The 57,671-nt window shown below is 67.2% G+C and carries 41 protein-coding genes and 2 pseudogenes (2 of these 43 only partly in view); 21 read left to right on the plus strand and 22 right to left on the minus strand.

All coding sequences use genetic code 11. From position 1 onward, the window contains the following. Positions 1-451, plus strand: partial view of an NAD(P)H-dependent glycerol-3-phosphate dehydrogenase gene (locus tag L880_RS0112365; RefSeq protein WP_027475943.1) — the 3' end only. It extends 569 nt beyond the left edge of the window; only the last 451 of its 1,020 coding nucleotides appear in the window; the start codon falls outside the window, past its left edge; its stop codon occupies positions 449-451. A 30-nt stretch (positions 452-481) separates the two neighbouring features. On the opposite strand, the gene panC is transcribed toward L880_RS0112365, so the two are convergent. Further along, positions 482-1,330: a pantoate--beta-alanine ligase gene (panC, locus tag L880_RS0112370; RefSeq protein ID WP_027475944.1), complete on the minus strand. Its 849-nt coding sequence runs from the start codon at positions 1,328-1,330 to the stop codon at positions 482-484. Positions 1,331-1,502: 172 nt separating this feature from the next. Here panC and nadC point away from each other — a divergent pair, with 172 nt between their 5' ends. From nadC to L880_RS34940, 6 genes and pseudogenes are all read left to right on the plus strand, one after another. Then, positions 1,503-2,369 (plus strand): carboxylating nicotinate-nucleotide diphosphorylase, encoded by an 867-nt coding sequence (gene nadC, locus L880_RS0112375; RefSeq protein WP_027475945.1) that lies wholly within the window; start codon positions 1,503-1,505, stop codon positions 2,367-2,369. After that, positions 2,366-3,481: a quinolinate synthase NadA gene (nadA, locus tag L880_RS0112380; protein WP_027475946.1), complete on the plus strand. Its 1,116-nt coding sequence runs from the start codon at positions 2,366-2,368 to the stop codon at positions 3,479-3,481. Before nadC ends, nadA begins: the two co-directional genes overlap by 4 nt. Next, positions 3,478-5,274 carry a chorismate-binding protein gene (locus L880_RS0112385; RefSeq protein ID WP_245615125.1) on the plus strand — a complete coding sequence of 599 codons (1,797 nt, stop codon included), beginning with the start codon at positions 3,478-3,480 and terminating at the stop codon, positions 5,272-5,274. The genes nadA and L880_RS0112385 overlap by 4 nt, the downstream gene beginning before the upstream one ends. A 109-nt stretch (positions 5,275-5,383) precedes the next feature. Then, positions 5,384-5,551, plus strand: a pseudogene (locus L880_RS36805) (DUF6973 domain-containing protein); the annotation flags it as partial. A gap of 8 nt (positions 5,552-5,559) precedes the next feature. Next, positions 5,560-5,937, plus strand: coding sequence for a hypothetical protein (locus tag L880_RS0112395; protein WP_027475948.1), 378 nt, complete (start codon positions 5,560-5,562; stop codon positions 5,935-5,937). Positions 5,938-6,795: 858 nt separating this feature from the next. Beyond that, on the plus strand, positions 6,796-7,728 hold the full coding sequence (locus L880_RS34940) for a LysR family transcriptional regulator (protein WP_084461269.1): 933 nt from the start codon (positions 6,796-6,798) through the stop codon (positions 7,726-7,728). Between the two features lie 9 nt (positions 7,729-7,737). Here the strand turns inward: L880_RS34940 and L880_RS34945 are convergent, their stop codons facing one another. The 5 genes from L880_RS34945 to L880_RS35620 are packed head-to-tail and all read right to left on the minus strand — an operon-like array spanning position 7,738 to position 11,327. Continuing rightward, positions 7,738-8,085, minus strand: a complete 348-nt coding sequence (locus L880_RS34945) for a 4a-hydroxytetrahydrobiopterin dehydratase (protein WP_211245313.1) — start codon at positions 8,083-8,085, stop codon at positions 7,738-7,740. A gap of 5 nt (positions 8,086-8,090) precedes the next feature. Then, entirely contained in the window at positions 8,091-9,017 is a 927-nt protein-coding gene (locus L880_RS34950) for a DMT family transporter (protein WP_084461270.1), read from the minus strand. After that, positions 9,014-9,952 carry a diiron oxygenase gene (locus L880_RS0112400; protein WP_084461272.1) on the minus strand — a complete coding sequence of 313 codons (939 nt, stop codon included), beginning with the start codon at positions 9,950-9,952 and terminating at the stop codon, positions 9,014-9,016. Before L880_RS0112400 ends, L880_RS34950 begins: the two co-directional genes overlap by 4 nt. After that, positions 9,952-10,680, minus strand: a complete 729-nt coding sequence (locus tag L880_RS34955; RefSeq protein ID WP_084461274.1) for a 2OG-Fe dioxygenase family protein — start codon at positions 10,678-10,680, stop codon at positions 9,952-9,954. The genes L880_RS0112400 and L880_RS34955 overlap by 1 nt, the downstream gene beginning before the upstream one ends. 5 nt (positions 10,681-10,685) lie before the next feature. Beyond that, positions 10,686-11,327: a hypothetical protein gene (locus tag L880_RS35620; RefSeq protein WP_157462834.1), complete on the minus strand. Its 642-nt coding sequence runs from the start codon at positions 11,325-11,327 to the stop codon at positions 10,686-10,688. Between the two features lie 140 nt (positions 11,328-11,467). Here L880_RS35620 and L880_RS34960 point away from each other — a divergent pair, with 140 nt between their 5' ends. After that, positions 11,468-12,748: a cystathionine gamma-synthase family protein gene (locus L880_RS34960; RefSeq protein ID WP_084461276.1), complete on the plus strand. Its 1,281-nt coding sequence runs from the start codon at positions 11,468-11,470 to the stop codon at positions 12,746-12,748. Between the two features lie 20 nt (positions 12,749-12,768). On the opposite strand, the pseudogene L880_RS36340 reads toward L880_RS34960, so the two are convergent. The 6 genes and pseudogenes from L880_RS36340 to L880_RS0112430 all read right to left on the minus strand — a co-directional run. Then, positions 12,769-13,002 (minus strand): annotated as a pseudogene (locus tag L880_RS36340) (transposase); the annotation flags it as partial. Positions 13,003-13,080: 78 nt separating this feature from the next. After that, entirely contained in the window at positions 13,081-20,388 is a 7,308-nt protein-coding gene (locus L880_RS36655) for a hybrid non-ribosomal peptide synthetase/type I polyketide synthase (protein WP_084461280.1), read from the minus strand. Continuing rightward, positions 20,385-21,290, minus strand: coding sequence for a carboxylesterase family protein (locus L880_RS0112415; protein ID WP_157462836.1), 906 nt, complete (start codon positions 21,288-21,290; stop codon positions 20,385-20,387). The genes L880_RS36655 and L880_RS0112415 overlap by 4 nt, the downstream gene beginning before the upstream one ends. Before the next feature lie 147 nt (positions 21,291-21,437). Beyond that, entirely contained in the window at positions 21,438-22,166 is a 729-nt protein-coding gene (locus tag L880_RS34385) for a 4'-phosphopantetheinyl transferase family protein (RefSeq protein WP_051443272.1), read from the minus strand. A gap of 3 nt (positions 22,167-22,169) precedes the next feature. Next, positions 22,170-22,781, minus strand: coding sequence for a response regulator transcription factor (locus L880_RS0112425; RefSeq protein WP_027475951.1), 612 nt, complete (start codon positions 22,779-22,781; stop codon positions 22,170-22,172). Continuing rightward, positions 22,778-25,003: a PAS domain S-box protein gene (locus tag L880_RS0112430; protein WP_245615127.1), complete on the minus strand. Its 2,226-nt coding sequence runs from the start codon at positions 25,001-25,003 to the stop codon at positions 22,778-22,780. The genes L880_RS0112425 and L880_RS0112430 overlap by 4 nt, the downstream gene beginning before the upstream one ends. A 173-nt stretch (positions 25,004-25,176) precedes the next feature. Here L880_RS0112430 and L880_RS32320 point away from each other — a divergent pair, with 173 nt between their 5' ends. After that, positions 25,177-26,505 carry an MFS transporter gene (locus L880_RS32320; protein ID WP_043329350.1) on the plus strand — a complete coding sequence of 443 codons (1,329 nt, stop codon included), beginning with the start codon at positions 25,177-25,179 and terminating at the stop codon, positions 26,503-26,505. A 103-nt stretch (positions 26,506-26,608) separates the two neighbouring features. Here the strand turns inward: L880_RS32320 and panB are convergent, their stop codons facing one another. From panB to L880_RS0112465, 5 genes are read right to left on the minus strand one after another with little or no spacing between them, the layout of a single operon-like run. Next, complete coding sequence (panB, locus tag L880_RS0112445; RefSeq protein WP_027475954.1) at positions 26,609-27,487, minus strand: 3-methyl-2-oxobutanoate hydroxymethyltransferase; 879 nt, start codon at positions 27,485-27,487, stop codon at positions 26,609-26,611. Between the two features lie 22 nt (positions 27,488-27,509). Continuing rightward, positions 27,510-29,099: an L-aspartate oxidase gene (gene nadB, locus L880_RS0112450; RefSeq protein ID WP_027475955.1), complete on the minus strand. Its 1,590-nt coding sequence runs from the start codon at positions 29,097-29,099 to the stop codon at positions 27,510-27,512. 43 nt (positions 29,100-29,142) lie between these two features. Continuing rightward, positions 29,143-30,012 carry a segregation and condensation protein A gene (locus L880_RS0112455; RefSeq protein WP_425389180.1) on the minus strand — a complete coding sequence of 290 codons (870 nt, stop codon included), beginning with the start codon at positions 30,010-30,012 and terminating at the stop codon, positions 29,143-29,145. Between the two features lie 50 nt (positions 30,013-30,062). Continuing rightward, positions 30,063-30,266 carry a DUF3460 family protein gene (locus L880_RS0112460; RefSeq protein WP_027475957.1) on the minus strand — a complete coding sequence of 68 codons (204 nt, stop codon included), beginning with the start codon at positions 30,264-30,266 and terminating at the stop codon, positions 30,063-30,065. 50 nt (positions 30,267-30,316) lie between these two features. Next, a complete protein-coding gene (locus L880_RS0112465; RefSeq protein WP_027475958.1) occupies positions 30,317-31,999 on the minus strand; it encodes a SulP family inorganic anion transporter in 1,683 nt (560 codons plus the stop codon). Between the two features lie 90 nt (positions 32,000-32,089). On the opposite strand from L880_RS0112465, the gene L880_RS0112470 reads away from it, so the two are divergent. Beyond that, positions 32,090-33,919, plus strand: a complete 1,830-nt coding sequence (locus L880_RS0112470) for a 7TM diverse intracellular signaling domain-containing protein (protein WP_027475959.1) — start codon at positions 32,090-32,092, stop codon at positions 33,917-33,919. A gap of 20 nt (positions 33,920-33,939) precedes the next feature. On the opposite strand, the gene metG is transcribed toward L880_RS0112470, so the two are convergent. Beyond that, positions 33,940-36,009 carry a methionine--tRNA ligase gene (metG, locus tag L880_RS0112475; RefSeq protein ID WP_027475960.1) on the minus strand — a complete coding sequence of 690 codons (2,070 nt, stop codon included), beginning with the start codon at positions 36,007-36,009 and terminating at the stop codon, positions 33,940-33,942. A 160-nt stretch (positions 36,010-36,169) separates the two neighbouring features. Between metG and apbC the strand changes: the two genes are divergently transcribed. From apbC to L880_RS32325, 9 genes are all read left to right on the plus strand, one after another. After that, positions 36,170-37,258, plus strand: a complete 1,089-nt coding sequence (gene apbC / locus L880_RS0112480) for an iron-sulfur cluster carrier protein ApbC (protein WP_027475961.1) — start codon at positions 36,170-36,172, stop codon at positions 37,256-37,258. 24 nt (positions 37,259-37,282) lie between these two features. Continuing rightward, entirely contained in the window at positions 37,283-38,233 is a 951-nt protein-coding gene (locus L880_RS0112485) for a LysR family transcriptional regulator (RefSeq protein ID WP_027475962.1), read from the plus strand. 414 nt (positions 38,234-38,647) lie between these two features. Next, positions 38,648-40,279 carry an OFA family MFS transporter gene (locus L880_RS0112490; RefSeq protein WP_027475963.1) on the plus strand — a complete coding sequence of 544 codons (1,632 nt, stop codon included), beginning with the start codon at positions 38,648-38,650 and terminating at the stop codon, positions 40,277-40,279. A gap of 37 nt (positions 40,280-40,316) precedes the next feature. After that, complete coding sequence (locus L880_RS0112495; protein WP_027475964.1) at positions 40,317-40,847, plus strand: formate dehydrogenase subunit gamma; 531 nt, start codon at positions 40,317-40,319, stop codon at positions 40,845-40,847. 3 nt (positions 40,848-40,850) lie between these two features. Beyond that, a complete protein-coding gene (locus L880_RS0112500) occupies positions 40,851-42,425 on the plus strand; it encodes a formate dehydrogenase beta subunit (RefSeq protein WP_027475965.1) in 1,575 nt (524 codons plus the stop codon). Between the two features lie 10 nt (positions 42,426-42,435). After that, positions 42,436-45,351: a formate dehydrogenase subunit alpha gene (gene fdhF / locus L880_RS0112505; RefSeq protein WP_027475966.1), complete on the plus strand. Its 2,916-nt coding sequence runs from the start codon at positions 42,436-42,438 to the stop codon at positions 45,349-45,351. Between the two features lie 25 nt (positions 45,352-45,376). Further along, on the plus strand, positions 45,377-46,216 hold the full coding sequence (fdhD, locus tag L880_RS0112510) for a formate dehydrogenase accessory sulfurtransferase FdhD (protein WP_027475967.1): 840 nt from the start codon (positions 45,377-45,379) through the stop codon (positions 46,214-46,216). Between the two features lie 15 nt (positions 46,217-46,231). Further along, positions 46,232-46,477: a formate dehydrogenase subunit delta gene (locus L880_RS0112515; protein ID WP_027475968.1), complete on the plus strand. Its 246-nt coding sequence runs from the start codon at positions 46,232-46,234 to the stop codon at positions 46,475-46,477. Positions 46,478-46,628: 151 nt separating this feature from the next. Further along, positions 46,629-48,137 (plus strand): amino acid permease, encoded by a 1,509-nt coding sequence (locus L880_RS32325; protein ID WP_043329353.1) that lies wholly within the window; start codon positions 46,629-46,631, stop codon positions 48,135-48,137. A gap of 47 nt (positions 48,138-48,184) precedes the next feature. On the opposite strand, the gene L880_RS0112525 is transcribed toward L880_RS32325, so the two are convergent. After that, a complete protein-coding gene (locus L880_RS0112525) occupies positions 48,185-49,261 on the minus strand; it encodes a 2,3-butanediol dehydrogenase (protein ID WP_019573984.1) in 1,077 nt (358 codons plus the stop codon). A 74-nt stretch (positions 49,262-49,335) separates the two neighbouring features. Further along, positions 49,336-51,138, minus strand: coding sequence for an NAD(P)/FAD-dependent oxidoreductase (locus L880_RS0112530; RefSeq protein ID WP_027475969.1), 1,803 nt, complete (start codon positions 51,136-51,138; stop codon positions 49,336-49,338). Positions 51,139-51,469: 331 nt separating this feature from the next. Here L880_RS0112530 and L880_RS0112535 point away from each other — a divergent pair, with 331 nt between their 5' ends. Then, positions 51,470-53,416, plus strand: coding sequence for a sigma-54-dependent Fis family transcriptional regulator (locus L880_RS0112535; RefSeq protein WP_027475970.1), 1,947 nt, complete (start codon positions 51,470-51,472; stop codon positions 53,414-53,416). Between the two features lie 64 nt (positions 53,417-53,480). On the opposite strand, the gene hpaI is transcribed toward L880_RS0112535, so the two are convergent. Continuing rightward, entirely contained in the window at positions 53,481-54,293 is an 813-nt protein-coding gene (gene hpaI / locus L880_RS0112540) for a 4-hydroxy-2-oxoheptanedioate aldolase (RefSeq protein WP_027475971.1), read from the minus strand. Positions 54,294-54,413: 120 nt separating this feature from the next. Then, complete coding sequence (gene mgtA / locus L880_RS0112545) at positions 54,414-57,182, minus strand: magnesium-translocating P-type ATPase (protein WP_027475972.1); 2,769 nt, start codon at positions 57,180-57,182, stop codon at positions 54,414-54,416. A gap of 128 nt (positions 57,183-57,310) precedes the next feature. Between mgtA and L880_RS0112550 the strand changes: the two genes are divergently transcribed. Continuing rightward, positions 57,311-57,671: the 5' end (the start) of a C13 family peptidase gene (locus L880_RS0112550; protein WP_027475973.1), read on the plus strand. Its footprint extends 1,175 nt past the window's final position; only the first 361 of its 1,536 coding nucleotides appear in the window; the start codon lies at positions 57,311-57,313; its stop codon lies off the right edge, out of view.

Raw genomic sequence — 57,671 nt, forward strand, 5'->3', positions numbered from 1 at the left:
CGAGGTGGGCGGCGCCGTCAAGAACGTGCTGGCCATTGCCACCGGCCTGTGCGACGGGTTGGACCTGGGCCTGAACGCCCGGGCCGCCCTGATCACCCGTGGCCTGGCCGAGATGACCCGCCTGGGCCTGGCCCTGGGCGCCCGGGCCGACACCTTCATGGGCCTGTCGGGCCTGGGTGATCTGGTGCTCACCGCCACCGGCGACCTGAGCCGCAACCGCCAGGTCGGCCTGCTGCTCGCGGCCGGCCACAGCCTGCAACAGGCGGTCGATTCGCTGGGCCACGTGGCCGAGGGCGTGTACAGCGCCCGCACCGTGGTGCAGCGGGCCCGCCTGCTGGGGGTGGAGATGCCGATCTCCGAGGCCGTGGTGGCCCTGCTCGATGGCCGCTTGCAGCCGGCCGAAGCCGTGGCTGCCCTGATGGGGCGCGGCCCCAAGGGCGAGATGGTCTGAGCCCGGTGGGCTCAGATTCTCCACACCGGTTCAGATCTCCAGGTTGTCGATCAGGCGCGTGCTGCCCAGGCGCGCCGCGCCCAGCACCACCAGCGCATCGCCCGCCTGGGGCTCCTGCAGGTCGCTGCGCCGGCGCACGGTCAGGTAGTCGGGCACCCAGCCGCGGGCTTGCAGGGCGGCCCGGGCGGCGGACTCCAGGGCCTCGCGCTGCTGCGGCAGCGCATGCGCCGCGGCCAGCGCCTCGCGCCCCAGGCCCCGCAAGGCCAGCGACAGTTGCAACGCCTCGGTGCGCTCGGCCTCGCTCAGGTAGCCGTTGCGCGACGACAGGGCCAGGCCGGCCTCGCTGCGCGTGGTCTCGGCCCCCAGCACCGTGATCGGCAGCGCAAACTGCTGCACCATGCGCTGGATCACCATCAGCTGCTGGTAATCCTTCTTGCCGAACACCGACACCCCTTCGGCATGGCCGGCAAACACCGCCGAGAACAGCTTCATCACCACCGTGCACACGCCGGTGAAGAAACCAGGGCGGAACTCGCCCTCCAGCAAATCGGCCAGCGCCGGGTCGGGCTGCACCTTGAAGGTCTGCGGCTCGGGGTACAGATCGGTCTCGCGAGGGGCAAACAGCACATCGCAGCCCGCGGCTTCCAGCTTGGCGCAGTCGGCCTCCCAGGTGCGCGGGTAGCTGTCAAAGTCTTCGTGCGGCAGAAACTGCAGGCGGTTCACAAAGATGCTGGCCACGCTGACATCCCCCAGCGGGCGGGCCTGCCGCAGCAGTGACAGATGCCCCTCGTGCAGATTGCCCATGGTGGGCACGAAAGCCGGGCGCTGGGCGCTGGCAAGGGTCTGGCGAAGCTCCGCCACGCTGCGAACAATCTTCAAGTCTCGTCTCCGGCAAAGGCCTGGGCCAGGCCCAAAATGGGCGCGAGTGTAATCGCCGTCGAGGTATCAAAATGTATCGGCGTGCCTCATGGGCCCAAGACAGCGCTGTCCGTTTGTACAAAAGATGACAGTTTGCTGAAAGCCCCTGGCGCAGCGGCTATGCTTCGCGCCCATGACGAAATTGCTTGAGTTCTCGCCAGCCGAGCTGGCGGCGCTGGCGCAGTCCGACGTGGCCCGGGCGCTGCAAGAGGATGTGGGCCCGGCCGACCTGACCGCCGCCCTGGTGCCCCCGGGGCGCCGCATCACCGCCCGTGTGCTGGTGCGCGAGCCCGCCGTGCTGTGCGGCCAGCCCTGGGCCGAGGCCGTGATCCGCCACTGCGACCCCAGCGCCGAGCTGCGCTGGCAGGTGGCCGAAGGCCAGACCTGCCAGGCCGACCAGGTGGTGCTGGAGGTGCAGGGCGAGGCCCGGGCCCTGCTCACGGCCGAGCGCACCGCCCTCAATTTTCTGCAACTGCTGAGCGCCGTGGCCACCCGCACCGCCCAGCACGTGGCCGCGGTGCAAGGCAGCCGGGCCCGCATCGTCGACACCCGCAAGACCCTGCCCGGCCTGCGTCTGGCCCAGAAGTACGCCGTGCGCACCGGGGGCGGTCTGAACCACCGCATCGGCCTGTACGACGCCGTGCTGATCAAAGAGAACCACATCGCTGCGGCCGGCGGCATCCGCCCCGTGCTGGCCGCGGCCCAGGCGGTGGCGGCGCAGGCCCAGTTCATCGAGATCGAGGTCGAGACCCTGGCCCAGCTGCAAGAGGCGCTGGATGCCGGCGCCCGCATGGTGCTGCTCGACAACATGGACCTGCCCACCCTGCACGAGGCCGTGCGCCTGAACGCCGGCCGCGCCGTGCTCGAGATCTCGGGCGGCGTGACCCTGGAGCGCCTGGCCGAGCTGGCCGCCACCGGGGTCGACCGCATCTCCATCGGGGGCCTGACCAAGGACGTCAAGGCCACCGACTTCTCCATGCGATTCGAGGACTGGGCATGAGCGCCGTGATTGACATCGACTACGAACAGCCGGCCCTGGCCGAAGGCAGCGTGTGCGACACCCGCCGCGCCTGGGCCCGCGTACCGCCCGAGCCCACGCAGGCCGAGCGCGGGGCGCTGAAAGACCGCATCCGCCGCCTGCTGAAAGAGCGCAACGCCGTCATGGTGTCGCACTTCTATGTGCACCCCGACCTGCAGGATCTGGCCGAGGAAACCGGCGGCCTGGTCAGCGACTCGCTGGAGATGGCCCGCTTCGGCCGCGATCACGCGGCCCAGACCCTGGTGGTCTCGGGCGTGCGCTTCATGGGTGAGACCGCCAAGATCCTGTCGCCGCACAAGCGCATCCTGATGCCCGACCTCGATGCCACCTGCTCGCTCGACCTGGGTTGCCCCACCGACGCTTTCAGTGCCTTCTGCGACGCCCACCCCGACCGCACCGTGGTGGTGTACGCCAACACCAGCGCCGCCGTGAAGGCCCGTGCCGACTGGATGGTCACCTCGGGCTGCGCGCTCGACATCGTGCAGGCCCTGAAAGACCAGGGCCAGAAGATCCTGTGGGCGCCCGACCGCCACCTGGGCCATTACATCCAGCGCGAAACCGGCGCCGACATGCTGTTCTGGAACGGCGCCTGCATCGTGCACGACGAGTTCAAGGCCTTCGAGCTGCAGGCCCTGATGGCGCAGCACCCCCAGGCCAAGGTGCTGGTGCACCCCGAGTCGCCGGCCGATGTGGTGGCCCTGGCCGACGTGGTCGGCTCCACCTCGGTCATCCTCAAGGCGGCGCGCGAGCTGCCGGCCAGCGAGTTCATCGTGGCCACCGACAACGGCATGATGCATAAGCTGCGCACGCAAAACCCCGGCAAGACCTTCTATGAGGCGCCCACCGCCGGCAACAGCGCCACCTGCAAGAGCTGCGCGCACTGCCCCTGGATGGCCATGAACGGCCTGGCCGACGTGGCCCGGGTGCTCGAGACCGGCGCCAACGAGGTGCTGGTGGACCCGGCCCTGATTCCGCGCGCCCGCCTGCCCATCGACCGCATGCTGGCCTACACCGCCGCCCTGAAGAACGGCCAGCCCACCGCCGGCCTGGTGCCGCACCTGGGGGCCGCTTGAACACCCCGGGTGATGTGCGCGTTCTGCTCGACTTTGCCGACCCCCACGACCCGGCCGGCCCGCGCACCCGCCACGCCTTCACCCAGCCCCTTCAGGTGCTGCAGGCCCGCGAGCTGAGCGAGGTGGCCCCGGTGCTGCTGGCCGCCGAGGCCGCAGCCCAGGCTGGCCGCTGGGTGCTGGGCTACCTGCGCTACGAAGCCGCGCCAGCCTTTGACTCGGCGCTGCAGGTGCACCCCGCCGAAGCAGGGCCGCTGGCCTGGTTTGCCGTGTTCGACCAGCCCCGGCCCTGGCCCGCACCCGACGAGGGCGAGGCCCTGCCGGCCCGCGTCGATTGGCAGCCCCTCGATGAGGCGGCCGATTTTCAGCGCCCCTTCGAGCGCCTGCAGCAGCAGATCGCCGCAGGCGACTTCTACCAGGTCAACCTCACGGCGCAGCGCCGGGGCCAACTGGTGGACACCGAGCCCGATCTGCGCATCACCGAGGCCGAGGCCGGCCGCGCCCTGTTCGACGCCCTCCAGCGCGCCCAGCCCGGCGGCTATGCGGCGCTGATCCAGACCGGTGAAGAGCAGTGGCTGTCCGTCTCGCCCGAGCTGTTCTTTGACTGGCGCGAGGGCCAGTTGCTCACCCGCCCCATGAAAGGCACCGCCCCGCGCGGCGCCACCCCGGCCGACGACGCGGCGCAGCGCCAGGCCCTGCTCGAGAGCGCCAAGGAGCAGGCCGAAAACGTGATGATCGTCGACCTGCTGCGCAACGACCTGTCGCGCCTGGCCGACCCCTTTGGCGTCAGCGTGCCGCAGCTGTTCCAGGTCGAAGCCCTGCCTTCGGTGTGGCAGATGACCTCCGACGTGCAGGCCCGCACCCGGCCCTGCACCCGCCTGCTGGACGTGTTCAGCGCCCTGTTCCCCTGCGGCTCGGTCACCGGGGCCCCCAAGGTGCAGGCCATGAAAGCCATCCAGGCCCTGGAGGCCGGGCCGCGCGGCGTGTACTGCGGCGCCATCGGCGTGCTGCGTCCCGGCGGGGCGGCCACCTTCAACGTGCCCATCCGCACCGTGGGCCTGCAGGGGCGTGAGGCCCGTTGCGGCCTGGGCAGCGGCATCACCGCGGCCGCCCAGGCGGCGGGCGAATGGCGCGAGTGGCAGCACAAGCAGGGCTTTCTGGAGCGCGCCAGCCAGCCCTTCGACATCCTGGAAACCCTCAGACTGCAGGACGGCGCCCTGTGCCACGGCCAGTTGCACCTGGCCCGCATGGCCCGTGCCGCCCGCCACTTCAACGTGCGCTGGGATGAGGACCACGTGCACAAGGTGCTGGCCCAGCTGGTGCGCCGCCACCCCCAGGGCCGCTGGCGTGTGCGCCTGCTGCTCGACGCCCAGGGCCTGGCCCACGCCGAGGCCTTTGCCCTGGACGATTCTCCCCCCCAGGTCACCCTGCGCCTGGCCCCCGGCGCCTTCCCCCAGGCCTTCAGCGAATTCACCCGCTACAAGACCACCCGCCGCGCCCACTACGAAGCCATGGCCCCGGCCCAGCCCGGCATCTTCGACACCCTGCTGTGGAACGAGCGCGGTGAGATCACCGAATGCACCCGCGGCAACGTGGCCCTGCTGCTCGACGGCCAATGGCTCACTCCGGCCCTGCACTGCGGCCTGCTCGACGGCGTGGGCCGCGAAGCCGCCCTGCAAGAGGGCTGGCTGAGCGAGGGCGTGGTGCGCGTGAGTGACCTGCCCCGGGTGCAGGCGCTGGCCTTTGTGAACAGTTTGCGGGGGGTGATTCCGGCGCGGGTGGCTGTCGCCGAGTGAGGGCTGCGGCACAAGCCAGTGGCGCGCACCACCCGAGGAGCGGCTGCTGGTGTGGCTGACTTGGGCTCTATATTGATGTTCAGCCTACCCAGCGTACCGCCAGGCCACCACAGCCCACGAATCATCGTCGCTCAATCCAAAGGTTGAGACGGAGATGGACCTCCACAACAACGCCGTAGGTCTCTCCGTCGTGAGGGCTGGAATCTCCAATCAGATGTTGAGTCAGCGCTGCATGGCGGCACTGATGGCGGGGCAACTCAAGGTTTTGGACAGATGAGCTGGAGAATGCAAACCATGATGGGGTGGGTGCTGGCGATGACCGGCCTGTTCGGATGTTCCCCTCCGCCTGTCTCAGAGCAAGCCAAGCTATTAGGCGCGCGAGAGTTTTCCAAAGAAGCCTGGGCCACCGCGAGCCAAGAGAAACGAGGGGAGATGGTGTACTCATTTCTTTCTCAGCACGATCTCAAGTCCTTGACGTCCGGCGATGTCAGGACCCTTCTCGGAACACCCACCGGGTATTACGACTACAACGAAAATCCAGCCTATCTTGTGGGATCAAGTTCCGTTGAAAGCGACTATGGAAAAGGTTATTTGCTGGCATTTGTCGCAGATAAGTCCTCGGGGAAGATTGTTGGAGTGAAGATCATTCCTGAGCCGAAGTAATCCAATTTGCACACAAGCGGGCTCGGTTGTAAAACCGCCGTTGACAGATGGACCAACTGCAGGTGGCGGGCAACTGACACCGCTGGTGGCGAAACAGCGACGGGGTCATCAAGCGTGTGCTCACCATTGGGTACTTCGACGCGCTGGGGGTGCCCAGACCTCAATCTCTCGAACCGCCCGGTGCGGATCTGCACGCCGGGCGGTGCGACAGGGGCGGCTGCGACGATCGCAGCCCCCTATGCCGATCTCGGCGGCTGATTTTCTAACCGTTCAAGGATTAACTGACTGGAACTTGCCTGATAGGTGCCTTTGGGGTTAAACCATTGCGCAAGGCATTTTTGGCTTTTTAGTCATTCAGACTAATTCAATTCATAAAATTCAATCCATCATTTCAAGCAAATCAAGAATTTCCGAAAATATAAAAATTTCAACATTGGCAAAATTGATGAACCGCTTGGCGGTTCAGGTGATTTGTATTTTTAAAATTAATATTTAGTCGGCGAAACAGAAAATTACTACACCTGTCAGAGTGTTGGACAGGTTCACACTTGGTTCAATACTGCAATACACCATGATCTTAATTTGGTAGCGCTCAATTAGCCTGCCTAGATCTGAGGTTGCTTTTTGCCACAAACTTCGGCCATAAGTTTTTTACACTACAAGCTCAATAAAAGAATTAAATTTTTAAAAAGCATCAAAATGAAGTATGAAGTTAATCTTGTTACGTAAAAAGTGGCAGATGCATGCCAAAAGATAAAGAAATCTAGAACCATTGCCGTACGCTTGGCTGATCATGATAATTTTCGACCAATTGTCGTGAAGCTTTAAAGCTTAACTGACCTCAGCTGGTGGCCTAATATGACAGACCAGATCAAACTTTCTCAGCTTGAAGCATTGGTGGCAGCGGTTGAGGCTGGTGGCTTCAGTGCTGCCAGTGTTGAACTGGGCTGCACTCAGTCTCGAATCAGCCATTCCATCGCAGAACTCGAACGCTACCTTGGTGTGCGTCTATTAGTGCGCACACGTGCCGGCTGCACGCCAACGCAAGTTGGACAACGAGTGCTAGCTCATGCGCGCAGGATGTTACAACTGGCCCAAGAAATCGGACAGGAGTCGCGGGACCACGTGGGCTTGCGTGGAACCGTACGTATTGCAAGCATCCGCAGCACGGCTACGCACCTGTTACCCCATGTCGTCGAGGCTCTGGAGCGCGAGTGCCCTGGTGTGCATATAGAGGTATTCGACGGCTGCCACAGTTACGGCGAAGTGACAACAATGATCGAGAGAGGCCTCGCAGATGTGGGCATCACTCGTAGCCCGCAGGGGAGCACGCTGTCCAGAATATCAGTGCAACCGTTGGTTTCTGATCGCTATGTTGTCGTCGCACCTGCTTCTATGCGTCTTAGCTCACCAGCCAACTGGAAAGAGTTGGCAAAGACCCCGCTTATTCACCTACAGCAGCCAGGCGCCCAATGGATTGTAGAGCAGTGCCTAAATGCTGGAATGTCGCGTCACAGAGTCCGTGAGTTGGTGAACGAGAGCGGCATTGTTGCGATGGTCAGTCGCGGACTTGGTTATGCAGTGCTTCCGCGATTGACTGTTTTCCCAGATGCCCCAGGAACTCAAGTTCTAGAATTGCCATTTAGAGCATTGCGGCAGTTAGTCGTATGTCAATTGCTGGGACATTCGCGCAACAAAGCAACCGACATAGTCATGGAATTTATTCGCAGCAAGACACTAATCATGCAAACGGAAGCATGGAAAGCGGGCGTTCTTACCTGCGATCTGTGAGCATTAAATTTAGCGACGCACTGTTGGAATAAATACCTCAAAAATTTTATCTATAGACAATGCGAATTCGATGTCGGCTATTGACAATCCGCCGACATCATGTGTAGTCAGAGTTACTTCGACACGTGCATAAGTATTAGACCATTCCGGATGGTGAGCACGCTTGTCCGCAGCGAATGCAACTTGTGTCATAAAAGCGAATGCCACTCGAAAATTGGAAAATTCGAAGACGCGCGAGATTGTTCCGCCACGAATGGCATCATAGTTCCATGCATGGCAGCGTGCTAATCCATCGCTAAGCTCAACCCCAGTTAGGCGTTTTCCATTTATATTGCTTGATTTAATCGGTCTCGTCATTTGATCTATGCGGCTACCTTCCGTTTGGCTTCTGCCGCCGGCTTGTGCGCAGTTTCCAAAACAAGGAATAATGCCGCCATTATCAATGCACTACCAAATAAATGTGCCCAAGTAACTCGTTCATGCAAAAATAGCGCCCCCCAAAAGACTCCGAAGGGTGGAATCAGAAACGTGACTGTCAGGCAGCGAATGGGGCCGATGTCATTCACTAGATTGAAGTACAAAATATATCCAATGGCTGTACAGGCAATGCCAAGAGCCAGCAAAGAAAGCAACAGACTTGGCTCAGTAAATGCAAAGACCAGTGACCTTGGGTTTTGCGCGAGTGAGACTGCAAAGAATGGCAGCAGTAGCAAACAGGCACCCAGTTGACTCCCGAAAGCGACCTGTCTCGCATCGACACCTAGTTTTGGCGGGATCCAGCGTCGAACTAGGAAGCCGCTTGCTCCATAGCAACCAGTAGCGATGAGACAAGCTATGGTGCCGAGCACGGCAGCCAGAGACACCTCGATAGGCCCAGCAGCAGTCAGCGTGGCGACTCCCGCAAGACCAACAGCCACGCCCAGCATCTTGCGTGAATCCACCCGTTCACCGAAAAATACAGCCCCAAGAATTACGCCCATGAGTGGCGTCGTGGCATTGAGAATGGCCGAGTACCCAGCCGGTAGAACACGTGCGGCAAGCGCATACATCAGCAGTGGAATGCCCGTGTTGATCACGCCCAGGAGAAGCGTCGCACGTAAGTGTCGTCCAAGCCGCAACGACACACCAAGCAAGGGCAGAAAGATGGTGAGACTTGCGACACCAAGAGCGATTCGCATGGACGCAGTCAACATGCCCCCCAGCACTGGGGCCGCGATCCTCATAAACAGAAAACTCGCCCCCCATAGCGCTGCGAGCAACAACAAGCGTGCGTAGTCCGATGGTCTCATTGGAGCAATCCTTCATTTGCTAGCTGACGCTGAACTGCTGGATGCGGTAAGACCCTCGCCTGCCGCAGAAATTCCAAGCTATTGCGCAATCGGGGTAATTCGCCAAAGGCGGGCCGCACCCGTTCTATATCTCTGAACACAGAGTCCACGACCGACGGAGCCATGCCCGCAGCCAACAACACGTTGCGGTCGAAGATCAATTCATCAGAATCATCGAAGTAGACTTTGATGATGGCCGGCAGCAAACGTGCAGCTGTTTCTCTTTCGCTTTCCGCCAGACGATCCCAGAGCCATGTGAGTGCATGGCGGAAATAGCCGTAATGCCGCCCTTCATCTGCCAAGTGCTGTTCCATAAGCTTGCGAAAGGCGGGGTCATAGCCTTCGAGCTTGCTGGCAACCAAGATTTCCTTGGTAAAGGTACTTTCAGACAGGCAACAACATAGGAACCGCGATAGGGCCGCATTATTTTCGTTCATACCTTTCGCAACAACCTCGTATGCATTGACCAGCGGATTGCGCCGAGGCAATACCAGCGGCTCTATGCCAGTGGCACGAATCACCTTCAGCGAAAATAGTCGCGCCATGTAGGAATGGAATGCTTCATCAACGATGATCGCCAAAGCCTGAGCAGCGATGTCCGGCTCAAACTTACGCACTGAATGGCCATATGCAATATCCGCAGCCACACGATTGACCACGTCTGTCTCAGTCAAGCATATGTCATGCAGATACTTGTGATATGCCTGAACATGGATAAAGCGGCGAACCTCATACGATTGTGCTAACACCACTGGATGGCCTAGCAGAGGCTTCATTTCAATCGGAAAGCGCCAATCGAAGGAAAGGTCATCATCGATGATCGCTGTGCAAGGTAGTCGCACCGTCGCTGTGGAAAACCAACCTAGTTCAGCGGATGCTGTTGATGCGGTACTCATTATGACTCCGCACGTTCACGACGCACACAGAATTCAATGCCAAGAATGTCGCGTGTCCCGGTCTTGATGCCATCCTCAGACGCCACGGGTGTAACGGCGTGGTAAATATCAGGATCTCGGAAGCAGTAGAAATCAAGTGGCTCCAGCATCGTAGCTGTCATCAATGGATTCTTCTCGTTGTCGTAAATGATACTTTTGCCACCGCTCAAGTTGTGTCGTCCAAACAAGACTTGGCAACTGAAATCAACACCGTCCTTGTGAATACCTTCAGGGGTAGGTAATCCGTTAATACCAGGTTCGCCAAGGATGCGGACTTGGTGTAAGAACAATTCAAGGCTTGCAACTCCAAGCGCAGTTGCAAAGCGGTGACTAAAGTGTTTGAGAATTTTTTGTATCAATGGCGATTGTAAAAATGCATCATCAATTAGTCTGAACCGACGTGTACCACCGTTGACATGGTTATACGCATTTGACTGAAAGAATTCGTTTCGCTTGAGGTCGGTAAGCGAACTGGTGTGCAGGTCGTAAGCAAGCTCTGCGTATCGACGCCGCCGATATCGGCCTCCGTCGCGAAGATAGTTGTCTGCATCCAAGTCTGCCCAAGAGGTAGCAGCAATCGCAATAGCATTTGAATCGCATGCTCCTTCAAAAACTTCTTGTATGCAGTTGCCAACCCAGACGCTGCGCCCAAGAACTGGCTCAGTAGAGATTTCTTTAATTATTGGCATATGAATCAACCTTCAGCCATTTGGTAGTACGATGGAATACGCTTGCTTGCACGTGTCGGAGTGATGATGTTTTCAATGGTGTATAGATGCCTTAACAGCGGGACATTGATGTTGAGTTCTGATCGCAGCTCATCAAGTTTGCGGTGCTGCATTTGCTCAAGTGGCAAATTGAAGATATCAATCCGGTTTGATTGGCCCGCTGAAAATCCCAAATCAAATACTGACAAATCCGACTTTTTGAAGCGATACTTGGATGGGTATAGCCTATGCGCACACCATTTGAAAAACTCCTTCTCGAAGCCGCCTATGTGACGCGAAGTCCCCATCGTATAACCAATCACGAATGCCTCATCTTGAACAAATAGGCCTCGACCTATCAGCACATGAATAAGATCATGACGCAGCAATGTGCAGTTACCCTTCAGCGCAAATGGGCTTTTGGGGTTTTCGAGCAGCAACACGATCCATGGGTATGAGTGAAACTCATAAGTTGGCAATGTTGAATAGACTTCGCCAAGCGTCAGATTTCCATTATCTAGGCCAGGGTTCCAGTGAGCCCATTCAGTTGGCGTTGGTCTCAAATTCTTCTCTCTTTTCATCTCATGTCCCTTGTACTCACGGCTGTATTGAAATGATTGCTGCGGCACACATTGTCGACATGCTTCGCAAGCTTCACCATCGCCAACGCAGATATCTGGAGCCCTGCATATGAACGAATTCGATAGATGGAAATTCTTCGGATCATGACGTGTATAAACGGCAAGAACTTCATCACCAGAGGATTCAAATGAGCCAGTATGAAATGGGCTTCACCACAAGCATCGTGCAAGCAGATCGTATTGCCGGCGTCCCGCATGGCGGTGTGCACCAAGCAATTCACACTTCTACACAATTTGGTTTTGAGAAGGTGGAAGATTTGATTGGCGTATTTCAAGGCGCAGTTAAGGGTTCGTTCAACTATGCCCGTCAAGGAACGCCCACCACGGCAGCCCTGGAATCGAAGATCACACAATTGGAACGAGGTTGCGGTACCGTTTGTTTTTCGACGGGAATGGGGGCAGTTGCCGCCGTTTTTTTGACGCTGTTGAAGGCAGGCGACCATCTGGTCTCTAGCCGCTACGTGTTTGGTAACACCAACAGCTTGCTTGGCACTCTGCGTGACCTTGGCATCGAAGTAACGCTCGTTGAGCCAACGTCACAAGCAGCCGTTGCGTTCGCATTGCGCCCAAATACACGGATGGTGTTCGTCGAGACAATAGCCAATCCCGGCACGCAAATTCCTGACCTGCCAGCCATTGGCGAACTTTGTCGAGATGCTGGCGTTCTCTACGTTGTAGATAACACCGTGACCTCACCAGCACTATTCACTCCACGCAACGTGGGTGCTAGCTTGGTGATTAACTCGTTAAGCAAAACACTCGGCGGTCATGGCGCTGCACTTGGTGGATCAGTCACGGACACAGGTATTTTCGACTGGAGTCGTTATCCCAATATCTTCAACAGCTACAGGCGTGGGGATTCCACGTATTGGGGACTTCAACAGATCCGCAAGAAGGGATTGAGGGACATGGGGGCCTCGCTCTCGTCGCAACAAGCACATCAGATTGCGATTGGCATGGAAACACTAGCTCTGCGAGTGCAACGCAGCAGTGCAACCGCAATGGAGCTTGCTCGCTACCTTCGCGAACATCCAGGCGTTGCAGCTGTGCACTACCCAGGATTGGAAGAGCATCCCCAGTTTGAGACAGCACGGCAATGGTTTGGAGCTTGCTCTTGGTTACTTTCCTTTGATCTACGAGATGTCGGCACGATGACCAGTGTGCTCAATGCTCTGAAGATTCCTATCAAAGCGACTGGATTGGGTGACACACGCACATTGATTATTCCCGTAGCACCGACAATTTTTTGGGAGGCAGGTGCGGAAACGAGACGCGACATGCGCATTGCAGACGGCATGATCCGCGTATCGGTGGGACTTGAGGATGCCACTGACTTGCTGGAAGACTTCGAGCAAGCTCTGACAAAAGTTGGGGCGATCTCAAATCCGAAGCGCAACACCAGTTGTTGACACGGTTCGATTGAGATTCCGTGAAGGGTAGCGTCCTGGCGCTGTGCGATGGCCTGCTGGAACTGCTGGAACTGCTGGAACGCCTGGTATGGATGACTGCCATCCCAGCATCTGGCGCGGACGGTTGCTCATCATGTCCGCAATGAAGTCCTGCGCATCCTGATCGTGCACGCTCAGGTCGGTCCCCTTGGGCAGGAACTGGCGCAGCAAGCCATTGATGTTCTCGCAACTGCCCGTTGCCAAGGGCACTTCGGCCTATGCCGAAATCAGGCCCCGATCGCCAGAGTGATGGGTATGAGAGGACCCCAGGCGTTGGCGAGCCCTCCCAACCCTCAGCCCGACGGCCCCTCACCCCGCATCAACGCCAGCCCCTCTGCCACCTGCTGCGCAGTCTGATTCGCGTAGGGCGGCACCACCATGTCGAGGTGGCTGCACTGCACGTGCACGATGCGCAGCCGGCCTGGCGCCACCAGCTCGCGCCAGCCATTGGATTCGTGGGCTGGAAAGCCGATGCCCTGGGTGGGCGGGGTTCTGAAGTCGCACTTCACCAGCAGCACCGGGGCGTCCAGCGGCTGGGGTTGGTAGCGCAGTTCGGCCTGGGTGCTCATCTCGGTCACCAGTTCGACGCGGTAGGCAAAGGCGTCGTCCTGCACGGCCAGGGCGGCGCTGGCCTTGGCTTTCTGCTCGCGCGCCTGGCGGCGCCGCTCCAGGTTGCCTTGCAGGCGGTAGCCCAGGTAGCGCGGCCCCTCGGCCCGCAGGTTGCGCCAGTGCTGCAGCAGGCGCTCACGCGGGCGCCAATGCAGTGCACTGGGGTTGGCCGTGTCCAGCAGCACCAGGCCCCCCACGGTCTCGCCGGCGCGCAGCAGTTGCTGCGCCATCTCGTACGCGACCAGCCCGCCAAACGAGAAGCCGCCGATGTCATACGGCCCCTGGGCCTGCACCCGGCGCAGGTCGGCAATGGATTCTGCGGCCATGGCCTCGATGCTCTCGTGCGGGCGCAGCACCCCGTCCACCCCGCGGTGTTGCAGGGCGTAGAAGGGCTGCTCCGGCCCCAGCGCCTGGGCCAGCGCGCGCAGGTTCATCGGGTTGCCGCCCATGCCCGCCACGCAGAAGAACGGCCGCCGGGTGCCCTTGGCTTGCAGGGCCACCAGGGTGCTCCAGGCGGGCGCTCTGGCGGTGGCGGCCGGGGCATCGCTGAGAGCTCGCGCTGTGGTGGGTGCTGTTGTGGGCGCTGTGGTGGCCGCACCGGGCCCGGCCGGGCTGGCCTCGTCGGGGATGTCCAGCACCGCCCTCAGGTGGGCGGCCAGGGCGCGGATGGTGCTGTGTTCCACCAGGGCCGACAGCGGCAGGCGCAGCTTGTAGGTCTGGTGGATCTCGTTGAACACCTGCAGGGCCAGCAGCGAGTGGCCGCCCAGCTCGTAGAAGCTGAGGTCCACGCTGACATCGTCCACCCCCAGGGTGCGGCTCCATACATCGACCAGATAGCGCTCCAGGGCGTCCGTGGCGGCGGCTGAAGTGCCCGATGTCGTGCCGGTAGGGCTGTCGCCGCAGGGGGCATCACCTTCGGTGCTCCCTTGGGCCAGGCCCCGGCCCAGCGCGTGCACAAACTCGGCCAGCCAGGCCGGGCTGGCCAGGTCGCTCAGGCCCAGCGCTTCCAGGCGCAGGCCGTGCTCGGCCTCGGTCACCGTCAGGTCCAGCTCGGTCAGGATGGCCTGCCGCGGCATGGCCCGGTAGCTCACCGAGGCCGGGGCGAACTTCAGTTCGCCCGGCAGGTATTCACGCACATAGGTGAACAGCGCGGCCAGCGCGGGGCGCGCGGCCTCGCGTGCCGTGCCGAGCGCGTCGGCCAGCCCGGTCATGCTCACGGCGGTGTGGCCGCTGGCGTCCAGGATGGCCGCATGGCAGCGGCGGCAGATCTCGCCAAAGGCCTCGTCGTGGCCCAGGCGCACGCGCAAGGGCAGCACGCGCACCAGGCGCCCCACGGCATCGACCATGTCGGCACCCGGGTGGTCTGCAAACGCCACGCCCACCACCAGATCGGTGGCCGCACTGCGTTGTGCCAGCTGGCGCACAAAACCCGCCAGCAGCACCGAGAAGAAGCTCACCCCGTGGTGGCGGGCAAAGGCGTGGATCTGTGCCATGTCGGCGCCGCCCAGCGCCTGCGCGGCGCCATGGGCCCGCCAGCTCAGCGACGCGGGGCGGGCCTGGTCGTAGGGCAGCGACAAGGGGGCCGGCGGCGGGCTCAGCTGCCGGTGCCACCAGGCCTGCGCCTCTTGCGCCTTGGACACCGAGGCCGGGCTGCGGCGCCAGGCCAGGTAGTCGGTCCATCCATGGGCCGGCAGTTTCGACGGCGCGGCGCGGGCCGCCAGGCTCGCGTACAGCCGGCCCAGGTCCTCCAGCAACACATCCAGCGACCAGCCGTCGGCCACCGCGGCGTGCGCGGCCAGCAACAGCACCCGCTCACCAGGGCCGGCGCGCAGCAGGGTCACCCGCAGCAAGGGGCCGGCCTCCAGCGCATAGGGGCGCTCGGCCTCGGCCGCTTCGGCCCGCTCGGTGGCGGCCTGCAGCGCTGCCTCACTGAGCTCGCCCAGGTCCAGTTCGGTGACGGGCACCTGCAGCGTCGGGGCGATCACGAACTGGCGGCCGTCCGCGGCGAAGTGCCCGCGCACCGCTTCGTGGATCAGCGCCAGGCCCTGGATCGCGGCCTTCAGCGCGGCTTCGTCCACCATGCCCGAGAGGCGGATCGCAAAGCCCTCATGGAAGGCCTGGGCCGCCGGGCCACCCTGGCGGGCGATGCGGTAGATCTCCTGCAGCTCAGGCGTGGTGTCCAGCACCTTGGCGGCGGGCGGCGCGAACGGGTCGGCGGCCGGCTCGCGGCCTTGCAGCACCCGGTAGCCGGTGGCCGTGGGCGCATACCAGGCGGGCTGGCCCCGGGCGTCGCGGCCCAGGCGCAGGCCGGGCACGGGCGGGGTTGGGTCATCGGGGGCTTGCACGGAGGCCTCGGCCCGGCGCACCGGGGCCAGCACCGGGGCCAGCAACGGTTCTGTCGGCGGCGTCGATGGCTTCGGTGTGGCCTGGGCTGGGGCGGTGCCCATCCCCTCCACGCGCAAAGCCGGCAGCCAGTGCGAGCGCCGCTCGAAGGGGTAGCCCGGCAGGGGGATGCGGCGGCGTGGCTGGGCGCCGTGGTAGGCCGTCCAGTCCACCTCCACGCCCTGCGTCCACAGGCGGCCCACGGTGCGGGTCAGTGCGGCCAGGTCCTGATCGGGGTTGCCTGCTGCGTCGCCGAGCGAGGCCAGCACGCGCTGCTTGCGCGGGCTCTGGGCCTGCAGTCGGGTGAGGGTGGCGAGCACATCGCGCGGCCCGATCTCAAGGAACACCGTGGCGCTGTCGAGCTCACGGAGCAGTTGCCCCACGGCCTGCTCGAACAGCACCGGCCGGCGGATGTGCTGGGCCCAGTAGTCGGGCCCCAGATCCTCGGCCCGGTCGACCCATGCGCCCAGGCTGGTCGACATGAATGGGATCGTGGGCGCGCCGAAGGTCTCTGCCGCCAGGGCCGTGCGGAAGGCCTCCACGGCGGGCGCCATCATGGCCGAATGGAAGGCGTGCGAGGTCTGCAGCGGGCGCACCGTGATGCCTTGCGCTTCCAGCTGCTGGGCACAGGCTGCCATGGCCTCATGCGGGCCGGCCAGCACGCACAGCGCCGGGCCATTGGCCGCGGCCACCTGCACTTCGGGCGGCAGGCGGCCTTCCAGGCTGGCGGCCGAGCAACGCACCGAGAGCATGGCCCCGCGGGGCAGCTCACGGATCAGCCGGGCCCGCAGGGCCACCAGCGCAATCGCCTGCTCCAGCGTGAACACGCCGGCCAGGTGGGCCCCGACAAACTCGCCCACCGAGTGGCCCAGCACCGCGGCCGGTTTCACCCCCAGGCTCATCCACCAGCGGGCCAGCGCCAGCTCGATGGTGAACATCGCCGGCTGGGTGTAGCCGGTGTCCATCAGCAAGGTGTTGGCTTCGTCCTCCTGCCCGGGCGGGGGCAGCAGCAGCTCGCGCAGGTCGCGCGCCAGGTGCGGGCGGAACAGATCGCAGCACCGATCCACCCAGTGCCGGAACTCGGGCTCGCCCTGGTAGAGCTCGCGCCCCATGTTGGCGTACTGGGCGCCTTGCCCCGGGAACATGAACACCACCGCGGGTTGCAGGCTCTGCAGCTCGGTGGGGGCGGCATGGGGGGCGGCCAGGCTGGCAATGGCCTCAGCCACGCCCGGGGCGACCACCACCTCGCGCCAGGCCAGTGCCTTGCGTCCCACCTGCAGGGTGTAGGCCACATCGGCCAGGGGGGCCTCGGGGTGTTCGCCCAGCCAGACGGCCAGTTGCCGCCGCAGGCGTTCCAGCGCGGCCGGGGTCTTGGCCGACAGTGGCAGCAGTTGCTGGGCACGGGCCAGCCCGGAGGGCGCGGCCGGCGGCGCTTCTTCCAGGATGGCGTGCACATTCGTGCCGCCAAAGCCGAAGGAGCTGACGGCCCCGCGCCGCGGTGTGGCCGAGCGCGGCCAGGGGGTGCGGCGGGCCACCACCTCGAAGGGGCTGCGCGCCAGGTCGAAACGCGGGTTCGGCGTCTTGAAATGCAGGGTGCCCGGAATCTCCTCGTGCTGCAGCGCCAGCGCCACCTTGATGAAGCCCGCAATGCCCGAGGCAATCGTGGGGTGGCCGATGTGGCCCTTGATCGAGCCGATCTTGCAGAACTGCTCGCGCTCGGTCGAGGCGCGGAAAGCCTTGGTCAGGGCCTCCAGCTCGATCGGGTCGCCCAGCGGCGTGCCGGTGCCATGGGCCTCGACATAGCCGATGCTGTCGGCCTGCACATTGGCCTGGGCCTGGGCCAGCGCTATCACGCGGGCCTGGCCCTCCACGCTGGGCGCGAGAAAGCTGACCTTTTGCGCGCCATCGTTGTTCTTGGCCGAACCCAGCACCACCGCATAGATGTGGTCGCCGTCGGCCAGGGCTTCTTCCAGCCGGCGCAGCACCACGATGCCGGCGCCGTCGGAGAACATGGTGCCCGAGGCCTCGGCATCGAAGGGCCGGCAGTGGCCGTCACTCGTGAAAGGGCCGCCGGCCTGGTGGATCTGGCCGCTTTTCTGGGGGGCATGGATGTCCACGCCGCCGGCCAGGGCCATGTCGCACTCGAAGGCATTGAGCGCCTTGCAGGCGTTGTCGATGGACAGCAGCGAGGTGGAGCAGCCGGTGGTGGCGCTCACGCTGGGGCCGGTCAGGTCGAGCTGGTAGGAGACCCGGGTGGCGATGTAGTCCTTCTCGTTGCCATAGCCCACGATGAGCTTGCCCACGGTCTTCACCAGCGCGGGGTGGCACAGCACGTTGTTGTAGTAGTAATGGTTGTCGCCCACTCCGGCGTACACACCGATCATGCCTTTGAAGCGGCTGGGGTCGTGCCCGGCGTCTTCCAGGGCGTGCCAGGCCATTTCCAGGAACACGCGCTGTTGCGGGTCCATCACCTTGGCCTCCTGCGGGCCGATGCCGAAGAAGCTGTTGTCGAACTTGTCGGCGTCGTCCACGATGCCCCGGCAGGGCACGTAGTTGGGGTCGTTGCGTGTTTCTTCGTCCACGCCCTCGGCCAGCTCCTCGGGCGTGAAGCGGGTGATCGACTCCACATCGTTGAGCAGGTTGCGCCAGAGCTGTTGCAGATCGCGCGCGCCCGGAAAGCGGCCCACCATGCCGATCACGGCCACCGCGCCCGACAGCTTGTGCGGGCCGGCCTCACCGCGGCCCCGGTTCGCGCGCTGGAAGGCGTCGTCCATCAGCGGGTCGGCCGCCGCCGCGCCAGACAGGTGGGCCGAGAGCTTTTCCACCGACGGAAACTGGAACACCTTCACCGCCGGCACCTCGCGGCCCAGCCGGGTGTTCAGCGCCGCCACGGCCTTGAGCAGCTGCAGCGAGTTGCCGCCCAGGTCGAAAAAGTTGTCGCGGATGCCCACGCGGTCCAGGCCCAGCACCTGTTGCCACACCGCGCACAGTTCGCGTTGCAACTCGGTCTGCGGGGCGACAAAGCCCTCGGCCAGCGCCGGCCGCTGCTGGGGTGGCGGGGGCAAGGCCTTGCGGTCCACCTTGCCATTGGGCGACAGCGGCATGGCGTCGATGAAGCAGTAGCGGGCCGGCACCATGTAGTCGGGCAGCACCCGCAGCAGGCCCTGCTGCAGCTCGGCGATGCTCGGGCGCTCGCCCTCGGCCACCAGGTGGGCCACCAGTTGCTTGTCTTCCAGCTCGCCGTCGGTGGCGCTGACCACGGCCTCGCGCACGCCGGGCTGCTGCATCAGGGCGGCTTCGATCTCACCGAGCTCGATGCGCAGGCCGCGCAGCTTCACCTGGAAGTCCATGCGGCCCAGGTACTCGATGGCGCCGGACGGCATCTGCCGGGCCAGGTCGCCGGTCTTGTACAGGCGCGCCCCCGGCTCGGTCGAGAAAGGGTGGGCAATGAAGCGCTCTTGCGTGAGTTCGGGGCGGTTCCAGTAGCCCCGGGCCAGTTGCACGCCGCCCAGGTGCAGTTCGCCCGCCTCGCCCGGCGGCACCGGCTGCAGTTGGGCGTCCAGGATCCAGGTCTCGGTGTTGGCGATCGGAAAGCCGATCGGGATCACCTTCAGGGCACTGTCGGGCCGGCAGGGCCACCAGGTGACGTCGATCGAGGCCTCGGTCGGGCCGTACAGGTTGTGCAGCTCCTTGCCCGGCAGCCGCTCGAAGAAGCGGCGCGTCAGCTCGTAGGGCAGGGCCTCGCCGCTGCACATCACCCGCTTCAGGCGGGTGAGCCGATCCAGCCCGGGAGCGGTCAGAAACAAGCCCAGCATCGAGGGCACGAAATGCACCGTGGTGATGCCGGCGCTGGCCAGGGTCTCGACCAGGTAGGCCGGGTCGCGGTGCCCGCCCGGGCGGGCCAGGTGGATGGACGCCCCCACCATCAGCGGCCAGAAGAACTCCCACACCGAGACATCGAAGCTGAAGGGCGTCTTCTGCAGCACCCGGTCATCGGGCCCGAGCTGGAAGGTGTCCTGCATCCACAGCAGGCGGTTGGCCAGGCCGCGGTGCAGATTGGGCACTCCTTTGGGCTGGCCGGTCGAGCCCGAGGTGTAGATCATGTACACGGCGGTGTCGGGCCCGCCGCGAAACGCCGGGGCGAGCTCGTCCTCGGCGGTGGTGGTGCTGAAGGCCGCCGAATCCACCCACACCGGGCGCACCCCGGCCGGGAAGGCGACGTCGCGCACGGCCGCGTGGGTCAGCACCCGCTGGGCCCCCGAGTCGCTCATCATGAACGCCAGCCGATCGGGCGGGTATTCCGGATCAAAGGGCACATAGGCGGCGCCGGCCTTCACGATGCCCAGCAAGGCCACCACCAGCTCCAGGCTGCGCTGCATGCACACGCCGACGGACTCGTCGGCCTGCACGCCCTGTGCGATGAGCTCGCGGGCCAGCCGGTTGGCGCGCCGGTTCAGCTCGGCGTAGCTCAGGCTGGCCCCCTCGAATTGCACCGCCAGGCGATCCGGCGCCAGACGCACCTGGGCCTCGAAATGCGCGATCACCGGACGCTCCAGCGCTGCCGGCTGCGGGTTCGTCAGGCGACCCGCTTCCATCGTCGGGCCACTCATGCCGGGGCTCGCGACTGCGGGGCCGGCGACACCGGGGGCGGTGTCTGCGGTGCAGGGGCGGCCGTCCGTCGCTGGCTCAGCAGCCAGGCATAGACGCCGGCCTGGACGGCGGCCCCGTTGGTGTCGTGGCCGCCCCCTTCGACCAGGGTGTAGCGGGGGGATCCGCCAGCCTGGCGCAGGGCCTGCACGGTCTCCAGCGTGGTGGTGTAGGGCGAGACCTGGTCCTGGTCGCCATGGAAGAACCACAGCGGCAGCTGGGCCACGGCGGCCGCACGCGAAGGGTCGTAGGCGCCCGACAGCATGGCCGCGGCGGCGTAGGGGTGGCTGGGGGTGCGGGTCAGCAGGTCCCAGCTGCCGGCCGAACCGGCCGAGAACCCGAGCAGGTACACGCGATCGGGGTCGATGGGGTAGCGGCTCGGCATCTGGGCCACCAGCGCCCGTGTGGCCTGCAGGGCCTCGCTCTCGGGCAAGGCCTGCTGTTTGTAATTGAGGTAGGGCGCGCCGGGCACCGGCACCCAGGTCTTGCCCAGCGGGGACTGCGGGGCCAGGATGAAAGCGGGCTCAGCGCCCTTGGCCTGTTGGATCAGCTGCGCCACCAGAGGCCCCAGCTGGCGCACGTTGTCGTTGCCGTTGTCGCCCGCGCCGTGCAGGTAGACGATCAGCGGGTACTTGCGCTGGGGGTCCAGGGCATCGGGCACATGCAGGCGGTAGGGCAGATCCAGGCTCAGGCCTGGTGCGCGGAAGCTGGCACCCACCATCTGCGTGGCCAGCTGAAGCGAAAACGCCGAGGGCTCCGGCGGCTGGTGGCGGCTGGCCCGGCGCCAGGCCCAGGCCGTGATCAACAGCGCAGCGATCAGCCCTGCCGCGGCCACCCCGAGCAAAAACCTTCTTGCATTCTTCACTGGGCGTGTTCCCCTCGCTGTCGATCTGTTTTTTTGCGTTTGTTTACATATCTTACAAGACGGCACAGATTCGGCAGGGGGCCGGGCCGGCCCGGCCCAGGCGGTTCGGCCCGGCCGGGTAGGGGGGGCGCTCAAGGAGGCTTCGGCTCAGGCGGCAGGCGCTGTGTGGTGCACGGTGGCGCTGGCCAGGGCCAGGGGGCCTTGCAAGGCGTAGCGCAAGGTGGCGTGCCGGGCGCAGGCGGCCACGCGGGCATCGCCGACCCGGATCAGTTCGAGCCTGCCTTGTTCGGCCCATGGGGCGGTGGGGCGCAGGGCCATGTCGGTGAACTCCGTCATGGCGCCGCTCAGCCTGAAGTGGCTCTTGAAAAACGCCTCTTTCGCCGCGAACAACACGGTGGCCAGCCGGTCACGGGCCAGCGGCTGCAGTGAGTGCAGCTGGGCCAACTCGCTGGCGTCAAACAGCATCGGCCACAGCTCGGGGCCCACCCGCCCGCAGTGCTCGGCATCGATACCCAGTCCGGCGCAGGCGCTGGCCGGCGCCACCACGGCCGCGCAATAACCCGTGGTGTGGGTGATGCTGCCGACCCAACCGGCCGGCCACAGCGGCTCGCGATGGGGCCCGCGCAGCAGCGGCACATCGGCCGCCACACCCAAGGCCTGCAGGGCCTGGTGGGCGCAGTGCCGGCCGGCCGCGAACTCGGCGATGCGGGCCGGCACCGCGCCGTGCAGGCTGTCGCGCTCGGCGGGCAGCAGCGCCTGCGGCGATCCGGGCCCGCGCAGCTCGCAGGCGCTGACCGGAAACGCAAACAGCGCCTGGAACAGGCTGGTGCTGCCTTCGGGCGGTCGGGGGAGGGGCGTGTCGTCGACGGGCATCATGGGCTAGACCGCGTTCCCCACCAACCAGGCCTGCCGCGTCAGCCAGCGCCCCAGCTCGTTGTCGTTGCCCAGGCCCAGCTTGGCAAACAGGTGGGCGCGGTGGGTTTCCACCGAGCGGGGGCTGCAGGGGGGCTCCAGTTGGCGGGCGATCTCCTTGTTGGCCCAGCCCAGGCCGACCAGGCGCGCCACCTCGCGTTCGCGCTGGGTCAGGCTGTCCCATTGCTGCAGCGCCTGGGCGCGGGCCTGGGCTTCGGCCAGGGCCGCGGGCAGGCGCTCCAGCAGGCGCCCGGTGTCGGGTTTGACGACCCAGTCGAAGGCGCCCTGGCGCACCGCCTCCAGCGCGGTGGGGATGTCGCCATGGCCTGACAGAAACAGCACCACCAGCGGGCTGCGGCGCTGGCGCAATTGCTCCAGCACGGCCATGCCGCTTTGCCCACCCATGCGCAGGTCCAGGATCACGCAACCGGTCTGGCCAGGGGCCAAGGCCTGCAAGAAGGCCTCGCCCGATTCAAAGCCTTGCACCGGCAGGCCCTGGGCAAACAGCAGCAGCAACAGCGAGCGGCGCACGGCCTCGTCGTCATCAACCAGGAACAGGGTGGGGGTGGTGGGGCTCATGTCGATGCGTGCTCAAGGGAGGGCACCCGTGGTGGGTGCATCAGCGGCAGGGTGAAGAAGAACACGGCGCCGGGCTGGCCATCGCTTCGCTCGCGCACGCCCAACTGGCCGCCATGGGCTTCCACCAGGGTGCGGCAGATGTTCAGGCCCAGGCCCAGGCCATCGGCCTTGGTGCTGAAAAAGGGGTTGAACACCTGTTCGCGCAGGCCCGCCGAGATGCCCGGGCCGTGGTCGGCCACGCACAGCTCCATCAGCTCACCCTGTACCTGGGCGCTCAATTCGATGGCGCGGCGGGCCGCGGGCAGGTGTTCGGTGGCCTGCAGCGCGTTTTGCAGCAGGTTGATCAGCAACTGCTCCAGCAGCAGGCGGTCACCGCGCACCGGGGGCAGGGCGGTCAGGGCCGCCCGGTCCAGCCGCAGCGGGGCGGCGGCCAGCTCGGCCTGCAGCAGGCCTTGCACGCGCTCCACCACCTGGGCCAGATCGCAGGCCTGGTGCTGGCCGCCCTGGGGCCGGATCAGGCCGCGCACGCGCTGCACGATCTCGCCGGCGCGGCGGGCCTGGGCCACGATGTCGCCCAGCGCCGACTGCAGCAGCTCGGGCGGGCCCTGGCGGGCCAGGGCCTGGGCTGCCAGGGCAAAGTTGGACAAGGCCATCAGCGGCTGGTTCAGCTCGTGGGCCAGGGTGGAGGCCATCTCGCCCAGGCTGGCCAGGCGGGCGCTGCGCTGCAGTTGCAGGGCCTGCTCGCGCTGGCGCTGCTCGGCCTGGCGCTGCGCGGTGATGTCCACCACCGAGCTCATCCAGCCCAGGTGTTGGCCCTGCTCGTCGATCAGCGGGGCGGTGTAGACCATGGTGATCACGTCATGCCCGTCGCGGTGCCGGATGCGCGACTCGAAGCCTTGTGGCGCGGCGCGGCCTTGCAGCGCGGCCTCGCTGTCGCGCTGGTGGCGGTCCAGCTCGTCGGGGTGCCAGTAGGGGTAGGGCGGCAGGCAGCCCAGCAGTTCGTCGGCCCGGTAGCCCACCATCTCGCACAGGGCCGGGTTCACGTAGATGATGCGGCCCTCGCGGTTGCGCGCCCGCATGCCCACCAGCAGCGAGTCTTCCATGGCCTTGCGAAAGGCGTGCGCCAGTTGCAGGTCGCGGGTGCGTTCCTGCACGCGCAGCTCCAGCTCCTGCCGGGCCTGGCGCTGCTCGGCAAAGCGGCGCTCGCGCTGCTGCCAGCCCAGGGCGGCCAGCAGCAGCACCGCCGCGCCCAGGGCGGCCAGGGCCAGGGCCTGGCGCCGGGCCAGGGCCACCTCGGCCAGGTCGGTGCTCACGGTCAGGGTCCAGCCCAGCTCGGGCAGGGGCGTGTCCAGGGCCAGCAGCTCGCGCTGGCGCCCGCCCTGGCTCCCTCCCTGGCGTGTGTGCAGACGGTACTCGGCCTGATCGGCCGCGCGCTCCAGCCGCCAGGGCAGGGCCGGGTAGGTCTGGGTCTGCGGCGGGCCGTACTGCTCGTGCCGGGCCAGCCAGGCCAGGTCTTCGGGCGACAGCGGGCGGCTGCTGCGGTACAGCCAGTCGGGCTCGGAGCTCAAGAACACGATGCCGCGGCTGTCCTGCAGCAGCACCGGTGCCGCCACCTTGGCCCAGGCCTGGCTCAGCTCGTCCAGCCCCACCTTGACGGCCACCACGCCTTTCACCACTCCTTGCTGGCGCACCGGCTCGGCAATGAACAGGCCCGGCGCCCCGGTGGTCAGGCCCACGCCATAGAAGGTGTTGCGCACCCCCTGGCTGGCCTGCTCGAAATAGGGCCGCTGACGGTACGACTGGCCCACAAAGCTGCTGGGGGTGGCCCAGTTGCTGGCGGCCACGGCCTGGCCGTTCAGGTCCATCACGTACAGCGCGGCCGAGTCGGTGCGCCCGCGCAGGTCTTCAAAGTAACGGTTCACCTGCTGGCGCCGCTCGGGCAGATCGGGCTGGGCCAGCAGGGCCAGCACCTCGGGGTGGCGGGCCGCCGCATAGGGCAGGTAGTCGTAGCGCTCGGCCACCCCGCGCAGGGCCAGGCTGTACACCTCGGCGGCCTGGTGCAGTTCGGCCGTCTTGGTCTGCAGCTCGCGGCGCTCGGCCCAATGGCCGGCCCCGCCCACGGCCACGGCGGTCAGCAGGGCCAGGCCCAGCCAGGCCAGCGCGTGCGGGCGGGTCAGGCGCTGCAGCTGGGGCTGGATGAGGGGCTGGAGGCGGTGGAGCACGGTGGTCAGGCTGGAGGGGTGGGCGCCAACGATAGCGCGAGCGGTCGTGGCCAGACGCTCGAGCGGTGGTTTCTGCGTAGTTTTACGCAGAACGGTGCCCCGGCGGGCACGGATGCGGTGTGGCGCGGCGATTTTGACAATGGCGTGAAACCCTTTGCATGGAGACAAACCACATGAACGCACCCGCCCGCGGCGCTGCAGCCTCGGCTGCCGCGCCTGAACGCATTGAAGCCCGGCGCCTGCGCGCCATCCTGATCGGCTCGGCCGGCAACCTGGTCGAGTGGTATGACTTCTATACCTACGCGGCCTTCTCGCTGTACTTTGCGAACTCCTTCTTCCCGGCCCAGGACGCCACGGCGCAGATGATGTCCACCGCCGGCATCTTTGCCCTGGGCTTTTTCATCCGGCCGCTGGGCGGTCTGCTGTTTGGCCGCATCGCCGACCGCAGCGGGCGCAAGAACGCCTTGATGGGCTCGGTGCTGCTGATGTGCCTGGGCTCGCTGATCATTGCCTGCGCCCCCACCTATGCGGTGGCCGGGGCCTGGGCGCCCGCGCTGCTGTTGCTGGCGCGCCTGCTGCAGGGCCTGAGCCTGGGCGGCGAATATGGCTCCAGCGCCACCTACCTGTCGGAGATGGCGACCTCCAGGCACCGGGGCTTTTATGCCAGCTTCCAGTACGTGACCCTGATCGGCGGGCAGCTGACGGCGCTGCTGGTCTTGCTGGTGCTGCAGCACCTGTTGCTGAGCGATGCCCAACTGCGTGACTGGGGCTGGCGCATTCCGTTTCTGATCGGTGCCGGCCTGGCCGTGCTGGCCTTGCGCATGCGCAAGGACCTGCATGAAACCGCCTCGTTCGAGGCCAACCGCAGCAAGGCCAAGCCCCTGAGCGGCCTGCGCCAACTGGCCCAGCACCCGCGCGAGGTGTTGCTGGTGATCGGCCTGACCATGGGCGGCACGCTCGCGTTCTACGTTTACACCACTTACATGCAGAAGTTTCTGCGCCTGTCGGTGGGCTTGACAGACAGCCAGACCACCGCCGTGTCGGCCGCCTCGCTGGTGTTTGCCATGTTGCTGCAGCCGATCTACGGCGCGCTGTCCGACCGCGTGGGCCGCCGCCCGCTGTTGGTGGGCTTTGCGTTGCTGGGCACGCTCTTCACGGTGCCGCTGCTGAGCGCCATCCGCCATGCCCAGGGCCCGTGGGAGGCCTTTGGCCTGATCGCCTGCGCCTGGCTGATCGTGTCGGGCTACACCTCGATCAATGCGGTGGTGAAGGCCGAGTTGTTCCCGGCCGCCATCCGCGCCACCGGGGTGGGCGTGCCCTATGCGCTGGCGGTGTCGGTGTTTGGCGGCACGGCCGAGTACGTGGCGCTGTGGTTCAAGCAGGCGGGGCTGGAAAGCGGCTTCTACTGGTATGCCACCGCCGTGATCGCCTGCACGTTGATCGTGTGCTGGTGCATGCGCGACACGCGCAGCACGTCCAAGATCGACGCCGAGAATACGTGAATGCCCCCACGCTCCCTCACTTCGTGTGGTCGCTGCCCCCCATGGGGGCCGCAGCCCGCCTTGGGGCGGCCCGGCGCCGGGCTGAGGCGCTCCGCTGGCCGTATCACCAGGCGTGCAGCGCCGGGTCAGGAAAGCTGCCGTCCTTGACGGCGCGCACATAGGCCTGCAGGGCGGCCTGCACGCTGCCGGCGCCGTCCATGAAGTTGCGCACGAACTTCGGGTTCTTGCCCAGGTTGATGCCCAGCATGTCGTGCATCACCAGCACCTGGCCCGCGGTGTCCGGGCCGGCGCCGATGCCGATGGTGGCGCAGCGCGTCAGCGCGCGGGTCAGCTCGCCGGCCAGGGCGGCCGGCACCATCTCCAGCACCAGCATGCTGGCGCCTGCGGCCTCCAGGGCCAGGGCCTGTTCCTTCAGCAGGGCGGCGCTGTCGCCCCGGCCCTGCACCCGGTAGCCGCCCAGGGCGTGCACGGTCTGCGGGGTCAGGCCCAGGTGGGAGCACACGGGGATGCCGCGTTCCACCATGAAGCGCACCGTCTCGGTGGTCCAGCCACCCCCTTCGAGCTTCACCATGTGGGCGCCGGCCTGCAGCAGGGCCACGGCGCTTTCCAGCGCCTGCTCGCGGCTGCTCTGGTAGCTGCCAAAGGGCAGGTCGCCGATGATCCAGGCCGTGCCCTGCACGCGGCGCAGGCCCCGGGCCACGCTTTCGGTGTGGTAGCACAGGGTGTCCAGGCTCACGCCCACGGTGCTGGGCAGACCCTGGCAGACCATGCCCAGCGAATCCCCCACCAGCAGGCACTCCACCCCGGCGGCATCGGCCATGGCGGCGAAGGTGGCGTCGTAGGCGGTGAGCATGGTGATCTTCTCGCCACGGGCGTGCAGCTCGGCCAGGCGCGGCAGGCTCAGCGGCTTGCGCGTGGCCACGGGCGAGGCCGGGGGCAGGGTGCCGTAGGGCGAGCTCAAGGGGGCGTCGGTGGTGCTCATGGTGTGTCTCCTCAGGGGCTTCTCAGTGGGATCCAGGCAGCACGGTGGGCCGGGCCACGGCGTCGGTCTGCGGGTGGTCGGTGCTGAAGTGCAGGCCCCGGCTCTCCTGGCGCTGCCGCGCCGAGCGCACCATCAGCGCGGCCACCTGGCTCAGGTTGCGCAGCTCCAGCAGGGCGCGGCTGGGCCGGCCCAGGGCCCACAGGCGCTCACTGGCGGCCTGCAGCGGGGCCAGGGCCTCGGCAGCGGCCTGCAGGCTGGCGTCGCTGCGCACGATGCCGACCTGGGCCGACATCAGGGCGCGCAGCTGCTGGCGCAGCGCGGCGGCATCGGCCTCCAGCGCCGGGTCGGGTGGGGTCAGGGCTTGATCAGGCGGGGCGGCAGGGCGGCTGGCAGGCAGGGCCTCGGCCAGCACGTGGTCGGCCGCGGCGCGCGCGAACACCAGGCATTCGAGCAGCGAGTTGCTGGCGAGTCGGTTGGCCCCGTGCAGGCCGGTGCAGGCCACCTCGCCAATGGCCAGCAGGCCCGGCAGGTCGGTGCGTCCGGCCAGGTCGGTCAGCACGCCGCCGCAGGTGTAGTGGGCGGCGGGCACCACCGGGATGGCCTGGCGCGTGATGTCGATGCCCAGGGCAGCGCAGCGTGCCGCGATGTTGGGAAAGTGCTCATGCAAAAAGGCCGGGCTCTGGTGCGAGATGTCGAGTTCGACACAGGGCAGGCCGTGGCGCTTCATCTCGGCGTCGATGGCGCGGGCCACCACGTCGCGCGGGGCCAGTTCGGCGCGCGCGTCGTACTCGGGCATGAAGCGCCGGCCGCCGGCCGCGGCCGGCCGTTTGAGCAGGCCGCCTTCACCGCGCACCGCCTCGCTGATCAGAAAGCCCTGGGCCTCGGGGTGGCACAGGCTGGTGGGGTGGAACTGCACGAACTCCAGGTTGGCCACGCGGCAACCGGCGCGCCAGGCGGCGGCCATGCCGCAGCCGGTGGAGGTGTCGGGGTTGGTGGTGTGGGCAAACACCTGGCCGGCGCCGCCGCTGGCCAGCACGGTGTGCGGGGCCAGCAGGGTGCGGCGCAGGCCGCGGGCGGTGTCCAGCAGTTCCACGCCCAGGCAGCGGCGGGGGCCCCCATCGGGGCTGGGCGGGGCCAGCACCAGTTCGACCAGGCTGTGCTGCTCCAGCACCGTGATGCCCGGGGTTTGGCGCACCACGTCCATCAGGGTGCGCTGCACCGCGGCGCCGGTGGCATCGGCCACGTGGGCGATGCGGCGGGCGCTGTGCCCGCCCTCGCGCGTCAGGTGCAATGCGCCCTGCTCTTCGGTGAAGGGCACGCCCTGGGCCTGCAGCCAGGCCATGGCGGCCGGTGCGCCCTCCACCACGAAGCGCGTGGCGGCCTCGTCGCACAGGCCGGCCCCGGCCACCAGGGTGTCGCGCACATGGTCGTCAAAGCTGTCGTCTTCGGCCAGCACGGCGGCAATGCCGCCCTGGGCCATGCCGCTGGCCCCGGCGTCCAGGGTGCTTTTGCTGATCACCGCCACACGGCGGGTGGGGGCCAGCAGCAGGGCGGCGCACAGGCCGGCCAGGCCGCTGCCGACGATGAGGGTGTCGAATTCGGTCACGGTCAGTGGGGGGAGGGAATGGGGCGGGGCCGGGCCCCGGGGGGAGCGTTCAGGCCGGGGTGTAGGCCAGGCGCACGTAGATCGGGGCAAAGGCCTCGGCCTGGGTGATCTCGATCAGGGTTTCCTTGGCCAGCTCCAGCAGGGCGATGAAGGTGACCACCAGCACGGTGCTGCCTTTTTCGGGTTCGAACAGGTCTTCGAACTCGACGAAGCGGCGGCCCTGCAGGGCGCGCAGCACCTTGCTCATGTACTCGCGCACGCTGAGTTCCTCGCGCGTGATGCGGTGGTGCTGCACCAGGCGGGCGCGTTTGAGGATGTCGCGCCAGGCCTCCTGCAGGTCGACCACGTGCACATCGGGAAAGCGCGGCTGCAGGCTTTGCTCGATGTACACCTGGGCGCGCATGAAGTCGCGCCCGAACTGGGGCAGGGCATTGAGCTTGGCGCCGGCCAGCTTCATCTGCTCGTATTCGAGCAGGCGGCGCACCAGCTCGGCACGCGGGTCTTCGGGCTCCTGCCCTTCGGGGGCGGGCTTGGGCGGCAGCAGCATGCGCGACTTGATCTCGATCAGCATGGCCGCCATCAACAGGTACTCGGCGGCCAGTTCGAGGTTGCGCGTGCGGATCTCGTCCACATACACCAGGTACTGGCGCGTCACCGCCGCCATCGGGATGTCGAGGATGTTGAAGTTCTGCTTGCGGATCAGGTACAGCAGCAGGTCCAGCGGGCCTTCGAAGGCCTCCAGAAAGACCTCCAGCGCATCGGGCGGGATGTACAGGTCGGTCGGCATGGCGAACAGCGGTTCGCCATACAGGCGGGCCACGGCCACGTGATCGACCACGCTCGGCATCGCCGCGCCTTCGGGGGTACCGTCAGGGGCAGGCGGGAGCAGCGCCGTGTCGGCGCCTGGGCTGGGCTTCATGGGGGTTGGGGGCAGGCGCAGGCCGGAGGGTGGGGCGCCGGGCCGGGGCCTCAGTGGCCGCTTTGGTAGACGTAGGGCTTTTGCGGCACGCGGGCCTGCTTGAAGCCGGCCTGGGCTTCGCGGTCTTGCTCGCGGTCCCACAGCAGGCCGCGGCCCGCTTGTTGCTGGGCGTCCAGTTCGGGCTTGGCGGCCTTGAGCTGTTCGATGAACTGGGTGGCGTCAGAGGTGTAGTGAGGGCGGGCGAAGATCGACATGTTGCAAGTCCTTTGGGGCGCGATTTTAGCGGCCTCGGGCGGCCGGGCTCTCAAAGCCCGGGGCTGCTGTCGTTTTGGGCCTGTGCTTCGGCCTGCGCTGCTGCCAGTTCGGCGCTCAGCCCCGAGCGCCGGGCCAGGTCGTGCGGCTGGGGCTGCAGCCCTTCCAGGTGCAGGGTGCCGCCGTGCTGGCGCACCACCCGGTGCAACTGGCGCAGGGCATCGACCCCGGTCGAGTCGAGGGCGATGAGCTGATGTGCCTCCAGCACCACGCGGGTGCCGGGCGGGGCCTGCTCCACCGCACTCACCAGGCGGTCGATGCGGTCCACCGCGCCAAAGAACAGGGCGCCATAGAGCTGAAAGCGCAGCTCCGACCCCTGGCCGGGCAGGGGCGCCACGCTGAACAGCGAGCTCATGCGCCGGATGAACAGGGCGCAGGCCAGCAGCAGCCCCACCTCGATGGCCACCGTCAGGTCGAACACCACGGTGAGCACAAAGGTGCCCAGCATCACCAGGCGGTAGTGGCCGGAGTAGTGCTTGAGGTCGGCGAACTCGTGCCATTCCCCCATGTTCCAGGCCACGAACAGCAGGATGCCGGCCAGCACGGGCAGCGGAATCAGCAGCGCCAGCGGCGCCGCCAGCAGCACGATCAGCGCCAGCGTGGCGGCATGCACCAGGCCCGAGACCGGCGAGCTGGCACCCGAGCGGATGTTGGTCACGGTGCGGGCGATGGTGCCGGTGGCCGGCATGCCGCCGAACAGGGGCGTGACGAAGTTGGCCACGCCCTGGGCCATCAGCTCCTGGTTGGGGTCGTGGCGCGGGGTGTTGCTGATCTGGTCGGCCACCCGGGCGCACAGCAGCGACTCGACCGCCCCCAGCAGCGCAATCGTGAGCGTGGGGTTGAGCAGGTGCTTGGCGGTCTCCCAGCTGAAATCGGGCAGGGCCAGTTCCGGCAGGCCGGCCGGGATGCTGCCGAAGCGGCTGCCGATGGTCTCCACCTGCAGGCCCAGCACCCAGGCCAGCAGCGTGAGGGTGACCAGGGCCACCACCGGGCCGGGCAGGCGCGACGTCACGCGCCAGGCGCGGCGCATGCCGGGGATGTCGTCCAGGGTGGCCTGGAAGCGGTGCTTGCGCCCCCACAGCCAGGGCCAGGCGAACAGGCCCACCACACAGCACAGGCCCAGGCCGAAGGCGGCCGGGTTGAAGCTGCCCCGGTGCAGCCACAGCGTGTTCAGCTGCGAAAAGAAATCGGCTGGCATGCGCGGCACCTGCAGGCCCAGCCAGTCTTTCATCTGCGACAGGGCGATCAGCACGGCAATGCCGTTGGTGAAGCCGACCACGATGGTCACCGGCACATAGCGCACCAGCGTGCCCAGGCGCAGCAAGCCCATCAGGAACAGCAGCACGCCCGCCAGGCTGGTGGAAATCAGCAGATTGGCCAGGCCGTGGCGCTCGATGATGCCGTACACCACCACGATGAAAGCCCCCGCCGGCCCACCGATCTGCACATTGGAGCCCCCCAGCAGTGAGATCAGAAAGCCCGCGATGATGGCGGTCCACAGGCCCGCCTCGGGCTTCATGCCCGAGGCAATCGCGAAGGCCATGGCCAGCGGCAGGGCCACGATGCCCACCGTGACCCCGGCGCCGGCATCGCGCCAGAAACGGACGCGGCTGTAATCGCGGCAGGTGTCGAGCAGGCGGGGGTGGAAACGGGCAAGGGCGTGAGGCAGGTGCATTGGCTCGGATTCTGGTCCCCGCTGGCGCCGGCGTCCACATCACCCAGATCGGGGATGTCCCGGTGCTTGCAAAATTGTTACATTGTGTATATGGGAACGTTCATCGCATCGTGGGCGGTGTCGATCGGTGTCTGTGCCGGCCGGCGCTGGCGGGGCTGGCTGTTGGGGCTGGGCCTGCTGCTGGCCTTGCCCTTGAAGGCTCAGACGCCGCAGCCGGCCCCGCCCGTGCCCTGGAACGGCCTGACCCCGCCGGCCTGGCATCTGGCCGATGGGGGGGGCGCTCAGACACCGGCCCGCGTGATGGGCCGTTTCGCCGCTGGCGAAGGGGCCGTGGCCCAGCCGGGTGAACGCGCCCCGCTGCGCCCGGCAGGCGTGCACTGGCTGGCCATCGATCTGCCCCCGGTCCAGGCGCCGCGTGAGGTGGTGCTGGAGGTCCCGATGGCCGACGTGCAGCGCCTGGTCTTCCATGCCCCCCTGTCCGATGAGCGCTGGTCCACCGCCGAAGCCGGCGCCTTGCTGCCGGTGGCCCATTGGCCTCTGGCCCATCTGTCTCCCGCGTTTGCCTGGACGGTGCAACCCGGACAGAACCGTGTCTACCTGAGCATCGAAGGCCGCAGGCCGGTCGAACTGGCCTGGCGCCTGTGGGATCGCTCGGCCTTTGAACGCCATGCCCAGACCCTGCACATGCTGTGGGGCGCCACCCTGGGCGGACTGGGCTTGCTGGTGGTGTTGTCGTTGGTGCAGGCCCTGCAATACAGAAACAGCCTGCCTTTGTTTTTTGCGGGCACCTGCCTGGCACTGGCGGTGACTGCTGCCGCCCAGGGGGGCTTGGGCGCCGAATACCTGTGGCCTGACCGAGGCGGCTGGAGCGAGCGCATGTTCGAAGCCTGGCAGTCGCTGGCGCAAGGCTTTGGCCTGCTGTTCATCAGTCGGCTGGTGCGCAGCGCGCTGGCCCCGCGCTGGCGCAGTGCCAGCCTGGTGTTGGGGTTGCTGGGCCTGGTGCTGGGCGTGGTGGCCCTGTCGGGCCTGGCGCTCGGTTCGGTGGCGGCCGGCTATGGGGCCCTGGTCTGGCTCGCCGGCTGCGGCGTGGCATGGCGTGCTGTTCTGCGTGAGCGCTGCCTGGGGGCCATGCTGGCGGGGGGGTGGCTGTTGCTGGGCCCCTGGCAGTGGGTCAGCGTGTTGCGCGCCACGGTCTGGACCTTGCCTTGGGAATCGGTCTTGCTGCGCTGGGCACCGACGGGCCTGGCCCTGTCGCTGTGCCTGCTGGGGTTGGCGCTGGCCTGGCGTTGCCGCCTGCAGCGCGACCAGGGGGTGCAACGCCAGGCGCTCAAGCGCATCGACTCCCTGACCGGCCTGTCGAGCGAGCATGTGGTGCTGGAGCGCCTGGATCACCTGATCCTGCGCCAGCATCGCCAGCACCGGCTGGGGTCGGTCATGCGCATCCGCATCGGCAACCTGCAGGCGATCTTCCGTGAGGCCGGTGTGCCGGCGCTCGATGCCGCCACCTTGCAGGCCAGCCAGTGCATCTCCCAGGTGGTGCGGCGCAGCGGCGACACCCTGGCGCGCCTGGGCAACGGCGATTTCGTGCTGCTGATGGAGGGCGATTTCAAGCCCCAGGGGGTGCTGGATCTGGCCCAGACCATCATTGCGCGCGGCCTGGCGCATCCGGGTCGCCTGCCCGGCGGGGCCACCTTGCGGCTGCAGGTGGCCTGCACGGCGGGGCTTTTTCCGGGCTGTGATGCCCAGGCGCTGTTGCAACGCCTGGGGGGCCTGCTCGACGCGATGAACGCCACCGCCAGCGGGCGCGCCCTGCAACTGCTGCAGCCGGGGCAGGACCCGGCGGCCGATGCGGGGCGGTCTGCCACGGGCCCCGCACCTTTGAGCTGGAGCGACCAGCTCACCACCTCGCCACGGGCCTAGCAGACCCGTCTTGCGAGGGCTCAGCGCACCCGCATGCCGGGCGTGGCGCCGGGCCAGGGGTTGAGCACGTAGATGCCGGGCTGGGCCTTCTCGTCGCCATGGCTGGCGGCCAGCACCATGCCTTCGCTGATACCGAACTTCATCTTGCGCGGCGCCAGATTGGCCACCATCACCGTGTGCTTGCCGATCAGGTCTTCGGGCTTGTAGGCGCTGGCGATGCCGCTGAAGACATTGCGGTGCTTGCCTTCGCCCACATCGAGCGTCAGCCGCAGCAGCTTGGTCGAGCCTTCCACCGGCTCGCAGTTGACGATCAGCGCGATGCGCAGGTCGATCTTGGCGAAATCATCGATGCCGATGGTGGGCGCCAGTTCCTCGCCGCCGGGCACGGTGGCTTCGGGCTCGGGGGCGGCGGGGGGCTCGAACAGGGCGTCGAGTTGCTTCACATCGACGCGCTGCATCAGGTGCTTGTACTCCTGGATGCGGTGGCCGGCGCCAAGCAAGGTGCGGGCGCTGTCGAAGGTGAAGGGGCCCACCTGCAAAAAGGCCTCGACCTGGGTGGCCAGTGCCGGCAGCACGGGCTTGAGCAGGATGCTCAGCAGGCGGAAGGCCTCGATGCAGGCGCTGCACACGTCCTGCAGGCGGGCCTCCATGCCTTCTTGCTTGGCCAGTTCCCAGGGCTTGTTCTGGTCCACGTACTCGTTGACGCGGTCGGCCAGCAGCATGATCTCGCGCAGGGCCTTGCCGTAGTCGCGTTCTGCCAGCAGTTCGGCCACGCCCGGGGCGGCGTCCTGCAGGTGGCTCAGCAGGGCGTCACCGTCGGCCGACACGGCCGCCAGCTGGCCGCCAAAGCGCTTGTGGATGAAGCCGGCCGCGCGCGAGGCGATGTTGACGAACTTGCCGATCAGGTCGGAGTTGACCCGGGCCATGAAGTCGTCCGGGTTGAAGTCGATGTCTTCGTTGCGCGCGCTGAGCTTGGCCGCCAGGTAGTAGCGCAGCCACTCGGGGTTCATGCCCAGGCTCAGGTACTTGAGCGGGTCCAGGCCGGTGCCGCGGCTCTTGCTCATCTTCTCGCCGTTGTTCACGGTGAGGAAGCCGTGCACAAACACCGAGTCCGGCGTCTTGCGACCGCTGAACTTCAGCATCGCGGGCCAGAACAGGGTGTGGAAGGTGACGATGTCCTTGCCGATGAAGTGGAACTGCTCCAGCGCCGGGTCGGCCATGTAGGCGGCGTAGTCTTCACCGCGCTTGTCGAGCAGGTTCTTCAGCGAGGCCAGGTAGCCCACCGGGGCGTCCAGCCACACATAGAAGTACTTGCCGGGCGCGCCGGGGATCTCGATGCCGAAGTAGGGCGCATCGCGGCTGATGTCCCAGTCGCCCAGGCCTTCGCTGGTGGTGCCGTCGGGGTTGGTTCGCACGGTGAACCACTCCTTGACCTTGTTGGCCACCTCGGGCTGCAGCCGGCCGTCCTGGGTCCACTCTTCGAGAAAGGCCACGCAGCGCGGGTCGGACAGCTGGAAGAAGAAATGCTCCGAGCTTTTGAGCACCGGCTTGGCGCCCGACAGGGCCGAGAAGGGCTCGATCAGGTCGGTCGGGGCGTACACCGCGCCGCACACCTCGCAGTTGTCGCCGTACTGGTCCTTGGCGTGGCACTTGGGGCACTCGCCCTTGATGAAGCGGTCCGGCAGGAACATGTTCTTCTCGGGGTCGAAGAACTGCTCGATCACGCGGGTCTCGATCAGGCCGGCGGCCTTCAGATCGAGGTAGATCTGCTGCGCCAGTTGGTGGTTTTCGGGGGCATCGGTGCTGTGCCAGTTGTCGAAGGCGATGTGAAAGCCATCGAGGTAGGGCTTGCGGCCGGCGGCGATGTCGGCCACGAACTGCTGCGGCGTCTTGCCGGCTTTTTCGGCGGCGATCATGATCGGCGCGCCATGGGTGTCGTCGGCGCCCACAAAGTTGACCTGGTGGCCCAGCATGCGCTGCACCCGGACCCAGATGTCGGCCTGGATGTATTCCATGATGTGGCCGATGTGGAAATTGCCGTTGGCGTACGGCAGGGCGGTGGTGACGAATAGCTTGCGTTGGGCAGACATGGTGTTCTTCGGTTTCGGGCGAATCCTTGATTTTAGAAGCGGATGGCGTCTCAGGGCGGATCGGCTTGTCTGCGTCAGGGAAGCCCTGGCAACCGCAGGGCTGCAGCGATGCTGGCTAAACTAGCCGGTTTCGCATTCCGACCCTTAAAAAGAGCCCCTCATGCCCACGACCGAAGCCCTTCTGCAGGCCCTGCAAACCGTTGTCGACCCCCACACCGGCCAGGATTTCGTCTCCACCAAGGCCTTGAAGAACCTCAAGGTCGAGGGCGGCAAGGTGTCCTTCGACATCGAGCTGGGCTACCCGGCGCGCACCTTCATCCCCACCCTGACTGCCTCGCTGGACGCGGCCGCCCGCAGCGTGGCGGGCGTCACCGAGGTGCAGGCCAACGTGCGCAGCAAGGTGGTGGCCCACGCGGTGCAGCGCGGCGTGCCGCTGCTGCCCGAGGTGCGCAACATCATCGCCGTGGCCTCGGGCAAGGGCGGGGTGGGCAAGAGCACCACGGCGGCCAACCTGGCGCTGGCGCTGGCCGCCGAAGGCGCCCGCGTGGGCCTGCTGGACGCCGACATCTACGGTCCCAGCCAGCCCATGATGATGGGCATCGAGGGTCGCCCGGCCAGCACCGATGGCAAGACCATGGAGCCCATGCTCAAGCACGGTGTGCAGGTGATGTCGATCGGTTTCCTGGTGGCGCAGGACGAAGCCATGATCTGGCGCGGCCCCATGGCCACCCAGGCGCTGGAGCAGCTGCTGCGCCAGACCAACTGGAAAGACCTGGACTACCTGATCGTCGACATGCCCCCGGGCACGGGCGACATCCAGCTCACCCTGTCGCAGCGCGTGCCCATGACCGGCGCCGTGGTGGTGACCACGCCGCAGGACATCGCCCTGCTCGACGCCCGCAAGGGCATCAAGATGTTCGAGAAGGTGGGCGTGCCCATCCTGGGCATCGTCGAGAACATGGCCGTGCACGTGTGCAGCAACTGCGGTCATGTGGAGCACATCTTCGGCGCCGATGGCGGCCAGCGCATGGCCGCCGACTACAAGATGGACTACCTGGGCGGGCTGCCGCTGGACATCAACATCCGCCTGCAGGCCGACAGTGGCAACCCCACCGTGGTGGCCGCCCCCGACAGCGAGGTGGCCGGCCTGTACAAGACCGTGGCCCGCAAGGTGGCGCTGAAAGTGGCCCAGCAGGCCAAGGATTTCTCGTCCAAGTTCCCGACCATCACCGTCAGCCAGGGCACCTGAGCCCCGCCGTCAGCCGCCCGCGCCATGAACATCCTGGCCTCGCTGCGCTACCTGGTGTCGCTGAGCGAGCACCAGCACTTCGGCCGGGCTGCCCAGGCCTGCCACATCACCCAGCCCGCGCTGTCGAATGCGCTGCGCGCACTCGAGGCCGAGTTCGGCGTGGTCATCGTCAAGCGGGCGCGCCAGTACGCGGGCTTCACCCCCGAGGGCGAGCGCGTGCTGGTGACGGCGCAGCGCATGCTGCGCGAGCACGAACTGCTGCAGCAGGACCTGGCCAGCGAGGCTGACCAGCCGCGCGGGCGCCTGCGCATCGGCGCCGTGCCCACGGCCATTCCCATCGTGGCGCGCTTTGCGGCCTGGCTGCAGGCGCGCCACCCGGGCATCCGCCCGGCCGTGCTGTCGCTGTCCTCGCCCGAGATCGAAAACGGCCTGGATGCCCTGACCCTGGACCTGGGCCTGGGCTACACCGACCGCCTGGGCCAGCAGTCGGGGGTGCGGGTGCTGCCGCAGTACAGCGAGCAGTATTTTCTGGTGCGCCGGGACCGCCAGCCCGCCGTGGCGGGCAGTGTGGGCATGCGCCGTGGCGAGCCCATGCGCTGGGTCGAGGCTGCGGCCCAGCCCCTGTGCCTGCTCACGCCCGAGATGCACAACCGCAGCATCGTGGACAGCGCCTTTGCGCTGGCCGGCGCCGAGGTCACGCCCGTGATCGAGACCAACTCCATCCTCACCCTGTCGCTCAGCGTGGTGGCGGGCGAGGTCTGCAGCGTGCTGCCCGGGGCCCTGGTCGGCGCTGCCCTGGGCTATGCCGAGCTGGAGGCCCACCCCTTGGTCAGCCCCGAGGTGCGCACCCCCATCGGCTTCATGCTGACCCAGGCCGAACGCCCTTCGCGCGCCCTGGCCGCCGCCCTGGCGCTGGCCCAGGACCCGGCCTGGCTGGCCCATGCCGCGGCGCACAGCGGGGCGCTGGGGACTTGAGGGGGCGCTTGGCTTGGTGGGGCAAGCGCCAAATCAACCGCCAACCTAACCGCCAAATCGAGCCGCTGTTTTGTCGTGAGGTTTTTCTCAAGTCTTTGATTTGATGTTGTTTTTTTGAGTGCGGCAGTGCATTGGCACAACCGCCAAAGCAAGCGCCAAAGCAAGCGGCATCAGCAGCGCGCATTCAACCGCCAACAACCCCCATGGCGAATCAGAACGGGCCGTGCGATGGCCCTAGACTCCAGCCCTCCTTGATTCAATCTTTGAATCAAGGCATGTCCCGATTCAATTTGACCGCACCGCCCCCCAGCCCAGACACTGCGGCCCGGCACAACGCCAGGCCACGACCTGAGCGGCGCCGGGGCGGAAAACACACATCCCTTTCCTCCTCACCACAACAATGGAGACAGACACATGGCAGGTTTTCTTGACAAGGAACGCATCATTGCCGGGCCCGGTTTCAACCGATGGCTGGTGCCGCCGGCGGCGCTCGCGATCCACCTCTGCATCGGCATGGCCTATGGCTTTTCGGTGTTCTGGCTCCCGCTGTCCAAGGCCTTGGGCATCAAGGAGAGCGTGAAGTGCGGCCCCGAGGTGGGCTTTTTTGCCGAGATGTTCACCACCAGTTGCGACTGGAAGATTTCGACCCTGGGCTGGATGTACACCCTGTTCTTTGTCTTTCTGGGCTGTTCGGCCGCGCTGTGGGGCGGCTGGCTGGAGCGCGCCGGCCCGCGCAAGGCGGGCGTGGTGTCGGCCCTGTGCTGGTGTGGCGGCATGCTGTTCTCGGCCCTGGGCATCCACCTGCACCAGTTCTGGATGATGCTGCTCGGCTCGGGCGTGATCGGGGGCATCGGGCTGGGCCTGGGCTACATCTCGCCCGTGTCCACGCTGATCAAGTGGTTCCCGGACCGGCGCGGCATGGCCACCGGCATGGCCATCATGGGGTTTGGCGGCGGCGCCATGATCGGCTCGCCGCTGGCGGCCGACCTGATGAAGGTGTTTGCCAGCCCCGAGAGCGTGGGCGTGATGCCCACCTTCATCGTGATGGCGCTGATCTATTTCCTCTTCATGATGGCCGGTGCCCTGGGCTACCGCGTGCCCGCCACCGGCTGGCAGCCCGAGGGCTGGACGCCCCCGGCCATCCACGCCTCCAACACCATGATCACGCAGCGCCATGTGCACGTGAAGAACGCCTTCAAGATCCCGCAGTTCTGGCTGGTGTGGATGGTGCTGTGCATGAACGTGAGCGCCGGCATCGGCGTGATCGGCATGGCCTCGCCCATGCTGCAGGAGGTGTTTGGCGGTTCGCTGATCGGTGTGGCGGCCAAGTACGGTGAGCTCGACAAGACCCAGCTGGCCGCGATCGCCGGTGTGGCGGCCGGCTTCACCGCGCTGCTGAGCCTGTTCAACATCGGCGGCCGCTTCTTCTGGGCCAGCCTGTCCGACAAGCTCGGGCGCAAGATGACCTATGTGGTGTTCTTCGTGCTCGGCGGGGTGCTGTACTTCGGCGTGCCGGGCAGCGCCGCCGCCGGCAGCACCGTGCTGTTCGTGGGGGCCTTCTGCATCATCCTGAGCATGTACGGCGGCGGCTTTGCCACCGTGCCGGCCTACCTGGCCGACCTGTTCGGCACCCAGTTTGTCGGCGCCATCCATGGTCGCCTGCTGACGGCCTGGGCCACGGCCGGCATCCTGGGCCCGGTGGTGGTGAACTACATGCGCGAGTACCAGCTGGGCCTGGGCATTGCGCGCGAGCAGGTCTACAACCAGACCATGTACATCCTGGTCGGCATGCTGGTGATCGGCCTGATCTGCAACCTGCTGGTGCGCCCCGTGGCCGACAAATGGTTCATGAGCGACGCCGAGTTGGCCGAAGAGAAGCGCCTGGCCCACGAGAAGGCGGCCTCGGCCAACACCACCGGCACCAGCAACGGGCGCCCCGACAGCGTGAGCCCCGCCGTGGTGGCCCTGGCCTGGGCGGCCGTGGGCATTCCGCTGGCCTGGGGCGTGTACCGCACCCTGCTGAGCGTGCTCAAGCTGTTCGGCTGACCCGCACGCCATCGACACAACACCACAAGAGGACCCCATGAGCACCCCCCACGCCTCAGATCCCGCAGCCAGCCCGGACGCTGCGGCACCGAAAGCCGCACTGCAGATCGTGCAGCAGGCGGTTGACGAACTGGCCCACCTGCCCGGCGCCCTGCTGCCCATCCTGCACGCGGTGCAAGACCGCCTGGGCTATGTGCCCGAGGCCGGCGTGCCCCTGGTGGCCCAGGCGCTCAACCTGTCGCGCGCCGAGGTGCATGGGGTGCTCAGCTACTACCACCACTTCCGCAGCAGCCCGCCCGGGCGCCATGTGGTGCAGGTGTGCCGGGCCGAGGCCTGCCAGTCGCGCGGTGCCGAGGCCTTGTGGGCCCATGCCTGCAGCCGCCTGGGCTGCGCCGACAGCGATCACGGTGCCACCAACGCCGACGCCAGCGTGACCCTGCTGCCCGTGTACTGCCTGGGCCTGTGCGCCTCGTCCCCCGCCATCGCGGTGGACGATCGGGTGCATGCCCGGGTCAGCCTGCCGCGTTTCGACCAGCTGGTGGCGCCCTTGCAAACCCAGGAGGCCTGAGCCATGACTGCCAAGACCCGTGTTTTCGTGCCGCGTGATTCCGCCGCCCTGGCCGTGGGGGCCGACGAGGTGGCCCAGGCCCTGCAGGCCGCCGCTGGCGACAGCATCGAGCTGGTGCGCAACGGCTCGCGCGGCCTGTTCTGGCTGGAGCCGCTGGTCGAGGTGCAAACCCCCGCCGGCCGCGTGGCCTACGGCCCGGTGAGCCCCGAAGACGTGCCCGCCCTGCTGGCCGCCGGCCTGCTGCAGGGCGGTGAGCACGCGCTGCGTCAGGGCATCACCGAACAGATTCCCTACCTGGCGCTGCAAGAGCGCCTCACCTTCCGCCGCATGGGCGTGACCGACCCGCTGAGCCTGGCCGACTACGAGGCCCATGAGGGCTGGGCCGGCCTGCGCCGCGCCCTGGCCATGGACAGCGCCGCCATCATCCACGAGCTGACCCATTCGGGCCTGCGCGGGCGCGGCGGGGCGGCCTTTCCGGCTGGCATCAAGTGGAAGACCGTGGCCCATGCCCAGGCCGCGCAGAAGTACATCGTCTGCAATGCCGACGAGGGCGACTCGGGGACCTACTCGGACCGCATGACCATGGAGGGTGACCCCTATGTGTTGATCGAGGGCATGACCATTGCCGCCCTGGCCGTGGGGGCCACCCAGGGCTACATCTATGTGCGCTCCGAGTACCCGCATGCCGTGGCCACGCTGAACGAGGCCTTGGCGCGGGCCAAGGCCGCCGGCTTCATCGGCGACTCGGTGCTGGGCAGCGGACACGCCTTCCACCTGCATGTGCGCATGGGCGCCGGCGCCTATGTGTGCGGCGAAGAGACGGCGCTGCTCGAAAGCCTGGAGGGCCGGCGCGGCATCGTGCGTGCCAAGCCCCCGCTGCCGGCCTTGAAGGGGCTGTTCGGCCAGCCCACGGTGATCAACAACGTGATCACCTTCGCCTCGGCCCCCATCATCCTGGCGCGCGGCTCGCAGTTCTACCGCGACTACGGCGTGGGCCGTTCGCACGGCACGCTGCCGTTCCAGCTCGCCGGCAACATCCGGCACGGCGGCCTGGTCGAGAAGGCCTTTGGCCTGACCCTGCGCGAGCTGGTCTATGGCTTTGGTGGCGGCACGGCCTCGGGCCGGCCCATCAAGGCCATCCAGGTGGGGGGCCCGCTGGGCGCCTATGTGCCTGAAGACAAATGGGATGTGCCCCTGGACTACGAGGCCTATGCCGCCTTTGGCGGTGTGGTGGGCCATGGCGGCATCGTGGTGCACGACGACACGGCCAACCTGGCCCGCCTGGCCCGTTACGCGATGGATTTCTGCGCCCTCGAATCGTGTGGCAAGTGCACGCCCTGCCGCATCGGCTCGACCCGCGGCGTGGAGGTGATCGACCGCATCACCGCCGGTGGCCCGCAACAGCCGCAGCAGGTCAAGCTGCTGCGCGACCTGTGCGACACCATGCTGCATGGCTCGCTGTGCGCCATGGGCGGCATGACGCCCTACCCGGTGCTGTCGGCCCTCAACCACTACCCGCAGGACTTCGGACTCGCCGTGCCTGCTGCGCCGCAAACCCAAGCCACTCAAGCCGCCTGAGGAGTTCAACATGCTGGCTCATCTGAAAGAAACCGATCACGGCACCCCGCTGCGCGTGTCGGAGCGCGAAGTCACCCTGGAGATCGACGGGGTCGCCGTCTCGGTGCCCGAAGGCACCTCGCTGATGCGGGCCGCGGTGGACGCCGGGGTGCGCGTGCCCAAGCTCTGTGCCACCGACAGCCTGGAGCCCTTCGGCTCGTGCCGGCTGTGCCTGGTCGAGGTGGAGGGCCGCAAGGGCTTTCCGGCCTCGTGCACCACCCCGGCCGAGGCCGGCATGAAGGTGCGCACCCAGAGCCCGCGCCTGCAGGAGCTGCGCAAGGGCGTGATGGAGCTGTACATCTCCGACCACCCGCTGGACTGCCTGACCTGCTCGGCCAATGGCAACTGCGAGCTGCAGGACATGGCCGGCGTCACCGGCCTGCGCGAGGTGCGCTACGGCCTGGACGGCGCCAACCACTTCCGTGGCGACAGCAAGCCCGCGGTGGACGACTCCAACCCCTATTTCAGCTACGACGCCAGCAAGTGCATCGTCTGCAACCGCTGCGTGCGCGCCTGCGAGGAGACCCAGGGCACGTTTGCGCTGACCATCCAGGGCCGGGGCTTCGAGTCGCGCGTCTCGCCGGGCCAGGGGCAGTCGTTCATGGAATCCGAGTGCGTGAGCTGCGGCGCCTGTGTCGAGGCCTGCCCCACCGCCACGCTGCAAGAGAAATCCATCATCCAGCTCGGCCAGCCCGAGCACAGCACGATCACCACCTGCGCCTATTGCGGCGTGGGCTGCGCCTTCAAGGCCGAGATGAAGGGCAACGAGGTGGTGCGCATGGTGCCCTGGAAGGATGGCAAGGCCAACGAAGGCCATGCCTGCGTCAAGGGCCGCTTTGCCTGGGGCTATGCCACCCACAAAGACCGCATCACCACGCCCATGATCCGCAAGAGCATCGCCGACCCCTGGCAGGAGGTCAGCTGGGACGAGGCCATCGGCTACGCGGCCAGCGAGTTCCGCCGCATCCAGGCCGAGCACGGGCGCGATTCGATCGGCGGCATCACCTCGTCGCGCTGCACCAATGAAGAGACCTACCTGGTGCAGAAGCTGATCCGTGCGGCCTTCGGCAACAACAACGTCGACACCTGCGCCCGCGTCTGCCATTCGCCCACCGGCTACGGTCTGGGCCAGACCTACGGCACCTCGGCCGGCACCCAGACCTTCAAGTCGGTCGAGAAGGCCGACGTGATCCTGGTCATCGGCGCCAACCCCACCGATGCCCACCCGGTGTTCGGCTCGCGCATGAAGAAGCGCCTGCGTGAGGGCGCCCAACTGATCGTGATCGACCCGCGCCGCATCGACCTGGTGAAGTCGCCCCACATCCGCGCCGCCCACCACCTGCAGCTGCGCCCGGGCACCAATGTGGCCGTGATCAGCGCCATGGCCCATGTGATCGTCACCGAGGGCCTGCTGGACGAGGCCTACATCGCCGAGCGCTGCGACGACAAGTCCTTCCGCGAGTGGCGCGAGTTCGTGGCCCGGCCCGACAACTCGCCCGAGGCCATGGAGGCCGTGAGCGGCGTGCCGGCGGCCGAGCTGCGCGCCGCTGCCCGCCTGTATGCCACCGGCAACAGCGAAGGCCGCCAGAGCGCTCGCCAGGTCAATGCCGCCATCTACTACGGCCTGGGCGTGACCGAACACGCCCAAGGCTCGACCATGGTGATGGGCATCGCCAACCTGGCCATGGCCACCGGCAACGTGGGGCGCGAAGGCGTGGGCGTGAACCCGCTGCGCGGCCAGAACAATGTGCAGGGCAGCTGTGACATGGGCAGCTTCCCGCACGAGCTGCCGGGCTACCGCCACATCAGCGACAGCACCACGCGCAGCCTGTTCGAGTCGGCCTGGGGGGTGACGCTGAACCCCGAGCCGGGCCTGCGCATCCCGAACATGTTCGAGGCCGCCCAGCAGGGCAGCTTCCTGGGTCTGTACTGCGAGGGCGAGGACATCGTGCAGAGCGACCCCAACACCCAGCACGTGATCGACTCGCTCAAGGCCATGCAGTGCGTGGTGGTGCAGGACATCTTCCTCAACGAAACCGCCCAGTACGCGCATGTGTTCCTGCCGGGCTCGTCCTTCCTCGAAAAAGACGGCACCTTCACCAATGCCGAGCGCCGCATCTCGCGGGTGCGCAAGGTGATGCCGCCCAAGGCCGGCTATGCCGACTGGGAGGTGACCCAGAAGCTGGCCAACGCCCTGGGCTACCCGATGAACTACGCGCACCCCGAAGAGATCATGCGCGAGATCGCGGCGCTCACGCCCAGCTTTGCCGGCGTCAGCTACGACAAGATCGAGCGCCTGGGCAGCGTGCAGTGGCCCTGCAACGACAGCACCGACGAGGCTGGCACGGCCATCATGCACGTGGACCGCTTCGTGCGCGGCAAGGGCCGTTTCATCATCACCCAGTACGTGCCCACCGACGAGAAGGTGACCCGCAAGTACCCGCTGCTGCTGACCACCGGGCGCATCCTGTCGCAGTACAACGTGGGGGCCCAGACCCGACGCACCGCCAACAACCAGTGGCACGACGAAGACCGGCTCGAGATCCACCCGCACGACGCCGAGGAGCGCGGCATCCGCCACGGCGACTGGGTGGGCATCCAGAGCCGCGCCGGTGAGACCGTGCTGCGCGCCACCGTCACCGAGCGCGTGGCCCCTGGCGTGGTCTACACCACCTTCCACTTCCCCGAATCGGGGGCCAATGTGATCACCACCGACAGCAGCGACTGGGCCACCAACTGCCCCGAGTACAAGGTGACGGCGGTGAATGTGATGCCGGTGCAGCAGCCCGATCACCAGTCCGAGCCCCAGTCGGCGTGGCAGCGCAGCTATGCTCAGTTCCATGAAACCCAGCTCGAACTGCTGCACGCCGCCAGCCAGGGCGAATGAGTCCGCTCCGATCGCCTTGACCGCCATGAAGCCCGACGACGTCCCCCCCCAGCCCACCGGCTGCACCCCCGTGCCGGTGCGCCGCTGGCGCCAGGGCCGATGGCACGAAGCCCAGGACCTGGTGGCCCAGGAGCGCCCCGTGGCGCTCGAGTACAACGGCCTGTCGCATGCCGTGATGCTGGCCACGCCGGACGACCTGGCCGACTTTGCACTGGGCTTCTCGCTCACCGAAGGCCTGGTGGACCGGGCCGATCAGGTGTACGGCATCGACATCGACGACAGCCCGGCCGGCCTCACCCTGCGCATCGAAGTGGCCTCGGCCTGCTTTGTCCGCTTCAAGGACCAGCGGCGCAGCCTGGCCGGCCGCACCGGCTGCGGCCTGTGCGGTGCCGAGAACCTGGCCCAGGCCGTGCGCCAGGTGAAGCCGGTGGCCGGCACGGCCCGTTTCAGCCCCCAGGCCCTGAGCCGGGGCATGGGCCAGCTGCGCGCCCACCAGCCCCTGCTGGGCGCCACTGGCGCCACCCATGCCGCCGGCTGGTGCAATGCCTCGGGGCAGCTGCAGCTGGCGCGCGAAGACGTGGGCCGGCACAACGCGCTCGACAAACTCATCGGGGCCCTGCTGCGCCCCGGCCAGCCCTTGCAGGCCCAGGCGGGCAGCGGCTTCATCGTGGTCACCAGCCGCGCCAGCCATGAGATGGCGCAAAAGGCGGCGGCCGCCGGTGTGCCGCTGCTGGCGGCGGTGTCGGGCGTGACCGAGCTGGCCGTGCACACCGCCGACGCGGCCGGCCTGAGCCTGCTGGGCTTTGCCCGCGGCGATGATTTTTCCATCTACACCCATGCCCAGCGCGTGATCCTTGAGGCCTGAGCCATGAGCACCGATCTGCACACCCAGAACCTGATCCAGATGGCCAACCGCATCGGCCAGTTCTTCGAGTCCATGCCCGACCGCGCCGAGGCCCTGGCCGGCGCCGCCGAGCACATCCGCAAGTTCTGGGAGCCGCGCATGCGCGCTCAATTTCTGCAGCAACTTGACGCCGAGGCCGGCCAGGCCCTGCACCCCTTCATGCGCGAGGCCGTGATGGCCCACCATGCGCGCCTCAGCGAGGCCTTGCCGCCCGCCCGCTGATTGCCGTTCGGCGGTGTGATTTGACCGCTGGGGGGATTGGCCCGCCCGGGCTGCCCCGGCGCCACCGCGGCGGCGTTTTTAATCAGCGACCCCCGCCCCGGCCCGGCACCGTGCCCGCCGGGCGAGCCGGGGCACAAGGCCGCCCCCTGCCATGACCCCACCTCCCGCCACCGTGCCACCCCACGCCGACACGCCGGCTCCGGGCCTCAAGCGCTCGCTGCAGGCGCGCCACCTCAGCATGATCGCCATCGGCGGCTCCATCGGCACCGGCCTGTTCGTGGCCTCGGGCGCCATGGTGTCGCGGGCTGGCCCCGGCGGGGCGCTGCTGGCCTATGTGCTGATCGGCGCCATGGTGTACTTCTTGATGACCAGCCTGGCCGAGCTGGCCGCCTACATGCCGGTGGCGGGCTCGTTCTCCACCTACGGATCGCTGTATGTCGACCCCGGCTTCGGCTTCGCCCTGGGCTGGAACTACTGGTACAACTGGGCGGTCACGGTGGCGGTGGAGCTGGTGGCGGCCCAACTGGTCATGCAGTACTGGTTTCCGGCCGTACCGGGGGTGTGGTGGAGTGCGCTGTTCCTGCTGCTGGTGTTCGCGCTCAATGTGATCTCGGTGCGTGGCTTTGGCGAGGCCGAGTTCTGGTTCGCCCTGATCAAGGTGCTGACCGTGCTGTGCTTTGTGGTGCTGGGCCTGCTGATGATCCTGGGCGTGTTCCGCGGCCAGCCCAGCCCGGGGCTGAGCCACCTCACGCTGGGCGAGGCGCCCTTTGTGGGGGGCATGCCGGCCCTGCTGGGGGTGGTGATGATCGCGGGCTTCTCGTTCCAGGGCACCGAGCTGGTGGGCGTGGCCGCCGGTGAGTCGGTCGACCCGGCGCGCAACATCCCGCGCGCGGTGCGCCAGGTGTTCTGGCGCATCCTGCTGTTCTATGTGCTGGCCGTGGGCGTGATCGGCGTGCTGCTGCCCTACACCGACCCCAACCTGATCAAGACCGACCTGCGCGAGGTGGGCGTGAGCCCCTTCACCCTGGTGTTCGAGCGCGCCGGCCTGGCCCTGGCCGCCGGGGTGATGAATGCGGTGATCCTGACGGCCGTGCTGTCGGCCGGCAATTCGGGCCTGTATGCCTCCACCCGCATGCTCTACAACCTGGCGGTGGAAGGGCGGGCCCCGGCCGTGTTCAAGCGCCTGAGCGGCCACGGTGTGCCGGTGCCGGCCCTGCTGGCCACCACGGCCATGGGGGCCCTGTGCTTTCTGAGTTCGCTGGGGGAGGGGCAGACCGTGTACCTGTGGCTGCTGAACCTGTCGGGCATGACGGGCTTCATCGCCTGGTTGGGCATTGCCATCAGCCACTACCGCTTCCGCCGCGGGCTGCAGGTGCAGGGCATCGACATCGCCGGCCTGCTGCCCTACCAGTCACCGTTCTTTCCCTGGGGGCCTTTCTTTGCCTTTGGCATGTGCCTGCTGGTGGTGCTGGGCCAGAGTTTTGACGCCCTGCACGGCAGCGGGCCCGTGCCCTGGGGCGACCTGATCGCCACCTACCTGGGCATTCCGGTGTTCGGGGCCATGTGGTGGGGCTGGCGCCTGGTGCACGGCAGCCGGCTGGTGCCCTATGCCGAGATGCATTTCCCGGGCGCACTCGAGCACCGCCGCCGGCCTCAGTAGACGGCGCCGGGCCAGGTCAGCGAGGTCGCGCCCCGGCGCCCGACGGATTACTCCGCCGGCTGGAACCGCGGCTGCACGATGATCTTCACCGCCGACTCGTTGTTGTGGATCAGCGTGTCGAAACCCTGGGCCACCAGGTCCTCCAGCTGGATGCGCTGGGTGATGAAGGGCGCGAGCTTGATCTTGCCCTGCTCGACCAGCTCGATGGTGGCCTGGTGGTCGTTGCAGTAAGCGATGGTGCCGCGCACGTCCAGCTCCTTCATGACCACGCTGTGCACGTTGATCGTGGCCGGATGGCTCCAGATGGACACGATCACCACCACGCCCGTGGCCTTCGTCACGGCCACCAGCGTGTCGAGCACGGGGTTGACGCTGGAGCATTCGAACGCCACGTCCACGCCCTTGCCGCCGGTGAGCCGCATCACCTCGGCCACCACGTCCACTTCGGAGGGGTCGAGGATGTGGTCGGCCACGCCCGACTCCCGCGCCTTTTCCTTGCGTTTGGCGCTCAGTTCGGTGATGAAGACAGTCAGGCCCTTGGCCTTCAGGATGGCGGACAGCAGCAGGCCGATGGGGCCGGCCCCGCCCACCAGCGCCACGTCGCCCGCCTTGGCACCACTGCGGGTGTAGGCATGGTGGCCCACGGACAGCGGCTCGATCAGCGCGGCCTGATCCAGTGGAATGGCATGGGAGATCGGATGCACCCAGCGGCGCTTCACGGCAATCCGCTCGGACAGCCCGCCGCCACGCCCGCCCAGGCCGATGAAGTTCATGTCCTTGGACAGGTGGTAGTGGTCGCCCGGCCCCGTGGGCACGTCGTCGGCCACGATGTAGGGCTCGACCACCACGTGCTGGCCGACCTCGATGTCATCCACCCCCGCGCCCACGGCGTAGACCACGCCTGAAAACTCATGCCCCATGGTGATGGGCGCGGACTCCCCCGAGATGGGGTGCGGATGGCCGCAGGGCGGGATGAAGATCGGCCCTTCCATGAACTCATGCAGGTCCGTGCCGCAGATGCCGCACCAGGCCACGGCGATGCCCACGGTGCCGGGCTCCACCACGGGTTCGGGTATGTCTTCGATGCGGATGTCGCCACGGTCGTAGAAACGTGCTGCTTTCATGATTCAACTTTCTGGTCTGTGAGGCTGGGTCAATGGGCGGCTGGGCCGCCCCATGGAAGATCGTGAACAGGTTGTTACCGCAGGTGGTGCACCTGCTGCAGGCCGTAGACCTGCACGGGCAGCCCTTCCTGGCGCGCCTTGAGCTGCAGCGCCAGGTACAGCGAGTAATGGCGCGACTGGTGCAGATTGCCGCCGTGGAACCACAGCGCCTGCTGCTGCGTGGGCTTCCACATATTGCGCTGCTCGCCCTCCCAGGGGCCTGGGTCCTTGGTGGTGTCCGAGCCCAGGCCCCAGACCTTGCCCACCTTGTCGGCCACCTCCTGGCTGATCAGGTCGGCCACCCAGCCGTTCATCGAGCCGTAGCCGGTCGCGTAGACCACCAGATCGGCCGGCAGCTCGGTGCCGTCGTCCAGCACCACCGCGTTTTCCGACAGGTGGCTGATCTGCTTGCCCGCCTGCAGTTTGATGCTGCCGTCGATCACCAGATCGCAGGCGCCCACGTCGATGTAGTAGCCCGAGGCGCGGCGCAGGTACTTCATGAACAGGCCCGAGCCGTCATCGCCGAAGTCCAGCATGAAGCCGGTCGCCTCCAACTGGCGGTAGAACTCCGCGTCGCGCTCGCGGATGCGGTCGTACAGCGGCACCTGGAAGTCGGCCATGATGCGGTAGGGCAGCGAGGCGAAGATCAGGTCCGCCTTCCTGGTCGTCACGCCGCTGGCCACGGCGCGCTCCGAATACAGGTCGCCCAGGCCGATGTCCATCAGCGAATCGGAACGCACGATGTGGGTGGACGAGCGCTGCACCATGGTCACGTCGGCGCCATGCTCCCACAGGGCCGCGCAGATGTCGTGCGCGGAGTTGTTGGCACCGATCACCACCACCTTCTTGCCCGCGTAGGCGTCGGGGCCCGGGTGCTGCGACGAGTGCTGCTGCTCGCCCTGGAAGACCTCCTGGCCCTTGATCTTGGGCACGTTCGCCTTGCCCGACATGCCGGTGGCGAACACCACATGCTGGGGGCGCAGCACCAGCGTCTCGCCATCGCGCTCCACGGTGACTTCCCACGCCTGGCTGGCCTCATCGAAGCGGGCGTTGAGGCAGTTGGTGGAGGGCCAGTAATTCACCTCCATCACCTTGGTGTACATCTCCAGCCAGTCGCCAATCTTGTCCTTGGGTGCGAACACGGGCCAGTTGTCGGGGAAAGGCATGTAGGGCAGGTGGTCGTACCAGACCGGGTCGTGCAGGCACAGCGACTTGTAGCGGTTGCGCCACTGGTCGCCAGGGCGCGCCTGCCGGTCGATGACGATGTGCGAGACCCCCAGCTGGCGCAGCCGCGCACCCAGCGCAATGCCGCCCTGGCCGCCACCGATGACGAGCACGAAAGGCTGGGTCTCGCGGCCCAGTTGCGCGGCCTCCTGCTGGCGGCGCTCCAGCCAGGTCTGGCGGCCGCGCCGGATGCCGTGCTCGGCCCCCATGGGGCGGCGCGTGCCCAGGGGCTCTTCATGCCCCTTGAGCTCCTGGGCGGCCGTCAGCAGCGTCCAGATGCGCCCGTCCTTGATGCGTACATGGCCGCTGCCGCGCGCATGGCGCGTGTCGACCACGATCCAGGCGGACACCATGCCGTCGGCTTCCTCCACCGCCTCGCGCTCGTCCAGCGAAAAGCGCACGGGCGCCACGGCGTCGAGCTGGGCGGCCAGCATGTCGGCGATCTGGCTGCGCCCTTCCAGGGTCTTGAGGTTCCAGGTCAGCAGCACCAGGTCGCGCCAGTAGCATTCGTCGGCGAACAGGTGGCTGGCGGCCGCGGCATCGCGGTCTGCCAAAGCATGGTTGAGTGTGTCGAGCAGCGCCTGCGCCCGGGCGCGGGCCGTGTCATGGGTCATGGTTGTCTCCTGAATGTTGGTCATGCCCGCTGGTTTTGCTGCGGGCAGGCGTTCTCAGGCAATCGCCATGCCATGCCTGAGAGGCCAGCCGGGCAGGCATGCCGTGCCAGCAAAATCAATGACTTGCGTGCAGGCCCCTGGCACAAACCCTGGGCTCAGGGCCCCGTTTTTCACCCCCGCCGCACGCGACAGCTGGCGCAGCCCTGCGACACCTGTCGCACCGGGCCTGCTGCAGTGCAGCAGCGGCAGTGGGTAAACCTCCATTGGCGCGGGCAGGCAGGGGGCACAGAATCGTCGGCGGCACGTTCACCGACCGCACCGAATCCCTCCCATGTCCCTGCAGTCCTACGCCTCGCACGTCCAGGAAATCGAAGCCTTCGGCCTGGGCTACTCCAACCGTGGGCAAGAGCGCGACCGCGCGGTGCTGCGCAGCTGGCGCCGCTGCATCGATTCGCACCGGCTCGATCCGGCCCGCACCAGCGAAGCCCACGTCGTCACCGAAGGCCAGTTGCGCACGCACCGCGAGGAATCCGAAGCGCTGATCCATATCGCCCGTCAGGCCCTTGAGCGGCTGTACCACCAGCTCAAAGGTCTGGACTACGTGCTGCTGCTGGCGGACCGGCATGGCGTGGCCGTGGACTTCATGGGGCACGAGGCCGATGCCGGCGACCTGCGCCGTGCGGGCCTGTACCTGGGCGCGCAATGGCGCGAGGACCACTCCGGCACCTCGGCCGTGGGGGCCTGCCTGGAAACCGGCGAAGCGTTGACCGTGCACCAGAGCGACCATTTCGACTTCACCCACACCGGCCTGTCCTGCACGGCCGCGCCGATCTACGACCTGCGCGGCGAACTCGCGGCGGTGCTGGACCTGTCGCTGCTGCGCTCGCCCGTCGAGCGGGCCAGCCAGAACCTGGCGCTCAACCTCGTCGTGGCCGCCGCGCGGCGCGTGGAGCAGGCCAACCTGATGGCCCAGTCCGGCCAGGACTGGGTGGTGCGCCTGGCCCAGTCACCCGATTTCCTCGACGTCGATCCCGACGCCTCCATCAGCGTCGACGCACGAGGCCGCATCCGCGCCATGACCCACGCGGGCGCCCGCCTGCTGGCCGCCGTCGCGCAACTGGACTGGCGCCAGCGCCAGAGCCTCATCGGCCAGCCGCTGGAGCGTTTCTTCGACCTGGACCTGCGCGACCTGTCCGAGCTGCGCCGCCATCGCCCGGCGCAGGAGCGCCTCATCCGCGCCCGCGATGGCAGCATCCTCTTCGCCCACGCCATGGAGCCGCAGCGCCGCACACGCCGCCCGCCCGCGCAGGCAACGGCGCCGCAGCCCCCTCTGCCTGCTGCGCTGCAGGCGCTGGAAAAGGGCGATGCCGCGCTGCAAGCGCTGCTGCGCAAGGCCGCCCGGCTCGCGCCGCAAGCGCTGCCGATCCTGGTGCAGGGGGAGACCGGCGCAGGCAAGGAATACCTGGCCCGCGCCCTGCATGCCTGCAGCGGTCGCAGCGGCGCCTTCGTCGCCATCAACTGCGCAGCCATTCCCGAGGCGCTGCTGGAAAGCGAGTTGTTCGGCTACTTGCCCGGCACCTGGACCGGCGGCGCCAGCAAGGGCCGCGAAGGGCTGATCGCTGCGGCACACGAAGGCACGCTGTTCCTCGACGAGATCGGCGACATGCCGCTGGCCCTGCAGGCCAAGCTGCTGCGGGTCTTGTCCGAATCCGAGATCACCCCCTTGGGCGCTCGTGCGCCACGAGCGGTGTCCGTGCGCTTCATTTCGGCCTCGCACCGTTCGCTGGCCGAAATGGTCCAGCGCGGCAGCTTCCGTGAAGACCTGCTCTACCGCCTCAACGCCGCCGAGTTGCACCTGCCTGCGCTGCGCCAGCGCAGCGACCTTCTGCCCCTGGCCGAGCAGATGCTGGCCACCTTCGGCCGCCATCTGCACCTGGGCGACGCCGCGCGCGCCCTGCTGGCCGCGCACGCCTGGCCCGGCAACCTGCGCGAGCTGCACAACGCGCTGCGCTATGCCGCAGCCCTGTGCGGGCCCGATGGCGACGGCCGCATCGAGCCCGAGCACCTGCCCGATGCGCTGAACCGTGCCCCAAATGGCGCCGCCATGGCCCACAGCACCGGCGTGCCTGCCGCCCAGGCGCTGGAGCAACTGCTGGCGCAATGCCAGGGCAATGTCTCAGAGGCAGCACGCCAGCTCGGCGTCAGCCGTTCAACGATCCACCGCCGTATCCAACAGCTCCAGCTTGGCGTGCGGCATGCCCAATGGCGCGGGCCTTAGAACACGTTCTTAGAACGCGCTTCATCCGAAAGCCCATGCGAACGGCCCCCGCTGCGCCAAGCCGTCAATAGACCGCGCCGGCCCGTGGCGCCGCCGCGCTGCCCTCGGCCCCCAGAAAATCGGCCGCCAGACGGCGCGCCGCCTGGGCGTACAGCGACACATCCACGCCCACGGCCACAAAGGTGGCGCCCAGGGCCAGGTAGTGGCGCGCCAGTTGCGGGTCGGAGGTCAGGATGCCGGCGGCCTTGCCGGCGCCGACGATGGTCTGGATGGCGCCTTCGATGGCGGCCTGCACCTCGGGGTGGCCGGGCTTGCCGCGGTGGCCCATCGAGGCGGCCAGATCGGCCGGGCCGATGAACACCCCGTCCACACCCTGGACGGCGGCAATCGCGCTCAGGTTCTTCAGGGCGGTCACGCTCTCGGCCTGCACCAGCAGGCAGATCTCATCGTCGGCCACATCGAGGTAGTCGGCGCGCAGGCTCCAGCGCGAGGCGCGGGCAATCGCGCTGCCCACACCGCGGATGCCCTGGGGCGGGTACTGCACGGCGCGCACCATCAGTTCGGCCTGCTCGGCGGTGTCGACCATCGGGATCAGCAGGTTCTGCGCGCCGATGTCGAGCAACTGCTTGACCAAGGCCACCTGGCCTTCGACGGCGCGCACCACGGGCTGCGAGCGGTAGGGGGCCACCACCTGCAGCTGCTGCAGCGTGGTCTGCAGGGTGTTGGGGGCGTGTTCGCCGTCGATCAACAGCCAGTCGAAGCCGGCGGTGGCGCTGACCTCGCTCAGGTACGGTGAGGCGGCAGACAGCCACAGGCCGATCTGGGCGCGCTTTTCGCGCAGGGCTTGCTTGAAGGGGTTGGCGGCCGGCTTGCTCATCGGGTGGGATCTCCTGAAAGAGCGGGCCGGCGCATCAGCTCGGCCCGCGGTGGATGTGACAGATTGTTGATTCTGCGTCTTTTTGAGCTGTCACCTTCATCGCCGCCTTCATGACCACCCTCATTGCCAGCCAAAGCGCCCGGCATACCAGCGCTTGACCGCCGTGGTCAGCAGGCCATAGCCCAGCAGGATCAGCAGCAGCCAGCCAAAGTAGGCCGGCGGCAGGGCCTGCAGCCTGAAGTAGCCGGCCCAAGGGCCTTGCACCAGGAAGACGCCCAGAGCGGCCACACCGGCGGTCATGCCCAGCAGCAGCGGGGCCGGGCGGCTTTGCACAAAGGGCAGTCTGGGGCTGCGCAGCAGGTGCACGATCAGCGTCTGCGTGAGCAGGCCCACCACGAACCAGCCCGACTGGAACAGGGTCTGGCGCGCCTCGCTGTTGGCCCCGAACACCCACCACATGAGGGCAAAGGTGGCGATGTCGAAGACCGAGCTCAGCGGCCCGAAATACACCATGAAACGGCCGATGCCCTCGGGGTTCCAGCGCAGCGGCTTTTGCACCAGCTCGTCGTCGACGCGGTCGAAGGGGATGGCGGTCTGCGAGAAGTCGTACAGCAGGTTCTGCACCAGCAACTGCAGCGGCAGCATGGGCAGAAATGGCAGGAAGGCGCTGGCCACCAGCACCGAGAACACGTTGCCGAAGTTCGAGCTGGCCGTCATGCGCAGGTACTTCAGCAGGTTGCAGAAGGTGCGTCGGCCCTCCAGCACGCCCTCCTGCAGCACCATCAGGCTTTTCTCGAGCAGGATGATGTCGGCGGCCTCCTTGGCGATGTCCACCGCGCTGTCCACCGAGATGCCGATGTCGGCGGCGCGCAGCGCGGGCGCGTCGTTGATGCCGTCACCCATGAAGCCCACCACATGGCCGTTGCGGCGCAGGGCGCGCACGATGCGCTCCTTGTGCAGCGGGGTCAGCTTGGCAAACAGCTGGTGCTGTTCCACGCAGGCCGCCAGCGCGGTGTCGTCCAGTGCGTCCAGCTCGGGGCCCCGCACCACGGTCTGGGCTGGCAGGCCCACCTGGGCGCAGACGCGGGCTGTCACCAGTTCGTTGTCGCCGGTCAGCACCTTCACGGCCACGCCGCTGTCGGCCAGGGCCTGCAGGGCGGGCGCGGTGGATTCCTTGGGCGGGTCGAGAAAGGCCACATAGCCGATCAGGGTGAGGGCGCTTTCATCGGCCACGCCGAACACGGTCTGGTCCAGCGGCAGCTCTTTCATGGCCACGGCGACCACGCGCAGGCCCTCGCGGTTGAGCTGGGCGGCCACCTCGTGCACGCGGGCCAGCACCTCGCCGTCCAGGGGCTGCTCGCTTTCACCCTCGGGCCCCTGGGTGCGAACCCGGGTGCAGATGGCCAGCATCTCCTCGAGTGCGCCCTTGCAGATCAGCTCATGGTGGTGGTCCTGCTCGGCCACCACCACCGACATGCGCCGGCGCACGAAGTCGAAGGGGATCTCGTCCACCTTGCGGTAGTCCTGCGCCAGGCGCAGCTCGGTGGCCATCTCCACATGCTCCAGCACGGCCCGGTCGAGCAGGTTCTTCAGGCCGGTCTGGTAGTGGCTGTTGAGGTAGGCGAACTTCAGCACCTCGTCGCTGGCCTGGCCGAACACATCGGTGTGGCGCTCCAGCACGATGCGGTCCTGGGTCAGCGTGCCGGTCTTGTCGGTGCACAGCACGTTCATGGCGCCGAAGTTCTGGATCGCGTCCAGGCGTTTCACGATCACCTGCTTGCGCGACAGCATCACCGCGCCCTTGGCCAGGGTGGTGGTGACGATCATGGGCAACATCTCGGGCGTCAGGCCCACCGCCACCGACATGGCAAACAGAAAGGCCTCGCCCCAATGCCCCTTGGTGAAGCCGTTGACCAGCAGCACGATGGGCACCATCACCAGCGCAAAGCGGATCAGCAGCCAGCTCACGCTGTTGACCCCGCTCTGGAAGGCCGTCACCGTGCCTTCGCCCGCGTTCATGTGGGCCGCCACGGTGCCGAAGTAGCTCTGGTTGCCGGTGGCCAGCACCACCGCAGTGGCCGAGCCCGAGACCACGTTGGTGCCCATGAACAGCAGGTTGTGCTGTTCCAGCGGGCCCTGGCCCGGGGCCGCCTCGGTGGGCTGCGGGTTGGGTGGGGCGTGCGGGTCGTGTGCGCTGACAAACTTCTCCACCGGCATCGATTCGCCTGTCATGGCGGCCTGGGCCACGAACAGGTCGCGCGCGCTCAGCACCCGGCAGTCGGCCGGGATCATGTCGCCCGCCGACAGCTGCAGGTGGTCGCCCGGCACCAGCTCGCGGATGGGGCGCTCCTGTGACTGCGGTGCCGCGCCGCCGGCCGGCACCCGCCACACCGTGGCGGTGTTGCTGACCAGGGCCTTGAGCGCCTCGGCAGCCCGGCTGGAGCGGGCCTCCTGCACGAAACGGATCACCGTGCTCAGGACCACCATGCTGCCGATCACCACCGTGGCCTTGCTGTCATCGGTGAGCCACGACACGGCGGCCAACAGGGTCAGCAGCAGGTTGAAGGGGTTGTTGTAGGCCCGCCACAGGCGCTGGCCAGCGGTGGGCGGCTGGTCGTGGGCCACCTCGTTGGGGCCCACGCGGCGCAAGCGCTCGGCGGCCTCGGCCTCGCTCAAGCCGCCGGCGGTCGCCTGCAACTGCGCCAGCACCTGTTCGGGTGTGGCCTGGGCGGCCCGCATCAGCAGCGGCACCAGCGGGCCGGCGGCGCTGGGCCGCGCCTCGGGCGGGTGGGCCAGGCTGTGGTCCAGCCAGGCGTGGCGGCCAAACAGGCGGTTGGTGTAGCGGCGGCGCAGCAGGGGCGCCAGCCAGCGGGGCAACAGGGCTCGCATGTCAGGGGACTTTCGGTCGGAGCGGGGCGGTTTCGGGGCGCAAAAAGGCTTCTTGAACCGGCGTTCTCCGGCCCACTATGCGCCTATATGGCTAGTTTGACCGTTCAGCTTGCTGGCATCATGACGGGATGACGAACAGTTACGAATCCGAGGACTGGAACGACACCGTCGCCATCGACGACGAGGACACGGCGCCCCTGGCGCTGGCCGATGCGGCCGGCCCGATCTGGGCCGTGGGTGAGGCGCGCCCCTATCCGGCCGAACGGGTGTCCCTGGGGCGTTGGATGCTGGGCGGGCTGAAGGCGGGCTTTTTTGTCTCGCCGGGCGTGGGCCATGCCCAGCCTTCGCCTTTTCAGGTGCTGCTGCTCACGGTGCTGGCTTCGGGCCTGCTGCTGGGGCTGGCGCGGCTGGAGGTGCCCGGCCCCGCCATTTTTGACTGGCGCGCCTGGCTGGTGCCCTGGTGGATGACGCTGCTGTCGTTGTGGGGCG

It is taken from the genome of Curvibacter gracilis ATCC BAA-807 (assembly GCF_000518645.1).
GTDB classification, from domain to species: Bacteria; Pseudomonadota; Gammaproteobacteria; order Burkholderiales; family Burkholderiaceae_C; genus Curvibacter; species Curvibacter gracilis.

Coding starts and splice junctions, on each gene's coding strand:
- fdhD (WP_027475967.1), top strand. CDS start 45,377: ATGAAGCCCGACGACGTCCCCCCCCAGCCCACCGGCTGCACCCCCGTG.
- nadC (WP_027475945.1), top strand. CDS start 1,503: ATGACGAAATTGCTTGAGTTCTCGCCAGCCGAGCTGGCGGCGCTGGCG.
- L880_RS34955 (WP_084461274.1), bottom strand. CDS start 10,680: ATGCCAATAATTAAAGAAATCTCTACTGAGCCAGTTCTTGGGCGCAGC.
- metG (WP_027475960.1), bottom strand. CDS start 36,009: ATGTCTGCCCAACGCAAGCTATTCGTCACCACCGCCCTGCCGTACGCC.
- L880_RS0112400 (WP_084461272.1), bottom strand. CDS start 9,952: ATGAGTACCGCATCAACAGCATCCGCTGAACTAGGTTGGTTTTCCACA.
- L880_RS0112465 (WP_027475958.1), bottom strand. CDS start 31,999: ATGCACCTGCCTCACGCCCTTGCCCGTTTCCACCCCCGCCTGCTCGAC.
- L880_RS0112460 (WP_027475957.1), bottom strand. CDS start 30,266: ATGTCGATCTTCGCCCGCCCTCACTACACCTCTGACGCCACCCAGTTC.
- L880_RS0112495 (WP_027475964.1), top strand. CDS start 40,317: ATGAGCACCCCCCACGCCTCAGATCCCGCAGCCAGCCCGGACGCTGCG.
- L880_RS34940 (WP_084461269.1), top strand. CDS start 6,796: ATGACAGACCAGATCAAACTTTCTCAGCTTGAAGCATTGGTGGCAGCG.
- L880_RS0112425 (WP_027475951.1), bottom strand. CDS start 22,781: ATGAGCCCCACCACCCCCACCCTGTTCCTGGTTGATGACGACGAGGCC.
- L880_RS0112525 (WP_019573984.1), bottom strand. CDS start 49,261: ATGAAAGCAGCACGTTTCTACGACCGTGGCGACATCCGCATCGAAGAC.
- L880_RS34945 (WP_211245313.1), bottom strand. CDS start 8,085: ATGACGAGACCGATTAAATCAAGCAATATAAATGGAAAACGCCTAACT.
- nadA (WP_027475946.1), top strand. CDS start 2,366: ATGAGCGCCGTGATTGACATCGACTACGAACAGCCGGCCCTGGCCGAA.
- apbC (WP_027475961.1), top strand. CDS start 36,170: ATGCCCACGACCGAAGCCCTTCTGCAGGCCCTGCAAACCGTTGTCGAC.
- L880_RS0112530 (WP_027475969.1), bottom strand. CDS start 51,138: ATGACCCATGACACGGCCCGCGCCCGGGCGCAGGCGCTGCTCGACACA.
- L880_RS0112395 (WP_027475948.1), top strand. CDS start 5,560: ATGCAAACCATGATGGGGTGGGTGCTGGCGATGACCGGCCTGTTCGGA.
- L880_RS34960 (WP_084461276.1), top strand. CDS start 11,468: ATGAGCCAGTATGAAATGGGCTTCACCACAAGCATCGTGCAAGCAGAT.
- L880_RS36655 (WP_084461280.1), bottom strand. CDS start 20,388: ATGAGTGGCCCGACGATGGAAGCGGGTCGCCTGACGAACCCGCAGCCG.
- L880_RS0112455 (WP_425389180.1), bottom strand. CDS start 30,012: ATGAAGCCCAGCCCAGGCGCCGACACGGCGCTGCTCCCGCCTGCCCCT.
- L880_RS32320 (WP_043329350.1), top strand. CDS start 25,177: ATGAACGCACCCGCCCGCGGCGCTGCAGCCTCGGCTGCCGCGCCTGAA.
- L880_RS32325 (WP_043329353.1), top strand. CDS start 46,629: ATGACCCCACCTCCCGCCACCGTGCCACCCCACGCCGACACGCCGGCT.
- L880_RS0112500 (WP_027475965.1), top strand. CDS start 40,851: ATGACTGCCAAGACCCGTGTTTTCGTGCCGCGTGATTCCGCCGCCCTG.
- fdhF (WP_027475966.1), top strand. CDS start 42,436: ATGCTGGCTCATCTGAAAGAAACCGATCACGGCACCCCGCTGCGCGTG.
- L880_RS0112535 (WP_027475970.1), top strand. CDS start 51,470: ATGTCCCTGCAGTCCTACGCCTCGCACGTCCAGGAAATCGAAGCCTTC.
- L880_RS0112470 (WP_027475959.1), top strand. CDS start 32,090: ATGGGAACGTTCATCGCATCGTGGGCGGTGTCGATCGGTGTCTGTGCC.
- hpaI (WP_027475971.1), bottom strand. CDS start 54,293: ATGAGCAAGCCGGCCGCCAACCCCTTCAAGCAAGCCCTGCGCGAAAAG.
- L880_RS34385 (WP_051443272.1), bottom strand. CDS start 22,166: ATGATGCCCGTCGACGACACGCCCCTCCCCCGACCGCCCGAAGGCAGC.
- panB (WP_027475954.1), bottom strand. CDS start 27,487: ATGAGCACCACCGACGCCCCCTTGAGCTCGCCCTACGGCACCCTGCCC.
- L880_RS34950 (WP_084461270.1), bottom strand. CDS start 9,017: ATGAGACCATCGGACTACGCACGCTTGTTGTTGCTCGCAGCGCTATGG.
- L880_RS0112485 (WP_027475962.1), top strand. CDS start 37,283: ATGAACATCCTGGCCTCGCTGCGCTACCTGGTGTCGCTGAGCGAGCAC.
- mgtA (WP_027475972.1), bottom strand. CDS start 57,182: ATGCGAGCCCTGTTGCCCCGCTGGCTGGCGCCCCTGCTGCGCCGCCGC.
- L880_RS0112490 (WP_027475963.1), top strand. CDS start 38,648: ATGGCAGGTTTTCTTGACAAGGAACGCATCATTGCCGGGCCCGGTTTC.